This window comes from Psychrobacter sp. CX18, assembly GCF_057396215.1.
This window is the reverse complement of the sequence record NZ_JBXYJH010000010.1, coordinates 1-57671: the sequence shown is the minus strand read 5'-3', so window position 1 is coordinate 57671 and position 57671 is coordinate 1. Positions and strand designations below refer to the sequence as shown.

General features: G+C 41.6%; 47 protein-coding genes and 1 pseudogene. 24 read left to right on the top strand and 24 right to left on the bottom strand.

Translation table 11 applies throughout. From position 1 onward, the window contains the following. The first annotated feature begins 282 nt into the window (after positions 1-282). The 3 genes from AC2SLT_RS08785 (at position 283) to AC2SLT_RS08775 (ending at position 2839) form a co-directional block, all read left to right on the top strand. Positions 283-1032, top strand: a complete 750-nt coding sequence (locus AC2SLT_RS08785) for an electron transfer flavoprotein subunit beta/FixA family protein (RefSeq protein ID WP_486547287.1) — start codon at positions 283-285, stop codon at positions 1030-1032. A gap of 115 nt (positions 1033-1147) precedes the next feature. Next, on the top strand, positions 1148-2080 hold the full coding sequence (locus AC2SLT_RS08780) for an electron transfer flavoprotein subunit alpha/FixB family protein (RefSeq protein ID WP_486547286.1): 933 nt from the start codon (positions 1148-1150) through the stop codon (positions 2078-2080). A 153-nt stretch (positions 2081-2233) separates the two neighbouring features. Continuing rightward, positions 2234-2839 carry a GNAT family N-acetyltransferase gene (locus AC2SLT_RS08775; RefSeq protein ID WP_486547285.1) on the top strand — a complete coding sequence of 202 codons (606 nt, stop codon included), beginning with the start codon at positions 2234-2236 and terminating at the stop codon, positions 2837-2839. A gap of 109 nt (positions 2840-2948) precedes the next feature. Here AC2SLT_RS08775 and AC2SLT_RS08770 read toward each other — a convergent pair whose 3' ends face one another. From AC2SLT_RS08770 to trxB, 3 genes are all read right to left on the bottom strand, one after another. Then, a complete protein-coding gene (locus AC2SLT_RS08770) occupies positions 2949-3770 on the bottom strand; it encodes an arginyltransferase (protein WP_486547284.1) in 822 nt (273 codons plus the stop codon). After that, a complete protein-coding gene (gene aat, locus AC2SLT_RS08765) occupies positions 3771-4610 on the bottom strand; it encodes a leucyl/phenylalanyl-tRNA--protein transferase (RefSeq protein ID WP_486547283.1) in 840 nt (279 codons plus the stop codon). A 234-nt stretch (positions 4611-4844) separates the two neighbouring features. Then, a complete protein-coding gene (gene trxB, locus AC2SLT_RS08760) occupies positions 4845-5867 on the bottom strand; it encodes a thioredoxin-disulfide reductase (protein WP_486547282.1) in 1023 nt (340 codons plus the stop codon). A 434-nt stretch (positions 5868-6301) separates the two neighbouring features. Between trxB and AC2SLT_RS08755 the strand changes: the two genes are divergently transcribed. The 3 genes from AC2SLT_RS08755 (at position 6302) to AC2SLT_RS08745 (ending at position 12355) form a co-directional block, all read left to right on the top strand. Continuing rightward, positions 6302-9730, top strand: coding sequence for a DNA translocase FtsK (locus tag AC2SLT_RS08755; RefSeq protein ID WP_486547281.1), 3429 nt, complete (start codon positions 6302-6304; stop codon positions 9728-9730). 187 nt (positions 9731-9917) lie between these two features. After that, on the top strand, positions 9918-10631 hold the full coding sequence (locus AC2SLT_RS08750) for a pirin family protein (RefSeq protein WP_486547280.1): 714 nt from the start codon (positions 9918-9920) through the stop codon (positions 10629-10631). Between the two features lie 236 nt (positions 10632-10867). Beyond that, positions 10868-12355: an amidase gene (locus AC2SLT_RS08745; protein WP_486547279.1), complete on the top strand. Its 1488-nt coding sequence runs from the start codon at positions 10868-10870 to the stop codon at positions 12353-12355. 509 nt (positions 12356-12864) lie between these two features. Here the strand turns inward: AC2SLT_RS08745 and AC2SLT_RS08740 are convergent. The 6 genes from AC2SLT_RS08740 to AC2SLT_RS08715 all read right to left on the bottom strand — a co-directional run bounded on the left by AC2SLT_RS08740 (position 12865) and on the right by AC2SLT_RS08715 (position 18807). Next, complete coding sequence (locus AC2SLT_RS08740; protein WP_486547278.1) at positions 12865-13413, bottom strand: RNA 2'-phosphotransferase; 549 nt, start codon at positions 13411-13413, stop codon at positions 12865-12867. A gap of 41 nt (positions 13414-13454) precedes the next feature. After that, complete coding sequence (locus AC2SLT_RS08735; protein WP_486547374.1) at positions 13455-13829, bottom strand: DUF6559 family protein; 375 nt, start codon at positions 13827-13829, stop codon at positions 13455-13457. Between the two features lie 379 nt (positions 13830-14208). After that, on the bottom strand, positions 14209-15366 hold the full coding sequence (rtcA, locus tag AC2SLT_RS08730; RefSeq protein WP_486547277.1) for an RNA 3'-terminal phosphate cyclase: 1158 nt from the start codon (positions 15364-15366) through the stop codon (positions 14209-14211). 21 nt (positions 15367-15387) lie between these two features. Then, positions 15388-16710, bottom strand: a complete 1323-nt coding sequence (locus tag AC2SLT_RS08725) for an AAA family ATPase (RefSeq protein WP_486547276.1) — start codon at positions 16708-16710, stop codon at positions 15388-15390. 189 nt (positions 16711-16899) lie between these two features. Then, positions 16900-17343, bottom strand: coding sequence for a hypothetical protein (locus AC2SLT_RS08720; protein ID WP_486547275.1), 444 nt, complete (start codon positions 17341-17343; stop codon positions 16900-16902). Between the two features lie 183 nt (positions 17344-17526). Beyond that, positions 17527-18807 (bottom strand): RtcB family protein, encoded by a 1281-nt coding sequence (locus tag AC2SLT_RS08715; protein ID WP_486547274.1) that lies wholly within the window; start codon positions 18805-18807, stop codon positions 17527-17529. A gap of 603 nt (positions 18808-19410) precedes the next feature. Between AC2SLT_RS08715 and AC2SLT_RS08710 the strand changes: the two genes are divergently transcribed. Beyond that, on the top strand, positions 19411-21177 hold the full coding sequence (locus AC2SLT_RS08710) for an RNA repair transcriptional activator RtcR family protein (RefSeq protein WP_486547273.1): 1767 nt from the start codon (positions 19411-19413) through the stop codon (positions 21175-21177). Positions 21178-21587: 410 nt separating this feature from the next. Continuing rightward, complete coding sequence (locus AC2SLT_RS08705) at positions 21588-21980, top strand: hypothetical protein (protein ID WP_486547272.1); 393 nt, start codon at positions 21588-21590, stop codon at positions 21978-21980. A gap of 334 nt (positions 21981-22314) precedes the next feature. On the opposite strand, the gene AC2SLT_RS08700 is transcribed toward AC2SLT_RS08705, so the two are convergent. Together AC2SLT_RS08700 and AC2SLT_RS08695 are read right to left on the bottom strand one after the other, a co-directional pair. Then, a complete protein-coding gene (locus tag AC2SLT_RS08700; protein ID WP_486547271.1) occupies positions 22315-22812 on the bottom strand; it encodes a hypothetical protein in 498 nt (165 codons plus the stop codon). A gap of 306 nt (positions 22813-23118) precedes the next feature. Beyond that, positions 23119-23886: a tetratricopeptide repeat protein gene (locus tag AC2SLT_RS08695; protein ID WP_486547270.1), complete on the bottom strand. Its 768-nt coding sequence runs from the start codon at positions 23884-23886 to the stop codon at positions 23119-23121. Between the two features lie 185 nt (positions 23887-24071). Here AC2SLT_RS08695 and AC2SLT_RS08690 point away from each other — a divergent pair, with 185 nt between their 5' ends. Continuing rightward, positions 24072-24251 (top strand): hypothetical protein, encoded by a 180-nt coding sequence (locus tag AC2SLT_RS08690; protein WP_486547269.1) that lies wholly within the window; start codon positions 24072-24074, stop codon positions 24249-24251. Positions 24252-24381: 130 nt separating this feature from the next. Here the strand turns inward: AC2SLT_RS08690 and AC2SLT_RS08685 are convergent, their stop codons facing one another. After that, positions 24382-25674 carry a BaiN/RdsA family NAD(P)/FAD-dependent oxidoreductase gene (locus tag AC2SLT_RS08685; protein WP_486547268.1) on the bottom strand — a complete coding sequence of 431 codons (1293 nt, stop codon included), beginning with the start codon at positions 25672-25674 and terminating at the stop codon, positions 24382-24384. Positions 25675-26259: 585 nt separating this feature from the next. Here AC2SLT_RS08685 and acs point away from each other — a divergent pair. After that, positions 26260-28206 carry an acetate--CoA ligase gene (gene acs, locus AC2SLT_RS08680; RefSeq protein ID WP_486547267.1) on the top strand — a complete coding sequence of 649 codons (1947 nt, stop codon included), beginning with the start codon at positions 26260-26262 and terminating at the stop codon, positions 28204-28206. 430 nt (positions 28207-28636) lie between these two features. Continuing rightward, the gene (locus tag AC2SLT_RS08675; protein ID WP_486547266.1) at positions 28637-29878 is read left to right on the top strand and encodes an NAD(P)/FAD-dependent oxidoreductase; all 1242 of its coding nucleotides are present in this window, start codon (positions 28637-28639) and stop codon (positions 29876-29878) included. Between the two features lie 72 nt (positions 29879-29950). On the opposite strand, the gene ribF is transcribed toward AC2SLT_RS08675, so the two are convergent. Next, complete coding sequence (ribF, locus tag AC2SLT_RS08670; RefSeq protein WP_486547265.1) at positions 29951-31138, bottom strand: bifunctional riboflavin kinase/FMN adenylyltransferase; 1188 nt, start codon at positions 31136-31138, stop codon at positions 29951-29953. 228 nt (positions 31139-31366) lie between these two features. On the opposite strand from ribF, the gene AC2SLT_RS08665 reads away from it, so the two are divergent. Then, entirely contained in the window at positions 31367-31972 is a 606-nt protein-coding gene (locus tag AC2SLT_RS08665) for a GNAT family N-acetyltransferase (protein WP_486547264.1), read from the top strand. 124 nt (positions 31973-32096) lie between these two features. On the opposite strand, the gene AC2SLT_RS08660 is transcribed toward AC2SLT_RS08665, so the two are convergent. Both AC2SLT_RS08660 and AC2SLT_RS08655 read right to left on the bottom strand, forming a co-directional pair. After that, on the bottom strand, positions 32097-33374 hold the full coding sequence (locus AC2SLT_RS08660; protein WP_486547263.1) for a cation:proton antiporter: 1278 nt from the start codon (positions 33372-33374) through the stop codon (positions 32097-32099). Between the two features lie 187 nt (positions 33375-33561). Further along, positions 33562-35283 (bottom strand): YihY/virulence factor BrkB family protein, encoded by a 1722-nt coding sequence (locus AC2SLT_RS08655; protein WP_486547262.1) that lies wholly within the window; start codon positions 35281-35283, stop codon positions 33562-33564. A 715-nt stretch (positions 35284-35998) separates the two neighbouring features. Between AC2SLT_RS08655 and wrbA the strand changes: the two genes are divergently transcribed. From wrbA to AC2SLT_RS08635, 4 genes are all read left to right on the top strand, one after another. Beyond that, on the top strand, positions 35999-36637 hold the full coding sequence (wrbA, locus tag AC2SLT_RS08650; protein ID WP_486547261.1) for an NAD(P)H:quinone oxidoreductase: 639 nt from the start codon (positions 35999-36001) through the stop codon (positions 36635-36637). Positions 36638-36640: 3 nt separating this feature from the next. Beyond that, positions 36641-37099 (top strand): hypothetical protein, encoded by a 459-nt coding sequence (locus AC2SLT_RS08645; protein ID WP_486547260.1) that lies wholly within the window; start codon positions 36641-36643, stop codon positions 37097-37099. Between the two features lie 153 nt (positions 37100-37252). Then, positions 37253-38266, top strand: coding sequence for a TAXI family TRAP transporter solute-binding subunit (locus AC2SLT_RS08640; protein ID WP_486547259.1), 1014 nt, complete (start codon positions 37253-37255; stop codon positions 38264-38266). A 322-nt stretch (positions 38267-38588) separates the two neighbouring features. Further along, entirely contained in the window at positions 38589-40760 is a 2172-nt protein-coding gene (locus AC2SLT_RS08635; protein WP_486547258.1) for a TRAP transporter permease, read from the top strand. Positions 40761-41029: 269 nt separating this feature from the next. Here AC2SLT_RS08635 and AC2SLT_RS08630 read toward each other — a convergent pair whose 3' ends face one another. From AC2SLT_RS08630 to AC2SLT_RS08615, 4 genes are all read right to left on the bottom strand, one after another. Next, entirely contained in the window at positions 41030-41761 is a 732-nt protein-coding gene (locus AC2SLT_RS08630) for a DUF3108 domain-containing protein (protein WP_486547257.1), read from the bottom strand. A gap of 428 nt (positions 41762-42189) precedes the next feature. Further along, positions 42190-43578, bottom strand: a complete 1389-nt coding sequence (locus tag AC2SLT_RS08625; RefSeq protein WP_486547373.1) for an NAD(P)(+) transhydrogenase (Re/Si-specific) subunit beta — start codon at positions 43576-43578, stop codon at positions 42190-42192. A gap of 23 nt (positions 43579-43601) precedes the next feature. Beyond that, a complete protein-coding gene (locus AC2SLT_RS08620; protein ID WP_486547372.1) occupies positions 43602-43922 on the bottom strand; it encodes a proton-translocating transhydrogenase family protein in 321 nt (106 codons plus the stop codon). Between the two features lie 143 nt (positions 43923-44065). Further along, positions 44066-45199 (bottom strand): Re/Si-specific NAD(P)(+) transhydrogenase subunit alpha, encoded by a 1134-nt coding sequence (locus AC2SLT_RS08615; protein ID WP_486547256.1) that lies wholly within the window; start codon positions 45197-45199, stop codon positions 44066-44068. A 436-nt stretch (positions 45200-45635) separates the two neighbouring features. Here AC2SLT_RS08615 and yaaA point away from each other — a divergent pair, with 436 nt between their 5' ends. Continuing rightward, complete coding sequence (yaaA, locus tag AC2SLT_RS08610; RefSeq protein WP_486547255.1) at positions 45636-46448, top strand: peroxide stress protein YaaA; 813 nt, start codon at positions 45636-45638, stop codon at positions 46446-46448. A gap of 253 nt (positions 46449-46701) precedes the next feature. Here yaaA and groL read toward each other — a convergent pair whose 3' ends face one another. Both groL and AC2SLT_RS08600 read right to left on the bottom strand, forming a co-directional pair. Continuing rightward, positions 46702-48351, bottom strand: coding sequence for a chaperonin GroEL (gene groL / locus AC2SLT_RS08605; RefSeq protein ID WP_486547254.1), 1650 nt, complete (start codon positions 48349-48351; stop codon positions 46702-46704). Between the two features lie 56 nt (positions 48352-48407). Then, entirely contained in the window at positions 48408-48698 is a 291-nt protein-coding gene (locus tag AC2SLT_RS08600) for a co-chaperone GroES (RefSeq protein WP_486547253.1), read from the bottom strand. A gap of 300 nt (positions 48699-48998) precedes the next feature. Here AC2SLT_RS08600 and AC2SLT_RS08595 point away from each other — a divergent pair, with 300 nt between their 5' ends. The 4 genes from AC2SLT_RS08595 to AC2SLT_RS08580 all read left to right on the top strand — a co-directional run bounded on the left by AC2SLT_RS08595 (position 48999) and on the right by AC2SLT_RS08580 (position 51138). After that, positions 48999-49592, top strand: coding sequence for an acyl-CoA thioesterase (locus AC2SLT_RS08595; protein ID WP_486547252.1), 594 nt, complete (start codon positions 48999-49001; stop codon positions 49590-49592). A 334-nt stretch (positions 49593-49926) separates the two neighbouring features. After that, the gene (gene iscX / locus AC2SLT_RS08590; RefSeq protein ID WP_007393996.1) at positions 49927-50133 is read left to right on the top strand and encodes a Fe-S cluster assembly protein IscX; all 207 of its coding nucleotides are present in this window, start codon (positions 49927-49929) and stop codon (positions 50131-50133) included. A gap of 28 nt (positions 50134-50161) precedes the next feature. Continuing rightward, positions 50162-50653: a hypothetical protein gene (locus AC2SLT_RS08585; RefSeq protein WP_486547251.1), complete on the top strand. Its 492-nt coding sequence runs from the start codon at positions 50162-50164 to the stop codon at positions 50651-50653. A 17-nt stretch (positions 50654-50670) separates the two neighbouring features. Continuing rightward, positions 50671-51138 (top strand): GyrI-like domain-containing protein, encoded by a 468-nt coding sequence (locus AC2SLT_RS08580; protein WP_486547250.1) that lies wholly within the window; start codon positions 50671-50673, stop codon positions 51136-51138. A gap of 389 nt (positions 51139-51527) precedes the next feature. Here the strand turns inward: AC2SLT_RS08580 and AC2SLT_RS08575 are convergent. The 3 genes and pseudogenes from AC2SLT_RS08575 to AC2SLT_RS08565 form a co-directional block, all read right to left on the bottom strand. Beyond that, a pseudogene (locus AC2SLT_RS08575) lies at positions 51528-51683 on the bottom strand (succinyl-diaminopimelate desuccinylase); the annotation flags it as partial. Positions 51684-52038: 355 nt separating this feature from the next. Then, a complete protein-coding gene (gene dapE / locus AC2SLT_RS08570; RefSeq protein WP_486547249.1) occupies positions 52039-53247 on the bottom strand; it encodes a succinyl-diaminopimelate desuccinylase in 1209 nt (402 codons plus the stop codon). Positions 53248-53374: 127 nt separating this feature from the next. Beyond that, entirely contained in the window at positions 53375-54223 is an 849-nt protein-coding gene (locus tag AC2SLT_RS08565; RefSeq protein WP_486547248.1) for a 2OG-Fe(II) oxygenase, read from the bottom strand. A 390-nt stretch (positions 54224-54613) separates the two neighbouring features. Here AC2SLT_RS08565 and AC2SLT_RS08560 point away from each other — a divergent pair, with 390 nt between their 5' ends. The 3 genes from AC2SLT_RS08560 (at position 54614) to menA (ending at position 57560) form a co-directional block, all read left to right on the top strand. Further along, complete coding sequence (locus AC2SLT_RS08560) at positions 54614-55489, top strand: 23S rRNA (adenine(2030)-N(6))-methyltransferase RlmJ (protein ID WP_486547247.1); 876 nt, start codon at positions 54614-54616, stop codon at positions 55487-55489. A gap of 144 nt (positions 55490-55633) precedes the next feature. Beyond that, entirely contained in the window at positions 55634-56542 is a 909-nt protein-coding gene (gene pssA, locus AC2SLT_RS08555; protein WP_486547246.1) for a CDP-diacylglycerol--serine O-phosphatidyltransferase, read from the top strand. A gap of 49 nt (positions 56543-56591) precedes the next feature. Further along, positions 56592-57560 (top strand): 1,4-dihydroxy-2-naphthoate octaprenyltransferase, encoded by a 969-nt coding sequence (gene menA, locus AC2SLT_RS08550; protein WP_486547245.1) that lies wholly within the window; start codon positions 56592-56594, stop codon positions 57558-57560. Positions 57561-57671 lie beyond the last annotated feature (111 nt).

The window sequence follows — 57671 nt, the reverse complement described above, 5'->3', positions numbered from 1 at the left end:
AGCATTGCAAAAAAATGGTTGTTATAGATGTAGATGCAGTGTCTTTCTGAACGGGTAGACGGTGAGCTAGTGATATACTAGCTAGTTTGATAAAGGCACTTTTATAAAAAAATAACCAGACGATAATCTGTTAATTAAATCCTACAAATTGTTATATATATTATCCATTATATTGGCTAAGATGTATAAGAATTAATTCCGACGTGTTTAGTAAGATTATTTATATTGCTAGCACTACATTGTTCATTTTAAAAATTCATAACATAAATAAACGAGGAACGTATGAAAGCATTAGTCGCTGTTAAGCGTGTGATTGACTATAACGTAAAAGTTCGCGTTAAAGCTGATAATTCTGGCGTTGATCTTAGCAACACTAAGATGTCTATCAACCCATTTTGTGAGATTGCTGTAGAAGAGGCGGTACGCTTAAAAGAAGCGGGCGTTGTGGATGAAGTTATCGTTGCCTCAATTGGACCTAAAGAAGCTCAAGAACAAATTCGTGCGGCATTAGCGTTGGGTGCAGACCGTGGCGTCTTGGTAGAAACGAGTGATAAGCCATATCCTCTACAAGTTGCTAAAATCCTTAAAGGGATTGTAGAGCAAGAAGGTACTGATATTATCCTATTGGGTAAACAAGCTATCGATGACGATAATAACCAGACTGGTCAAATGCTTGCTGCGTTAATGGGTATTGGTCAAGGTACGTTTGCTTCAGAAGTTAAGGTTGAAGGCGATAAAGTCAACGTGACTCGTGAAATCGATGGTGGTTTACAAACGGTCGAGTTACCTCTACCTGCGGTGATCACCACTGACTTACGTTTAAACGAACCACGTTATGCTAAGCTTCCTAACATCATGAAAGCTAAGAAGAAGCCTCTTGATACAAAGTCACCTGCTGACTTTGGTGTTGAGATGGGTTCTAAGCAAGAAATCATCAAAGTAACCCCACCACCTGAGCGTTCTGCAGGTGTGAAAGTAGGGTCGGTTGATGAGCTAATCGACAAATTAAGAAATGAAGCAAAAGTCATTTAATTGATGAATGGACTTCTTATAAATCTTAAAAAATATGATTAGTATTATGCGTGACAAGCTTGTAACCGTTACCAAATCATAATCTCATATAATTATTAGAAAGGATAATACTCTCATGGCAATTTTAGTATATGCAGAACATGACAATGCCGAATTAAAAAAGGCAACTTTAAGCACCGTTACCGCTGCATCTGAGATGGGTGGTGACATCCATGTGCTAGTCGCAGGTGCAGGTTGTCAGCCAGTGGCTGAACAAGCATCTAAAGTCGCTGGTGTCAGCAAAGTAATATGTGTGGATAGCCCAGCCTATGAATATCAACTTGCAGAAAACGTTGCGTTATTAGTAAAAGATTTAGCAGGCGACTATAGCCATATCGTTGCACCAGCGACCACTAACGGCAAAAACTTTATGCCTCGCGTAGCAGCACTGCTAGACGTTAGTATGCTAACCGACATCATGAAAGTTGAAGATGCACATACGTTCCAGCGTCCTATCTATGCTGGTAACGCTATCGCTACTGTTAAAACCTCTGAAGACAAAGTGTTAGTAACGGTTCGTACTACGGCATTTGACCCTGCTGCTGCTGAAGGGGGTTCTGCTTCAATCGAAGAGCTTGATAATTCTCAAGATGCTGGCAAATCAAGCTTCGTTAGCGAAGAGCTTGCTAAATCAGACCGTCCAGAGTTAACGTCAGCTGAGATCGTTGTATCTGGTGGTCGTGCATTAGCGAATGGTGAAAACTTCACTAAATATATTGAGCCACTTGCTGATAAGATTGGGGCTGCTATTGGTGCATCTCGTGCAGCCGTTGACGCAGGTTATGTGCCAAACGATATGCAGGTTGGTCAAACAGGTAAAATCGTTGCACCAAACTTATATATTGCAGCCGGTATCTCAGGTGCTATCCAGCATTTAGCGGGTATGAAAGACTCTAAAGTTATTGTTGCAATCAACAATGATCCAGAAGCGCCAATTGCCTCTGTTGCTGATTATTTCTTAGAAGCTGATTTATTTGAAGCATTACCTGAATTAACCAGCAAGCTTTAAAGGTCAAATTAAGTTAGGTTAAATGTACAATTCGTCCGGATAGCTAAAAATTAAAAGCCTTCAATCTATTGATTGAAGGCTTTTTTTATAAAGCCCTTCCTATATAATAATGCTCGATCTTATAAAATAGGATATTGGATTGGAAACTAGGCGATGAATACCGATAAACCTCCTATAGAAAAAACAGCTATCAGTAAACCCACTATTAAGAAAACACCACTACTATGTAAGGTTACTAATGATAGCAGGGATAATACGCTAGTATCGAAAATTGCCGATATTGAACGTTTAATCCAGCCGCTAGACTATTGGGATGAGCAGAGTATTAACGACCTATTAAGTCAAGAAATAAACGAGTGCTGGGTGACATTAGATATTGACTCACCGTCATCTGATGATGGGAGTGATAAAGGTAATGAAGGTAATCTTGACGGTGAGGATCAAGTGATGGCCTATTGTATTTGGGGCCAGGTATTTGAGGTTGCTGAAATCTTACGAATAGGCACACATCCTAAGTTTCAGCGTCGAGGTCTTGCTGAAGCACTTATCAGACATAAAATCAAACAGATGCCAGATACAGGAGTTGAAAAAATATTGTTAGAGGTGCGCGAAGACAATATAGCCGCCATTACGCTGTATCAGAAAATTGGTTTTTCTATTATCCATAAGCGAAAAGGATATTACTCTTCATCAATAAACAACACCAATGAGCGATGTGATGCTTTAATTATGGAGTTTCGAGAGTCATCTGAGATTTAGCACTTAAAAAATACCTTTTCCATTAAATGGCTTATCTTGTTCAGGCTTGAATAAGCCTTCCTCGATAGGTTAATTTTTAGATAAGGTAGATAGAATCCTTAAAGACAAATTAAAACTTGATTTGCAGTTGTTTGGTATCTAATAAGGCCATTAGTTCGTTTAGATCTGGCATCTCTTTAAAGCGATGCCATTGACGATTAAAAAACAAATCCATTGGTAAATAGTCAGTTTTATAGCTCATCTTTTTGACACTAGGTATCCAATAACCAAGATACACGTAGGGAAGTGCAAAACTTTTGGCAGTCTCAATTTGCTTTAAGATGCAAAATACCCCTAAACTACGCGAGTTAAACCTAGGATCAGGGTCAAAAAAAGTATAGATACTAGATAGGCCATCCAAGATTTTGTCGGTAACCGCTACAGCAATGAGCTGGCCTGAAGGCTCTCTAAACTCCATAAATACCGTATCAGCAGGGGACTGCATTAAAAACTGCTCAAAGGTTTGTAGGCTAGGTGGATACATATCGCCATCTTTATGACGCGCTGAAATATACCTTTGATATAAGCAATAATGTTCATGAGAGGATTCAGACGCTGGTATGAGGGTTAAACTTACATCCTTATTGCGGTTTAATATTTTGCGATAACGACGAGATGGACTAAAGTCATCCACCACCACACGGCAAGAAATACACTGTAGACAGTGTGAACAGCTTGGCTTATAAAATGCAGAACCACTGCGCCGGAACCCTTGATGACTAAGCGCAGTGTATAAGTCAGATCCGATGACTTTATCCTCTGGCAATACCATAAATGTCAGCTGAGAGAGCCGATTTGGCATATAACTGCACAGTTCAACAGGGGATAGTCTGAGTGAACTTTGAACATCAAAGTTGGACAGACTCACTTCATTATCTAACGTATGTTGCATCTACTTCGCTCTAATAGATAGGGGCTTATGATCAGTAATCAAAGCGTTTACAGTGTAATGTTGACTGGAGAAGTCATGCCAATCAACGCTCTTTTGAGCGATAAGCTGATTTAAAATATTTAAAAAGGCGTCTCGTGGCATGATTCGAGCACCTAAGCTTTTAAGGTGATCGTTTGGAAGCTGACAGTCTATCAGTTGGACATTCGTATAGTGACAAAAATTGTTTAAAGCCCAAAAAGCGACTTTTGAGGCATTACTGACATGATGGAACATGGATTCACCAAAATAGATTTGACCAATTTTTAGGCCATATAGACCTCCGATTAAGCGCTGCTCATCCCAAATTTCAATACTGTGAGCAAAGCCTAAGTCATGAAGCTGAGTATAAGCATCGATCATTTCATCATGAATCCAAGTATCTTCTGCATAACTACGTGGTAGGCTACAGGCTTGGATTACCGATTCAAACGCGCCATTAATAGACCATTGCCAGTTGCTTGATTTAACCAAACGCTTAAGCGATTTGCTTGGTGTAAAGGTCGTCGGGTCTAAGACACAACGAGGCTCAGGGCACCACCATGCAATGGGCTCATCTTCATTAAACCAAGGAAATAAACCTTGAGTGTAAGCGGACAAAAGCGTCTGCGGGGCAAGATCACCACCCATAGCAACCAGTCCTAATCCATCAGGGTCTACCTCAATCGGGTTTGGGAAGATAAAGCGACTGTTAAATAACGTATTGCTAGGTGTGATAGCCGAGTCTTCGTGTGGTAGATTACAGCTCTGAGAGCTATCAGGCTGCGTTTGGCTTTGGCTTTGGCAATGATTCGTAGTCGGCACAAAAGCATCCATTATGATTAAAGGTAAGTTATGCTTAGTATATTTGAGTCTGTCTGTGTCTACTATAACAAGACCTAATTATTATACCAAGTGCCTGACAAGGGCATATTGTTTAGCTAACTTAAGCTAAATAATTAAAAAAGGTGCTATTATAAATTAAATAGCACCTTTGAAGAACGGGGTAAAATTAAAGCTGATCATAACCTATAATTGCCAAATCGGATAATGGCAAAATTAAGCATTGGCATCTTGAGTCAGGGTTGAGTCATAGGTATGCTCTGTTGCCTGAGCGACGCCGATAGAGTCTAAATACTTTTCAGCATCTAAAGCGGCCATACAACCCGTACCTGCTGAGGTAATCGCCTGACGATAGACATTATCCGCCACATCACCTGCAGCAAACACGCCCTCAATACTGGTTTGAGTTGCATTGCCTTGGATGCCGCTGTTAACGATAATATAGCCATCTTTCATATCCAATTGGTCTTTAAACATATCGGTATTTGGTTTATGACCAATAGCGACAAACATACCGTGTACATCTATCTGTTTGGTGCTATCATCTTTGGTGGACTTGATCACAATACCATTGACGCCCATATCGTCGCCCAAGACTTCTTGGACTTGGTGGTTCCATTCAATGGTAATATTGCCGTTTTTGGCTTTTTCAAATAGCTTGTCTTGCAGGATTTTCTCAGCACGGAGGCTATCACGGCGATGTACCAATACCACTTCATTAGCAATATTTGACAGATACAAGGCTTCTTCCACCGCGGTGTTACCGCCACCGATAACGGCTACCTTTTGATCTTTATAGAAAAATCCATCACAAGTGGCACATGCTGAAACGCCTAGACCCTTGAACTTCTCTTCAGACTCAAGTTCTAGGTATTGAGCTGAAGCACCAGTGGCGATAATCAAGGCGTCACAGGTATAAGTACCGGCATTACCTTCAAGCTTAAATGGACGCTTCGATAAATCTACCGAGTTAATATGATCATTGACGATGTCTGTACCAAAACGCTCTGCATGTGCCTTCATGCGTATCATTAAATCTGGTCCGGTCAAACCATGCGCATCGCCTGGCCAGTTATCGACCTCAGTGGTGGTGGTTAATTGCCCACCAACTTGCATACCTGAGATGATAACGGGCTTTAAGTTTGCACGAGCGGCATAGACCGCTGCAGAATAGCCTGCAGGACCTGATCCTAGGATAATGAGTTTTTCGTGACGGGGTGATTTAGTGTCTTGTGGCATAAAGGTTCCTTAAAAAGGGTTAAACATAGTATTAAAGACTAAAATCTAGTATTTTATTTATTATGTTCTATAGAATGGGGTCAATGGTGCTTAATAGCAAATGAGTTTAAGTGATGATATTTATTAATATGATAAATAAGCCAACTGAAGCTCGAAAGTACATCGCAATTTGCTATTATAGAGGGTTATACAATCAAGGTTAAGTGTGTTTCTTTTAATAGGGTCTTTTCTATAGACCTTTGTCTATCATCGTAACAAATGATAAGACATAATATCGCAAAATAGCAGATTTAACGATTTGTACCTTTAATGATTTGTACCTTTAATGATTTTTACCTTTAATGATTTGTACTCTAGATTGATAGTAGCAAGCTGCACATATTGGCTTTGTTTTAAAATTATTATTTATAAGTTTTAAATGTTAGGAATAATTAATGACAACGGCACACCTTCTTCACACCCTTAAAAGAATAACTTTCACGTTAATTGCCGTCGTATTTAGTGCATATGTGTTTGTTATTCTACTGACCTATACCCCTAATGACCCGAGCTGGTCACGCATTAGTAGTGATATGGGGCAAGTGAGTAATATGGGCGGGTCAACGGGGGCTTGGCTGTCTGACCTGATGTATACCTTTTTAGGGTGGTCAGCATGGTGGTTAATAGCGATTGTGGCCTATGAGGGTTTGTGTATCTGGTGGCAACGCCAGCTAGCTATCGGACCTTTAAGAGTTATCGGTTATGTCTTCTTACTTTTAGCCAGTAGTGGTCTGATTGCGGTCATTCCGCTGTTATTGGGCTATTCTGAAGTCGATAGTGCTCGTTTTGGCGGTATTTTAGGTTCTGAGGTTGCCGTACGCTTGAGTTCATTACTCACCGTATATGGCGCAGGCTTATTCTTACTAGTATTTGCTCTATTAACCGCAACATTTGCGTTTGATATTCATTGGCGACAAGTGTTTAAAGCCGTATTTAGCTTGTCATGGCTAGGTAACGGATTGCGAGGTCAATCTAAGCAAGACATGTTGCATGACAGCATGATGGATTCAAATGAAACAAATGACCTTCAAACAAATGACCTTGACCAGAATAGTGATTCCTTCGATGATAATGTGTCTATAGCTCACCGCTCCTCTGTCGCCGATGAGTCTGGTATAAGTCCCTCCAATAGCACTCAACAATCGCCAATATATGATCAACTAAAACTACAATTGCCAGATCCCTCTGATGAGGCAGCATTACAGGCGAATGAGTTTGAGGACGATGAGTCTGGACTGGGATTATCTGAGCAAGCCTTATCAGAACAGGCCTTGTCAGAACAAGCAATCTTAGAACAAACAATCTCAGAACAAACAGTATCTAACCAACGAAATGAACATAATAGTGCACAAGAGAACTCAGGGTCGTATGCGTCTTCTAAAGGACAACAGCAGTTTGGTAACCCTGCTTTGAGTAATGTATTAGACGAATTCTTAGTAAACTCGGGATTGACAGAGAGTATATTATCGCTGCGTGAACAAGAGGCTGAAGAAGCCCGCCTGCAAAAAGAACAGCAGTCTGCTTTGACGTCAAACATCTCAACATCAGACTCACCTATTAAAAAGCAAGAGCCGAGCTTTGCGTGGAATGATCAAAACGCTATTGATCAATTGCTTGATGAACAAGCATTGCCAGTGTCAGTTGCTAATAATAGCAGTCACGATCAGGTAGAGGAGAAGGCTGAGAGCAATCTACCAGACCAGACAAGTAGCGAAACGACGACGCAAAGCCCAACAGAGGAAGAGTCAAACAGTGTCTCAGTTACAGAAGAAAATGAGTCTGATAACTCTAATAATAACTATGATAACTACCATTATAGTAAAGATTCAACACTTCAGCCTGCCGATGAAAAGGACCCAGTAGCCAACGTGACACTAGACAGCCAATCAGATCATGCTGGCACTACTGAATTTGACGACACAACGTATATCAATCCTGTTAAAGATGCGTATCAGTTACGCAGCAATAAAGCCGAGGCGATGAGTGAAGAAGTAGGTGAGGACTCAAATGTCGACAATCTAATTGAAGAAGAATTAACATCAGAGACTGTCACCAGCGCAGAGGCCTTTATTGATTTAACGCCGACCAATACACCACCTTCAAATCCCAAAAATCCGCATGCTGTTGAAGACGACAGTAAGTCCTCACAGCCTGTCACGCCAACCATTCGGTTTGCAACGCCTGAGGGGGGTGCAAGCAACCATATTGAAGACATGGTACCTGATGATAACGGTGAAGATGACAGTAATAAGGCAGCCTTAGTAGAGCCGCTACCTGAGATCCATGATGACGCTGCCTTTGCGTCATCAAGTCGTGCGATGCAAACGGCCAAGCATCGTGAAAGCTTGAGTCCCATACCTGAGCTGACCATTTTAGATAAGCCTGACCCAGATCGTAAGCCCAGCTATACCCAGCAAGAGCTTACTCAACTATCAGAGCTATTAGAGATTAAGCTACAAGATTTCAATGTTAAGGCTGAGGTGGTAAATGCTATCCCTGGTCCGGTCGTCACTCGCTTTGAAGTAGAATTAGCCGCAGGGGTGAAAGCCAGCAAGGTGACGGGTATTTCACGCGATTTGGCACGCTCACTATCAATGGCCTCTCTACGTGTTGTGGAGGTGATACCGGGTAAGCCCTATATCGGCATTGAAGTGCCGAACAAGAAACGTGCCATGGTGCGATTGATTGAGCTGCTTGAAACGGACAAATACAAAGATCCGAAAGCTCAAATTAGCATGGCAATGGGCAAAGACATTGGGGGTAAGCCTATTATTACAGACCTTGCCCGAGCGCCACATATGCTGGTGGCAGGTACAACAGGTTCGGGTAAATCAGTATTGGTCAACTCGATGCTACTGTCGATGTTATTAAAGTACAAGCCCTCTGAGCTACGATTAATTTTGATTGATCCCAAACAGCTTGAGCTTGCCAACTACAATGACATTCCGCATTTGCTCACTCCAGTTGTGACGGATATGAATGAAGCAGCAAGTGCCTTATCGTGGTGTGTGGCGGAGATGGAGCGTCGTTATCAGTTAATGAGCCTACTCAAGGTACGTAAACTAGGCGAATTTAATAAAAAAGTCATCGCTGCTGAAAAGGCTGGCAGACCAATGATAGATCCATTATGGCGCCCAAATGATAGCGTAAGTATTGATAAAGCGCCGAAGCTTAAGACCTTACCTATGATCGTCATTGTGGCAGACGAATTTGCGGATATGATCATGCAAGTCGGCAAGCAAGCTGAAGAGCTTATTACCCGATTGGCTCAGAAATCACGGGCGGCAGGTATTCACTTGATGTTGGCGACTCAACGTCCTTCAGTCGACGTCATTACCGGTCTTATTAAAGCCAACATCCCCGTACGAGCGGCATTACGTGTCAATTCAAAAGTAGATTCGCGTACTATTTTGGACGCTGGTGGCGCAGAGGATATGCTGGGTAATGGTGATATGCTGTTCTTAGGCCCCGGTCAGATTGAACCTGATCGAGTGCATGGCGCTTACGTGAGTGATGAAGAGGTCAACCGAGTGTGTGATGCTTGGCGTGAGCGCGGCGCCCCCGATTATATCGACAATATGGCAAGTAACTTTGAGCTGACAAGTCCGAGTGGTAGCAGCGGTGGCAATACATCAGGTGAAGATGATGCATTATATGATGAAGCCGTTGCGTTTGTTATGGAGACCCGTAAAGTATCGGCCTCCAGTATTCAACGTAAGTTTAGCATCGGCTATAACCGAGCAGCACGTATTGTAGATTCGATGGAAGAAGCGGGTCTTGTGAGCTCCATGGGCAAAAGTGGTAAGCGAGAGTTATTAATGTAATAGGGTGCGTTTTAATTTTGCATTAGTGCCATAATTGCCTTTATTAATAAGGGTTTAACAATCAATTTAAATCTAAATGAATTATTTACACATTTAAACTAAAGTTAACGATTGCACCTATTAGTTAAGTATTTTTGCATGATATAATAGCCCCGTTAAATCGAAATAATAAAAATGAGGATACCCTATGAAAACTATCGTACATAAAGCAGATACTCGTGGTGATGCTAACCATGGTTGGCTAAAAAGCAAACATACTTTTAGCTTTGCAAACTATTACAACCCAGAGCGTATGGGCTTTGGTGCTTTACGTGTGATCAATGATGACCACGTTGAAGGCGGCAAAGGTTTTGGTACGCACCCACACCGTGATATGGAAATTATCTCTATACCAACCTCTGGTAAATTGGCTCACAAAGACACCATAGGTACTAATGGTATTATCGAAAGCGGTGAGATCCAAGTAATGTCAGCAGGTACGGGTATTGCGCACAGTGAGATGAATGGTCAAGCTGGCGAGCCGGTGAAGTTTTTCCAGATTTGGGTCATGCCTAATAAACAAGGCGTTGAGCCTCGTTATCAGCAGCTTAAAATTGCTGATATGTTGCAGCCAAACGAATTTGGTCAAATTTTATCACCAAACCCAGATGACGCAGGCGTCTGGATTCATCAAGATGCTTGGTTCTCAATGGGCAACCTTGACAAGGGTGTGACTGCAAAATATGATTTGAAAAATGACAAAAAAGATGGTGTTTATGCGTTCATCATTGAAGGTAAAGTTAAAATCGGTGATGAAGTTTTGGATACTCGTGACGGTATGGGTATTGTCGATACCTCAGGCTTTGACGTTGAAGCGTTAGAGGACTCTCGCGTATTGCTAATGGAAGTTCCTATGCAATAAGCTAATATGAAAAAGTAATAAATGCTTAGTTTTTAAATAGCAATATAATGTAATAGCTATATAACTAAACATGTTATAGAAAAGAAAAGCCAAACTTTCGAGTTTGGCTTTTTTATTGCATAACGTTTTATTGAACAACGTTTTATTGCACTAAGTTATTTATATCCTTTAACTCATTATGACTTTAATATATGCTATTAAAGTTCTTGACTACAATTAATAGAGCAGGGAACGCTATGTTTAAAGAATACCCGCAGTATGATGCTATAGGATTGGCAAACTTAATCAAATCTGGTGAGATTGGTGCTAAAGGGGCTCTTGAAGCCGCTATCCACCTCGCTAATAAACTGAATCCCAAGCTTAATGCCATTATTCACCGCTTTGATGAACGCGCTTTTAAGGCTGCCCAAGAGGGTTTGCCCCAAGGGATATTTACAGGTGTTCCTTATTTACTTAAAGACTTAAACTTCTTATTTGCAGATGAACCAATAAAGCTGGGCAGTCGTAGCGTCCATATTGTGCCACAAAATGACAATGAGATAGTCAGACGAATGCGGCAGTCAGGGGTCAATACTTTTGGTAAAACCAACACCCCAGAGTTTGGTCTTATGATTACCACAGAACCAAAATCCTTTGGTCCCACCCACAACCCCTTCAAAAAAGGATACAGCAGTGGCGGCTCATCAGGGGGCAGTGCAGCAGCGGTAAGCTCTGGCATCGTACCTATGGCAGGCTCAGGAGATGGCGGTGGCTCTATTCGTATCCCTGCAGCATGGTGTGGGGTATTCGGATTTAAACCCAGTCGTGGCCGCAATCCTAGTGGGCCTCTATTTGGCGAAAGGTGGGAGGGGGCAGTAACTGACCATGTTATCAGCCGTAGCGTACGTGATAGTGCCGCTATGCTAGATGCAACAGCAGGGCCAGAGATTGGCTCAGCATTTATTATCGAACCGCCTCAAGGTAGTTTCCTTCAAGCTTCTAAGACCCCGCCCAGACCTCTCAAAATTGCCATCATGACAGACCCATTATTCCCCGGTGCCAAGACGGAAAAGCAAGTCCTGAGTGTCTTAAAAAGTACCGGTGAACAGCTTGAAAGCATGGGTCATCAGGTATCTTATGACAGTCCGATGATAGATATAGATACCATGTGGCGAGATTTTTTCACCGTTGTCTGTGCACATACCGCTTATATCGTAGAGGATTTAGGCCAGCGTCGGGGTAAGCATCAAGTCGCCAATCTTGAGCCACAGACCCGCAATATGGCCATGATAGGGCGGTCATTAAATGTCTTAGACTTGCTTAAGGCAAAGCAGGGCTGGCATGACGTTCAGTATCAGACAGGATTATTACTTGAGCGATATGACATGATTTTATGTCCGACCGTGCCCACCCCTGCAGTCAAGCATGGCATCTTGTATCCGAGCCGTATAGACGAGCTAATGATGAATGTCACTGGGCTGGTGGAAAAAGGCGTTAATCTTGGTAAATGGATTCACAACTCAAGCTTAATTGAGAAGCTCAGTGCCTCCGTCCTTAGCAAAATGTCTTTTACAATGCTAGGCAATATCACAGGACTGCCCGCTATGTCCGTGCCTCTGGGTATGAGCACAAAAGGCTTACCAATTGGCATGCAATTTATCGGACGCATGAATGATGAAGTGACCTTGTTTTCATTGGCAGGCGAGCTTGAGCGGGCAGGTTTATTTACCGAGCCTGCGTTTTAAGCTTTAAGTAGTGGAATGTGGTTGTTAGAGGATGATTGTGAGAGGAGGATTGTTATCGTTAGAGCGTTAAAGTTTGATTGTCGTCGGTTGATTGAAATGTCTGTATAGGAAGCTAATCCCGCTTGTCGCTACTATCTGCCAGTCTCGGTAATGCGTTTGCTAAGGTTGTGTCGTGTCGCTTGCTTCACGTCGCCACGACTCAACCAAGCAACGCAATATGCCAATCCTAGCAGTATATCCGCTGTAATCGGGGCTAAAAAGCCATGTTAGGGCAGGGTGCATAGTGTTTAAATAGATTTGCTTAAGTTTAAGGCTTTTGAAGTTTATCCCTAGCCCTGAGAAGATTAACTGAATAGAAAAAAGAAGATCATATTCTTTTTTAGATTAAAGGTGGGTTTTAATATCGTAAGCTCTAATATGTCTTTAAGTTAGCGTTATATTTGCAAAACGCTTAGATTCCCTATAAAAAGTAACGTACTTTTAAAAAATACGTGTAACTCCGGTCATTGCTATTCAATTACAGTGATATAGGTTGATGGGACGGTCAATGTCAGCCAAACATTATTTTCAGCTTGATAAAACTTATATCCATCTACCTGCATTTTTTGACTGTCAATATTTAATACTACGGGTTTTCCATAACGCATCCCTGTCAGCCTTGCGGTATTGATATCTTCGGTTAAATGTACATACTGTCGCTCTTTAGGGATAAGTCCTTGAGTGTTAATACTCTCAATAAAGCGCTTAGCTGTATCATGTAGTAAATGAGGAGGAGGCACGGCTTTAGTCAGCTTTAAGTCGACTGTTGTTAGTGAGTGACCCTGCACAGCTCGAATATATTGCCGATCCTCAGACAGCGAAAATCGTCCTTTGGCATCTTCTTTAACAATGACAAAAATGTCTTCTAAGTTTAGGGTCTGACCTGATTTATTGGCCAGTTTAATCAAATCACTTAGCTTCGCCCAACCTTGAGCGTCGAGTGTTAATCCAATGGAGTCTGGCTTATGACGTAATATATAGCTTAAAAATTTGCTCTGATTAACGTTGTCTTTATTCATAGTTTTTGGCTTCTTATTAGGGGTAGCGAGTGTTCCGCCTGTTATTTGCGAGCGTTCCTTGCATTATTGACTAGAGATTGAATTAAACCATCTTCTTTGCTATTTATATCTATCTCACCTTCAACATCGAAGTTATCAAACGGTATACTGGTATTATAAGAATCAGATAGGGCATCTATCATCTTTGGCGTAAATTCTGTATTACCATTGAAATAGCTATCTGCAATATCCGTTTTTACTGCCTCATAATCTAAAGGTTCAGACACTTGTAGCACATAATCTTCTAAGTCGGTTCTATCACAATATAACACCATCGCATAGTATGTATAAAGACCCATTAATCCTGCTCGTTCTAAACTATTTTTTACTTGAGCGGGCGTGTAATATTCTGATTTGCCATAGTCCTTAGACAAAATCTTAGGTAGTTTAATAGGGTCTGTTGAACATTCAAATATTAGGACTGCTGATAGCTAAAATTGTTCCAAACTAGGCGTAAACCGACGATAATGTCTAGACCTTAGCTAGGTTTACAACAACGTTTGGGGCAATTTTAGCATCAGCCCTACGGGGCGGGGCTATTTTTTGCCAATATATTGCGAAATTTTCTAACTTAGACTGACTAAGCGTCAAAAACTTCCCTGCATATTGACTAAAAAATAGCCTCCGCCAGCTCCACATTTGAATGTTCAACAGACCCTAATATACGTTTTTATTTCCTTGTTCTTTTTTATAGTCTCTAACAATCGCATAAATGTGCTATTCCCTGTTATAAAGATCTGTGTCTGATATTAGATTCTAGCCAACCCTTACCAAATAGTTATCATCATCAATGCTTTCAAACTTAATGGCAACGGGCAGGAACTGTTCAATCATCCATGCTTGGGTTTTACTGTGCTCGCTAATGGTACGGGCGCTAAACTGTCCGCCTCCTGATAGCGCTAAGGGCAACAACAACTGATCGGTCAAAAACTCATCTACCAGTGCGTCTGTCTTCATCAAGTAGCGTTTTACCAGACCAGCGAAGCGGTTAGCAACTTTCTCCGCAGGCAGGCGTTTTTCTCCAAGTAAAGTAAAGACTTCTTGATGGGTTTGCAGAGGATTTTGATGTTGCTTTTGATTTTGATTTTGATGTTGCTTTCGTTGATCGCCACTCATTGAGTGATCAATCGCATGCGTCACAATGGCATAGCAACTATTGCCTTCACCGATGCCTTTTTGCTTATTTACCTGAGTGGTTAATAGAGCATCGTCTATCTCCAAATCTAACTTTAAAAGCCTATCTTTGGCATATTGAAGCTCACGTTGACAAATATCCCCTTCCAGATTCAAATGACTGGCAACCAGATGAATACCTAGCAATTCACCACGGGTGGTCAAGTTAAAAGGTGCCAAGTTTGCACGACGTAGAAAAGGCGTTATGGTCACCTTAATCTCACCACCACCGATTGGCGCATAGCCTGACTGTATCACCTCATACTTAACGTCCATGCCAAGCTTTGCCAAAACGGGCAAAAAGGCATGGATTAAAAAGTCAGCGGTGGGTGCCATCGGATTGTGCGTCCCGCCTTTAATAGACAGTGTCGATGGCGTCGTGCCACCCGCAAATAGCAGGGCAGGGAGTACGGTTTGAAGTACTAAGCTGGTGCTACCTGCCGATCCGATATCAAAGGTGTAATCGCCTGCCACCACGTTACTCGGTATAAACGTAAAGGCAGTGCTTTTGAGGTGAGCACCAGTAACCCTAGCGTTAGATATCTGCTGTGAGGCTTGAAGGCACATCAAGTGTTGACGCATAAGTCCCGGCTTGGCACGACCCGCACGAATATTAGTGACCTCAATCGGTGTGCCCGTCAGCATTGACAAAGCTAAAGCGGTACGGATAATTTGACCGCCCCCTTCGCCCGTATTGCCATCGATCTTAAGGAACTCTATTTTGTTATGAGGTACTGCCATAATAGACCCTTTGCCTCTCAACTATCGAATAAACCCAATCTTCGCTGTCTTTTTCACAATTTCACGATAGGTCTTATCGTTCAAATTGACCAATTCAGCGAGTGAAATAGGCGAATCAACAGTCATTGGTTCAGTTGGTTTTTCAGCATGTTTTTCATTTGATTTTTCAATAACTTTTTCAATTGACGAGTCTGAAGATTGAGCAGAATCTGACGTATCGGCTAACTCGCTGTCTTGTTCAGTCGTTTTGTTATCAGTCATTTCGTTATCAGGTGCGTCATTTTCGGCACCGTCTTCATCTTTTTCAGCATACTTCGTCAAATAAGCATTGGCTTTATCCGTTTCGAGCTCAAGAAATTTATATTCTGCAATCAAGCGACCCTTACGAAGTAGAGCAGGATCAATCTCTGATAAATCTGAGTTAAACGTACAAATTAACTGACATTCGAGCACATCTGATAGCATACCATCGGCAATGTTTAGGATCGACGCGACCATATCGGTATTGCTATTTTCAGGCGTGCGTTCACCAATATAGTTCTCACAGTCCTCAAGCACCAATACTGAATTTTTATTATCAATCAACAAAGTAATAAAGCTTGGGTCAGCAAGCATATGAATCATGGTACTTGGCACGAAAATAAACTTCTTCTCAGTCACTTGACTGGTCAACCACTTGATATAATTTGACTTTCCTGACCCTGCAATGCCGTGAAGTAGCACAATACCTTTATTAGTAGTACTGAGCGACTTCACAATATGGCGATGCACAGGCGGGAAATCATCGTTGTACATCAACTCCAAATCAATAGGATACGGTGTAATCTTATGCGTCTTAAGCTCAAATCCGTCATTGGTCTTAATCAAAATAGATACTTTGGGCTCATCGGGCTGGTATTTTTCGACAAACGCTTTAAAGAACACATCAACATCTGCTTTTACGCCGTCACGACCCTTGTCAAAATAGACACTTTCTAACTTTAGCAAGCCACTTTCGAACAATTCATTTTCATAATCGTTCGATAGATTGGTATTTAATACCACAAAAATCTCAAACTCTGGATGAAAATAACACAGCTCTTTTTCAAAAAATGAATTGGTTTTTTTTGAAAAGTCTAAGTGGGTAAAGTCGGTGCATTTCACCAAATCCTTTAGCTTTTCCTTAGCAATGACCAAGTCAGCATTAGCGACATAGACGCCACCAAATAAATGGTCAAGCAAGTCGCTATAAGGTTGATACTTGGTTGCCCATATACGGTTGTCTACAATCACACGATTATAATCTTGATGATCCGCCATTAAATATTGACGATCCACATAAAACTTTGATTCTAAAATCTTCATAACTCACCATAAATTAGCCTAAAACGTAGAACGTTTCGGCCAGTTAATACTTTAAATAAACTGCGACATCATACCGTTTTACTGCGCTAAAGTCAGAATTAATCGATCAGACTTAATCGATCAGAATTGGCGGATAATATTGTTAATAAAATGGGGTTGTTTAAAGCTCTTAACCTAATGCCAGTTTCTTTATTTAACATAGTTAAAATACACATTTTCAAATAACATAAATTCAGTTTTAACCACGTCATTCACATTTATAGTCATTGACTTTATTGGCAATAACTTTTCCTCACCATTCCAAACCGTATAACTATCAAACTGAAAGCCTTTATTGACGATATTTTTTATCACTTGAAAAAGAAACTTTGTATTTAAAATATTTCCGTCGCTTTTCTCTTCTTCAAGCCAGTCTTGTAAACCAACAAATTCGTAGTCAAAAGCATTACCGTCATATATTCTAAAACCACAACTGCAACAATTGACACCGTAAGTAGCAAGGCGATAAACATTCTCATACTTAAGCTGGACTTTGTTTTCATCATCAACGGTTTGTTCAAAGTAAACATTGACTTGATTGAGTTTTGCCAAATCAATGGGATAGTCTGTACTTATCATGACTTCATAGCACATTTTAATCTCCCTATTCTTTCTTTATATGTAGCGTAGCTAAGATGGTGGACATGACTGGGTGAGAAGCACTGCTTCGCAAAATCCGTATTACGGCAATAACTGTATCGCTGTGCGTTGAACATGGGTAAGTGCGCCTTGCACGCTTACCTATATACCAACATGCCCATGATTGTATTAATTAAACTAACCCTTAACACACACCACTTGCCGCAACGTATGTACCACTTCGACCAAATCACTTTGCGCGGCCATCACATCTTCAATGTCTTTGTAAGCGGCGGGAATTTCATCAATCACATCTTTATCTTTACGACATTCCACGCCCTCAGTTTGAGCAATTTGATCATCCACAGTAAAGGTTTTTTTCGCCTCAGTGCGGGACATAATTCGACCAGCACCATGTGAGCAAGAACAAAACGATTCTTCATTACCCTTACCCCGTACGATAAAGGATTTGGCACCCATCGAACCGGGAATAATACCGTATTCGCCCATTTTGGCACGTACCGCCCCTTTACGAGTGACGAATACTTCTTCGCCATAATGCTCTTCTTTTGCCACATAGTTGTGGTGACAGTTGACGGCTTTGACTTTGGCATCAAAGGGTTTGGCTATTACTTCGCGTAGTGCTTTAATGGCTTTTTCCATCATGATTTCACGGTTTTTAAACGCAAAGCGCTGTGCCCAACCCACCGCAAACCAATAATCTTCAAAATGTTCGGTACCCTCAGCAAAATAGGCCAAGTCTTTATCGGGCAAGTTAATAAACCATTTACGCATGTCCTCACGTGCCAACGCGATAAAGTAACGTCCGATGGCATTACCAACACCGCGCGAGCCAGAGTGCAGCATAATCCACACCTGATTGGTCTCATCTAGACACACTTCAACAAAGTGATTGCCCGTACCTAGCGTTCCCAAGTGGTTTAGGTTGTTGGTGTTTTTGAGGCGAGGGTGCTTTTGACAAATATAGTCAAAGTCAGCCTTCAACTCACCCCAACCGTTTAGCACCGATTCATCAGGGTTTGACCATGCGCCCACGTCTCGGCGTGAGCCCCGACCACGGGTTTTGCTACGACCGTGTGGAATGGCTTTTTCAAGCTCAACCCTTAGACCACGCAAGTTATCGGGCAAATCCTCTGCCGTAAGGGTGGTTTGTACTGCCATCATGCCACAACCGATATCGACACCAACCGCCGCAGGGATGATCGCTTCTTTGGTCGGCAATACTGTACCGATAGTTGCGCCAATACCGACATGCACATCGGGCATCACCGCAAGCCATTTATAGATAAAAGGCATTTGCGAGGCTTTGATCAGTTGCTCGTGTGCTTTTGGATCGACAGGAACGCCTTTGGTCCAAAGCCTGATAGGGGCGCCACCGTTTTGAATGACATTATGGTTTGATGGTCGTGTTGTTGTTTGAGTGGATTTTTGAGTAATTGTTTGAGTCGTTGTTTGCATTGTTGGCTCCTTCGTAGCTATAGCTATGTTTAAACACTTATTTTTATAATTTGTTTTTACTTACAAGTCTAATATTGCGAAGGGCATGCCAAGTTATTAATAAGGTTAGATGATTTCTTATAAGATATTGAATTTATTAATAAAAATATTTATTTTAGAATTTTGAATACTTAATGTTAATAAGATTGGGTAATATAAATTATAGCTTTAATTCTATTTTTATAGAAATATTTATATAATTACTTTTAATTATCGGTTATCTTAATTTCTAAGAATAACTAATATTAATAATTTTAAGACGTTCTCAACTATACAAATAGGACTTACGCTTAAATTTAATAGATGGTTACTGGTAATCTTTTATCTACGCAAGCTATACGTTAGTTTCAAAGGCCTAATAAACAAACTTCAGTCATTATTTTTATAAAACGCACATTAGGGTATGCAGAATATGTAGCGTGCGGTGTAGCGAAGCGAAACCCACGGCTTAAGCTTTGACTATTATAATCAGAGCATTACGCTAATGGCTTAAATTGTTTTTATTGCGTCTATTGCTTAAGTCCTAACAACCCAAGACAAATAATTAAATTCAAAGGTTTATAAATGACTAAAACGGCCGTCATCGGCTTTATCGGCACGACTTTAGACAACGGTTTTAATGACAAGCGTTGGCAACGTTGGCGCCCTACTGTCAGTATCTGTTTGCATGATGATTTACTCGTTGATGAGTTGCATATTCTCTATAGCCGTCAAGACAAGCGATTGCTAAATGTCATTACAGAGGACGTAAAGAGGGTCTCATCAAGCACTCAAGTCATCGCGCATCCCATTACATTACAGAATCCGTGGGACTTTGCTGACGTTTATGCCCAACTCTATGATTTTGTAGCAGACTTTGCGTTTAACGATGATACCGACTATTTACTGCACCTCACCACGGGTACACACGTTGCCCAAATATGCTGGTTTTTGTTGGTAGAAGCAGGGTTTATACCTGCCGATTTATTGCAAACTTCACCCTGTCCCAAGCCTGATAAAAATAACCCGCAAGGGCGCTATCAAATTATCGATTTGGATGTGTCTCGCTACGATGGACTGCGTGAACGCTTTGAAGCCGAAAAAGCGCAACATTGGCAGACCCTGCAAGCCAATCTCATTACTCAAAATAAAGCCTATCAACAGCTGATTGAAGACATAGAAAAAGTAGCGACTCGCTCAACCGCCCCTATTTTATTGATGGGCGCCACAGGGGCAGGTAAGTCGCAACTGGCGAGCCAAATTTATGCGCTCAAAAACACTAAGGCCAACAGCAAAGCAAACACCAAGTCAAGCACCAAGTCAAATAGCGAAGCTAACACTAATACCACCAAGCAAACCACCAAGCAAACCACCCAGCAAACCACTCCGCAAACCGCCAAGTATAACCAAACCCTAGGTAGATTCGTCGAGGTGAACTGTGCGACCTTGCGAGGTGATACCGCCATGAGTGTGCTGTTCGGTCACGTCAAAGGGGCGTTTACTGGGGCGCAAACCAACCGTGACGGGCTATTAAAATCCGCCGATGGTGGGGTATTATTTCTCGATGAAATCGGTGAGTTGGGGCTAGATGAACAAGCCATGCTACTGACAGCGTTAGAAGAACAACGCTTCTATCCTGTGGGCAGTGATAGCCCAGTGTCCGTCTCGTTTCAGCTAATGGCAGGTACGAATAAAGACCTGCGACAGGCAGTGGTAGATGGAGACTTTCGCGCTGATTTGTTTGCCCGCCTTAATACGTGGACGTTCTTTTTACCCTCGCTTAAAGATCGATTAGAGGATTTGCCTGCCAATATAGATTATGAGCTGGCACGATTGGGTAGTGAGGATCAACATCAATATCGGTTTGAGAAGTCGGCTCGCAAATTGTATGAAGCGTTTGCCACCAGTGAGCAAGCGACATGGCAGGGCAACTTTCGGGATTTATCCGCGAGTATGATACGGCTCACCACGTTAGCGGATAGCAAGGTCATTAGGACTGAGGATGTAGAGGCTGAGATTGAGCGATTGAGTCATTTGTGGTCGTTACCAGAGGGTAGGAGCGCTACCAAAAATAGCCTAAGTAAAGAGGAGTCTATACATTCATTACAACTTGAAACCTCAAGTGAGGCCCTATTAAACAAGCTGTTGGGTTCAGACAGTATTGAGGCGATTGATCCCTTTGATAAAGTACAGCTAGCTTATGTGATTTCAGTATGTCGTCAACACAAAAATCAGGCCTCGGCAGGGCGTTATTTATTCGCCAACTCCCGTGATAAACTCAAAAACCCGAATGACAGTGATAGATTACGCAAGTATTTAATGAAGTTTGGGTTGAAGTTTGAAGACCTTTAAGGTTCATATTTACGGGCTATTATTTCAAAGCATAATGCGAATATCGGTTCGTTTATGGAGCACCTCTCGCTTTTCGCTACTATCTGTACTATTGCATGAGGCGCGGGCTAAAGTTTATCAAGTCTCTTGCTTCGCGAGCCTTGCTAAACCAAGCCCTCACAACTCACGCAATCGTACAGTATATCCGCTACAATCGAGGCTAGCGGTGACATCGTTATCTTACCCCTATTACTCGTGGTTTGGATTTTATTAGTTTAAAATGTTGGGTGTCGTCAACTTCAACCAGTCTACTATTTCTTCATTTAGGTCAGCATAAAATGACAAGAATATAAAAAATGAATGAAAAAATACTCACATTCTTTAGATCCATTAAGGAAGTTTATTCTGCCTCTCCTAAGTACAATATAGCAATGGCAGTCTGTTTATTTGCTATCGGCATAATGCCCGCTATTAATGTATTTGCAACGGGTCAGTTGGTTTCGTTGTTTGAGAGTCCAGACTCTCAACATTCAATTATTATGGTCATAGTCATTTGGGGAGTCAGTATGCTACTGCCCACTTTACTGACGCCCCTCGTAAATTATCTACAGTCCCATATCAATCAACTGGTTACAAATAGGGTAATCACCCAAATTATGAGCAAAAACGCCTCTTTTAAAGGTTTGCATGCTTATGATAATGTCAAAATTCAAGATGCGACAGCCGTTCTAAAAAACCAATCTAAATTCAGACCCACTAACTTCTCCGTGAATTTAGTCATTATTATTAGAGAGGGCGTCACAGTTTTAGCAAAAAGCTTTTGAATGGTATGAAAGAGCAGCTAAACAAGGATCTTCCAATGCTTAACATAAACTTGCATCGATGTATAATGTTGGTGATGGGGTACTTCAGAACAAATACAAAGCCAAATATTATTTTGGACAGTCTGGTGATAATGATGACCAGAAAGGGTGTGATTCTTATATAGCACTTGACCAGCGTAGTATATAATAATTGATATTAATTATATGAATAAGTCACTTCGCCTAACAGACCATATGTTAAACAACTCTTAAAAAGTTTTTTAGACAGAGAAAGAGACTGAAAAGTCCCTTTTTAGGGACTTTTTTAAACTGATGATAAATGTAAGAATAGAATTTATTTGTTATTTTTAGGGTTGTCTCCAATAATTCTTTCCAATAAACTTCGAGGACGAGTTCTATTGTAGTGGTTGTTTGATGAGTTTATAGCTGTAGAAAAGGCTGCTAATGCACTAATAGTCACACCTAATGCTGTCACTGCTGTATTGAGCCTAGATGTCTTATGAGTCTCTTTAATAGCGGTGTCAGCAACCTTGGCAGTACCAGCTGCATCCAGTTTATCTAAATCTAGTTTATTAAAGATATCTATAATTTGGTTGTGAGATAATTCCTGAAAACGTACTGCATTATTTGCTATTACTGTTCCTGTTTGAGAAGTGAGTTCAATTGCCTTAGCATAAAACTGATTTGCTAGCTTCATATCAGACTCAGTCCATTCTTTTGGAGTAGATGTTTTCAAGTATTCTAGAGCAGCAGGGGCATACTTCATAAATTCCTGCGCAGTTTGTGATGCTATAGCGGCTTTTAAAATAGGGGTAGCGGTAGTAGGTAACATAATATTTTCCAAATGAAAATTATTTTTACAACAAATCTGGGGCTGTCATAGATAAGAAAAATTATTTCGGATAGCCTCTAAAATATTAATCAATACTTCTAGATTATAAATATAACTTTTGTTGGTTTATTTAGCAATACTTTGGAGTTAGCTATTCAGGAAAAATAAAATTTTCTAATTTCTCAAGAGCCTTAATAAGCTCCGAGTTAAGCTACTCTAGCCTATTACTTAATCAAAAAAATTCAGCTTTTAAAGTGTAGATAGATATTACCTAAGTTACTGTGAGTCAAACATGACTATAGAACCTTACTTAGGCATACCTTGAATAAGCTTTTTATAGGCATAGCAACCTCTCCGATAACCACTATTGCAAGACTCAATAAACCAATCTTCAGCCTTATAATAGTCCTGACGTACACCTTGACCTTCTTTGTACATCACTCCAAGAATAAAACTAGCTCTAGCGACTGCCTCATTGATTGTTTTTGTATTATTCTGAATTATGTATAGACCTTTATAGTTGTACTGATAATCTGTATTGTAACTATTGGCCGCTTTCGTAAGCCATTTAAAGGTTTTTTGATAATTCTGGTCTTGATAGTACGTAAATCCAAGGTTGTATTGAGCAGGGACGTACCCTTGATTAGCCGATTTTTGATACCACTCAATAGCTTTTTGATAGTCCTGACGTACGCCATAGCCATAATAGTACATAGCTCCAAGATCACTTTGAGCAAGGGCATAACCTTGATTGGCCGATTTTTGAAACCACTCAATAGCTTTTTGATAGTCCTTACGAACACCTTGGCCATGATTATACATAGCCCCAAGGTTGTATTGAGCAGGGGCGAACCCTTGGTTAGCTGATTTTTGAAACCACTCAATAGCCTCTGAATAGTCCTGATGAACACCTTGACCTCGTTCATACATAACACCAAGGTTGAATTGAGCATCAGCTATTCCTTGATTAGCTAACCGTTTATTTAGGTCATAATCCACTTCGGACCCGATAGCCGATACTGATAATAAGGTTGATAACAGAAGAATACATATCTTATTTTTTACTGGAGTCATTCTAAGCCTTTGTTATTATTTTTGGAAGACTACTTAGATTTTAAGAAAAAATATATCCTAGAGGAACTATTAAAATATACTTTATAAACCCTGAGTAGACCATTTAAAATAGACTAATATATAAAACTTGGGACTGTCATAGATAACCTAATTCAAACTACGATAAATACTAGCAAGAATCTGATGTGACCGCTAGCCCTGATAGTAGCGGTATCCTGTCGCAGATAATGGCGTTGCGGACTGTGGCTAGGGGAGGTGTCGAGGCAACAGCAACTCATCTAGACACGTTAGTACGCTCGCCATTACCAAGTCAGATACAAGCGCAGAGCAGGATTAGCTTCACTATTAATACCGAGAAAACTTAGAAAACTGGGATAATTGATAAGTTATAGTGATGATCTGATTATATTAGTAAAATTTAAGCCATGGGTTTCATTTCATTGCACCCACGCTACACGTTGAGCATACTATAATTTAGGTTTGACGATATCTTCGCTAAACCACTTCGCCACACGCTTTACCACTAGCCCAAGCCCATTGAAAGTTATAGCCACCTAGCCAGCCTGTGACGTCCAATACTTCACCGATAAAGTATAAGTTCGGCTGAAGCTTGCTCTCAAAAGTCTTAGAAGACACCTCGTCAGTATTGACGCCACCACGGGTGACCTCTGCGGTGCGATAGCCTTCTGTGCCTGAGGGTTTAATCGTCCAATTGTTTATTTTATCGCCAATGTCTTCTAACGTTTCATCTTTGATATTGGCAATTTCTTTGTCTTTGACATCAGACCAATGCAAGTCTTGCAATGCCATCAGTAGTTTCTTGGGGAAATGTTCGGCTAAGGCACTGCGAATCAGCTGTTTGGGGTGACTAGATTTAGCGTCAATCAGTAAGGCACTGACATCACTATTGGGTAACAGGTTAATGTGGATGGATTCGCCCACCTCCCAGTAGTTTGATAGTTGCAACATCGCAGGCCCTGACAGTCCTCTATGTGTAAATAACATAGGGCGAGGGAAGCTAATGCGCTCATTAAATGCCACCACATCTAAACTAATACCAGATAGAGATGCAATTGTTTCGCCAATTTTTCCGGTAAAGGTAAAGGGCACTAAGCCTGCCGAAGTGGTTAGGATATTATGCCCAAACTGGGTGGCAACCTCATAGCCAAATCCTGTGGCGCCCATTGTAGGGATAGATAATCCACCAGTGGCAATAACTAAGGAGGCACAGTGGATAGTACCTTTTGAGGTTTCAACGAGAAAGCCTTGTCCTTGTGACGCCTCGTTTTGTTTTATAGGCTTGATAGCGGTGACCGTGGTTTTTAATTGCACTTTAGCCCCAGCTTGAGCGCACTCGTCCAGTAGCATATTTAAGATGTCTTTTGAGGAGTCGTCGCAAAACAGCTGTCCATGCTCGCGCTCGTGATAGGGGATGCCATGCTTTTCGACTAAGCCAATAAATTCCCACGGGTTGTATCGTGTTAATGCTGATTTACAAAAATGAGCGTTGCTGCCGATAAAGTGCTCTGGTTCGACCACATAATTGGTGAAATTACAGCGTCCTCCGCCTGACATGAGTATCTTCTTACCCGCTTTATTGGCATGGTCAATGACCATAACCGAGCGTCCGCGCTGACCTGCAGTAAAGGCGCAGTATAGCCCTGATGCGCCAGCCCCTATGATGAGTGCATCTACGACGGTGGTTGTCGGTTGAGTGTTGGTACTGGTATTACGAGTTGTTTTCTGGCTATGTTTGGGAGCGTCTACGATAGTTTGGCTTGAGTTCATGAATTTGTCTTTTTTATAAAGTAAGGAGACTGTTTTAATAACGTGCTATGTTTAATAAGATTTCTAAAAGCGATGACAAATAGTGCTAACAATACAAAGGCTATAAAAACCATAAACAATATAGGCAGTTAGAAAAAATAACAGTTTACAACTGTAGCAAAATCTAGTAAAACTAGAAGGTACTAAAGTCACAGGGATAGGGCTTGGACAATTTAAATGGATGAAGGCGGTCAACGATACTTAAGCGCCTCCTTCAAGACCTTCAAGTTATTCCATTATCATAGACCTTATCAAACCCTTCCCAGACTGACTACAACGAACGCTTAACCCTTTTCTAATAAAAGCCTATTCTTGGTAGACTCGGTCAGGCGCATTAAACTTATTATTTGTCGCGTTTGATTTTTTACGTTTGGACTTGTCTTCTTTGATAGGTTAATTTCTAGTTTGGGTGTTAGATCCGTCAGCATAGATGATGAAACCTTTGCTATGGATCGCATTTTATCATGATAACACCGACACATTTTACACGGTGTTATGAAAGTTGCGTTATTTGAAATAATCGTTAATTAAAAAGGATTTTATAATATGAATAAATTTCCAGCTAGTGCTGAGTTTGCTGCTCAAGCCAATATCACCCCTGAAAAATATGCCGAGACCTATCAACAGTCCATAGAGTCGCCAGAAAGTAATGAAGCTTTTTGGGCGAAGCGGGCTGAGCTGGTTGATTGGATACAAAAACCAACGAAGATCAAAGATGTTAATTTTGACTTAGAGGATTTCAGGATTAAATGGTATGAGGATGGGGTGCTGAATGTGTCGGTCAACTGTATCGACCGTCATTTAGCGGATAATCCTTACAAGCCCGCCATTATCTGGGAAGGGGATCATCCCTCACTGCATAAGATTATTTCATTTAAAGAGCTGCATTCTGAAGTGTGCCGATTGGGTAATGCCATGCGCAAAATGGGCGTTGGCAAGGGTGATAGAGTTGTTATCTATTTGCCAATGGTGCCAGAGGCGGTGGTATCGATGCTGGCGTGTGCGCGTATTGGTGCTATTCATACCGTTGTGTTTGGCGGCTTTTCCGCTGAAAGCTTAGCAAGCCGTATTATTGATAGTCAAGCTAAGCTTGTGATTACTGCCGATGAAGGCACACGCGGGGGTAAGCATACGCCACTAAAGACCAATGTGGACAAAGCTTTGGATGTGGATGGTACAGAGTGCATCGAAAAAGTCATTGTGGTACACCGCACGGGTAATTCAGTGCCTATGAGTGGACGCCGTGACGTCTGGTATCATACGGTGATTGATAATGCAAAAGAGGAATGCGAGCCTGAGCCAATGAACGCGGAAGATCCGCTGTTCTTATTGTATACCTCAGGGTCAACGGGTAAACCGAAAGGCGTGGTTCATACCACGGGTGGCTACCTGACGTATGCGCTGTCTACCTTTAGAGATGTGTTTGATATCAAAGAGGACGATGTGTTCTGGTGTACAGCAGATGTCGGCTGGATTACAGGGCACAGTTATGTCACGTATGGTCCGCTCGCAAATGGCACAACGACGGTTATGTTTGAAGGGGTGCCACAGTATCCGACGTGGGCGCGTATTGGACAAATTATAGACAAACACGATGTCAGTATCTTATATACGGCGCCGACCGCTATCCGGGCAATGATGAAGGAGGGCGATGCCTATGTCCGTGAATCAGACCGCTCAAGTTTACGTCTGCTAGGCTCGGTGGGAGAGCCCATTAACCCTGAAGCATGGGACTGGTATCATAGCGTCGTCGGTGAAGGTCGCTGTCCTATTGTGGATACGTGGTGGCAGACTGAAACGGGGGGGGTGTTAATGGCGCCTATTCCTAATTCGGTGGATATGAAGCCGGGCGCTGCGATGAATCCGCTATATGGCATTAAGCCTGCGGTGGTCAATGCAGAGGGTGTGGAAGTAGAAGGCTCTGGTGAGGGTAACTTAATTATTACCGACGGTTGGCCAGGTCAGATGCGGACCATCTATGGCGATCATAAACGCTTCTTAGAGACGTATTATAGTGCATATCCTGGCAACTACTTCACAGGGGATGGGGTACTGCGTGATGAAGAGGGGCACTATTGGATTACGGGACGTGTTGATGATGTTCTTAACGTGTCAGGTCACCGCCTCGGTACCGCAGAAATTGAAAGTGCCTTAGTGTCGCATCCTGCTGCTGCCGAAACGGCCATTGTGGGTATGCCGCATGATCTTAAAGGTCAAGGTGTCTGCGCTTATATTGTCTTAAAACATGGAGAAGAGGACTCCGAGAGACTGCGTAGTGAGCTCAATCGCCATGTCCGTACTGAGATCGGCCCTATCGCAAACCTCGATGTGATATATATTGTTGATGCCCTACCAAAAACGCGTTCGGGTAAAATTATGCGCCGTATATTACGTAAACTGGCGACAGGCGAGTTTGAAGGTCTAGGAGACCTATCAACTTTGGCAGAAGCGAGTGTCGTTGAAGACTTAATTAATACGGTGAAATCCGCCTAAATCAGTTTAAACGTTAACGTATAGTCAAAGAAGTCTAAAATGGTTACGAGGCAACCGAGTGCAAGTACTACTAGAGTAGGCTTAACGAGGTTAACACTGTAACCGTTTAGTAGTTCGCTGACTATATATTAAAAACCATCGTCTACTCTAGCTAGGCGGTGGTTTTTTTGATAAATATAGTCAATGAACTTTAAAGTATAGTCATAGTCAGATATTTGAGATATAAGGCAACCGATTGCAAGTACTACTGAAGTAGGCATAACAAGTTAACGCCGTGACTCTTTATAAGTTCGCCAAATATACTGTTTTATTACAGTTTAAACGTTATACATGACGCTTTTGTTTGCTATTCTTAGGGGTTATTTTTATACGCTCATATAATTATTATATTACCCCTAACCAGTACCTACACTGAACGACGACATTCATTATGACGATAACCTCACAAGACACCTCCATGACAGACATACCAACATCAAATGATAGTGAAAATAATTCGACCCCAATTCAGATTGCTATTATTGGCGGTGGTCTGACGGGTTTAATGACGGCTCATCTATTGGAGCAGGCGTATCATCAAGCAGCGCAACCTATTCAAATTACAATCTTTGAAAAATCGGCTGGTGTAGGGCGTTTAGCGACTCGTTATAAAAAGCCAGATATAGTAGACGCTGAAATTAACAGTAAAGCTGAGGATACCCGTCAATGGCAGTTTGACTTTGGGGCACAGTTTTTTACTGCTAAAAGCCAAGCTTTTCAGTCTTATCTGTCTTACTGGCTAGAAGAGGGTGTGATTGAACCTTGGTTGGCGAACACCGCAGAAGTTAGCACATTGGATATTGCACTATTAAAATTTACGGGTCAATGGCATATTAATCAACCGCGCTATATTGGTAGCCCAAAGATGACCAGCTTTGGCCGCGCTATTGCCAGTCAATTAAAGCACACCACTATTCACTATAAAACCAGAATAGCGCCTTTATCTGATGAACTATTAGCAAATTTGCCAAATGAGTGTATACAGGATAAAAGGTTGTCTGATAGATCTTATCAAACACCAACCACCCAGCTTGTAGATGATCAAGGCAATGGTCTAGGTCGTTATGATTGGCTAGTATGTACGGCGCCTCAAGGTCAAGCCATTGAGCTATTTGAAGCGACAACGTTTGAGCACAATCAAGCCATGCGTCACCCTCAAATGTTGGCCTGTTATACGCTGATGTTGGGCTGGCTTGACGGTACTGAGGTGCCGCAAGCGTTAATAAATCCACAGTGGGATGTACTTGAAATCACAGATGATAGATTAGCTTTAGGTCGTGTGTTTGTTGAGCATCATAAACCTAACCGTAAAGACATCTTACCCAGTGTGACGATACATGCTAATAATGAGTGGGCTGAGGCGCATGTTGATGACGATATTGAGCAGGTGCAAAGAGAGTTGTTAAGAGAGGCCAAGCAGGTTTTTGGTTGGGATGATTCGTCGGCTCCTGAACACATAGATTGTCACCGTTGGCGCTATGCGGCGACCACACCACAGCAGACCAATACAGACTTGGTTTATTATGATGAAAAAAAACAGTGGATAGTAACGGGCGACTGGTGTGATGAAGGTCGTATTGAAAGTTGTTTTAAAGCGGCTAGTAGGGTCGTTGACTTAATTAAAGGCGAGTAGGTGTAAAATTCCCCTGATAAAAAGCAGTGCTTCTTACCTATTGAAAACTGGGGATTTTAACTTTTTCTATATTTAAGATTGTGCACTTTTACGCCAGGCGACTAAATCTATCACATCTTGCTGGATACCCGCTTTTAGCGCCTCAAGTCCGTCATATTTACGCTCTTCATGCAGATAGTGTAAAAACCTAACCTCTAAAGTTTTTCCGTATAAGTTGCCTGAAAATTCAGGGAAAAATACCTCAAGTCGCCAATCATTTGGCTTGTCAACAGAAGGGCGTATGCCAATGTTGGCGGTGCCAAACAAGCTATGAGGTCGTAGACCCTCAATACCAGTTTGATTGGGCTTGGCGATATTCTCAAAAGCATCGGTAACGACCTCACCAGCGTCATCCAAGACAACGACATCAACACCATAAACCCCGCGTAATGCAGGACGTAGACGGTTTAACTCAATATTGGCAGTTGGGAAGTCTAACGTACGACCTATTTTATCGCCGCTAACGACTTTGCCAATAATACTGTATGCGCGATTGAGTAATTGATTGGCAGTGTTTAAATCGCCTTTGTATAGCAGCTTACGAATTCTAGTCGAGCTGATACGATTATCTTCAGGGGCATAAGACTCTGTGGAGGCTTTGTCTTTATTAATATCAGTATCTTTATTATTTTGGCTATCTTCAATATTTTTGGTTTCTTTATTTAGGGCCTCAATATTTAGGGCATCAGTATTTAGGGCCTCAGTATTTAGTCCATCACTTTGGCTATCAGTAATGGTTTGCAGATTGGTCACTTGTAAGCCATAGTGACGCAAGAACTCACTATCACCGGTTCTATCATGGCCAAATTTAAAATCATCCCCCAGTACTAAGGCCGTGACATTTAATTTATGGGTTAATATATCGGCAAACTCTGTCGCTGATAGAGAGCGGAATGTCTCATTAAACTGAGCGATGACGACAGTATCAATGCCAAACTGTGTCAACAAAGCAAGTTTTTCATATTGAGAGGTTAGCCGCGCAGGTGCCGACTGCGGGTCACCTTTTAGTTTAGCAAAATACTCACGGGGTTGTGGTTCAAATATCATCACCATTGTCGCAAGATTGTGCTTTTTCGCCGTCGTTTTTAGCTGCTCAAGCATCGCTTGATGACCGAGGTGAACACCGTCAAAATTACCAATAGTCAGCACACTGGCTTTTGGCAAGTTATCGCCACCAATAAGAGAGTCAATTTGGTCTAAGTCTAAAAAAATTGTATTCATAAAGCCTTATCGATTAACACAATGAGTATACTTTAACCCAGTGTATGAAGTTCAGAATAATAAATGTTGTGCCAATATATATCAAAAAAATAGGTCACATTATAATGTAAAATCTAACGTAACGCTGTTGAAAACAACGCTAAAACGCTACTAAAAATAATGAAACTATTTATATCAGCGTGTTAGATGACCCTGTTTTATAACCCTAACTTTTAAAGACTAATGCTTATGTCTAATAACTCTAATAACTCTAAAAGTTCTAAAAACTGTATAAGTTATAATAATGAGCCGCCGATCATATTATCAAAACAACACGATAAAAAAGGTGACTCGTTTACTATTTCACTTGCTGCGGCGACTGATTTACCACAAATTGTGGATATTTATAACCAAAGTATCCTCACCAAACAATCAACCGCCGATCTTGAACCTATCACCGTGGCAGACAGACAAGTGTGGTTTGATGAGCATCGGTTACGTCCTGAGCGTCCGCTTTATGTTATCAAAAACGTACAGGGTGACGTACTGGCTTGGGGGAGCTTTAGTGATGTCAAAAGCCGCCCTGCCTATCGCATTAGTAGTGAAATTAGTATCTACGTGAGCAATCAATACCACCGCCGTGGTCTGGCTAGTTTGTTATTGCAGTGGATGCTATCGCAAGCGCCTAGTCTTGGTATTGAGCAGGTGCTTGCCCTAATATTTGCTCATAATACTAGTAGTATAGCCCTGTTCACTAAGTTTGGCTTTGAACACTGGGGCATATTGCCTAAAGTCTGTAATATGGGAGATTTTTTGGCAGATGTGACCATCATGGGCAAGTCTGTGGTTCGTTAAGAGCCCCATGCTCGTTATAATCTCAGATCATAACCTTCTATACGCCTAGTTTACTATAGTCTTAAAAGTATCTTTTGATTATAAAATCCTGAGAGTATTAAAAGCTAGTCTTTTAAAGCGCTTACTATTTGAGCACTTTAGTTTTTCGCTGTGTCGGTAGGTTTCGAGCCACTTTTCCTATGCTAAGCCCTTGTACTAAGATTGAGAAGATAACCACCGCATACGTTAAGGCTAGTAGGACATCTCTTTCAGGACCACTTGGCAACTGTAGAACCAGCGCAACCGAAATTCCGCCGCGGAGACCGCCCCAGGTTAGCACTTTCCAAGCACCAACAGGAAGATCAAGCTGTTTTCTCAAGCTTTTTGTGGTTAAGCCAACCACCACAAAGCGAGCCCCCAAGGCGATGATAATGGCCAATATTGCCGCGACAAATATATTGAAAGAGTAGGCGATAATAACGACTTCTAAGCCAATTAATACAAAAAGGATGGCGTTTAATATCTCGTCAATTAATTCCCAAAATAGATCGACATAATGACGTGTTTCATCACTCATGGCGTACGTACGTCCATGATTACCTAGCATTAGACCCATCATAACCATGGCTAAAGGTCCTGATAGATGGAAATGACTGGCCAATGCATAGCCTCCTAGCACGCCTGCTAAGGTCAGTAGCACTTCTTCTTGATAGCTATCAATACTTTTGAGTAAATAGTATAAAATGCCACCTAAGATTAAACCAAATAAAATGCCGCCACCCGCTTCAACAGCCAGAGTATGGACTACATAAGACATAGTGGGGATATCACCACTGGCCAAAATGCCTAGTAATAGCACAAATATCACCACGCCAATACCATCATTAAATAACGATTCACCAGCAATGACCGTCTCTAAACTTTTAGGTGCGCCAGCAGATGCCAATATTCCCATCACCGCTATAGGGTCTGTGGGAGAAATCAATGCGCCAAATAGTAAGCACCAAATAAAGCCCAACTCAAATCCAAGGAGTGGCATTATAAAATATACAGCAACCGCAATTAAAAAAGAGGAGACGATTGTACCAATACAGGCCAATACGCCAATAGGCAATTTATAGGTGCGTAAGTCAGTAATATTAACATGCAGGGCACCTGCAAATAACAACATGGACAGCATGCCATCTAGCAGAACTTCAGTAAAGTCTAATTCAGCCAATAAACCTTTTTCATAATCTATCAACTCATCAAAGCCAAGCAATCCTAGAAATATTGCCGCGATTGACACGACTAAGGAGATAACCATCACCCCAATAGTGGTCGGTAGACCAATAAAGCGCTGATTGATATAAGCGAGTAAGGCGGTAATACTTAAAAATATTGCACTTATTTCTAATATGGTTAGTCCTGTAGCATGCTCCATGATGTCTATTCTCATCCTAAGTATTTTATTGAGTTGATGTGTTTACTGAGTTGTATAGTCAGCGAACTACTAAACGGTTACGGCGTTAACCTTGTTAAGCTTACTCCCGTATTACTTGCTACTTGCACTCGGTTGCCTTGTAACCATTTTAGACTTCTTTGACTATAGTATGTGGTAGTCTGTCTCGTTATTTATCGGGATTGTCCTCTTCGGTAATAATGGGCTGATCTTTTTCATGTCTTAACAAAGAGAATAAGCCAGATTTTTGTTTCTTTTTAGATGTCGGCTTTATATCCTGATTGTTTAGTGGCTCATTGTTTAGTGGCTGATTGCTTTTAACCTGACTGCTTTTAACACTGCTGTTATTTATCTGGCTGATTGTCACATCACTACTTTTAACCTGACTATTTGTAACCTGACTATTTAAAGCGGCTAAGTCAGCATCAGGTGGGCTCGCTGCTTGCTCATCATCAGTATCGGCGACGGCATCTGCATCGGGGTCAAAGGGTTGAGCCTCAAATTTATCTTTGGCATTATTTTTTAAAGCTGGTTCATTGAGAGGTTGCTGATTATGACTAACCTCATTATGACCAACCTTATGACTGATAATATCATCCTTTACCCCTTCACCCTCGGAAGGCTCAATTCTTTGACGAGGTGGACTTTGAGAAAAGACTTGAGATAACGGAATATCAAGCTCGCTTTTAGCGCAGTTCTCAGTTTTAATAAAGCGCTGTATCAACATCGTCAGCCAAGGATATTGCAGATGAGACGGCATTTCCTCAAGCTCATCTTTAATGGGTAAAGGATAGGGCAGAGTACGGTAAAAATCCCATAACGTTATGTTATCGAGATCCTTTTTTAGAACATAGCAGCCGTCATCAGTGATGGTAATTAAATTACTGTCAGCAAGATAGTTGAGGTAGGTAAACCATTTGGGCAGCTCTTTTCGACCTAACACATCTCGCAGTTCTTGTTCAGAGGTTGCATCGCCTTCTTGATAGCGGTCATATATCAAGTTGAGCATATCGAGTAGACTCAGAAGAGGATGGCGAGGGTACACTTCCCCTGTCGCAAAGATGGTTAAGCTATAGCTGATCTCTACCCCGATGAGTATCAAATTCCAAGACAAATAAACCCATAATAAGAAGATAGGCAGTGCGGCAAATGCCCCATAGATAGCTTCATAACTGGTAAAGTTTGTCATCACAATACCAAAGGTATATTTGAGTAGCTCAAAAGTAACCGCCACAAACACACCAGCAATTGCAGCATTTTTTAGCGGTACTTTCGCCTTAGGGATAAACCAATACATGCCAATAAAGCCGCCGATAGTGACCGCGAAAGACACAATTTGTACCCAAAAGCCCCAGTCGATACCATAGCCTAGCACTTGTTGATTCAAGAAGCTTAAGCTTTGCACCGTACTTGACACAATAAATGCCGTTCCTAGAACCAATGGCCCTAAGGTAATAATAGTCCAGTATCGTAGGATGCTCTTTATGCCACCTGAGCGATTTTCAACACGCCAGATCTGATTGAAAGCACGTTCAATAGTTGTCAAAGTCATAATGGTAGTGATAAACAATGCCATTGCACCAATCGCAGTGAGATTGGTGGACTTTTCTGCAAAGTCGTCTATATACTGTGAGACTTGGATGCTTGATTGCGGCAACAAGTTACTATAGATTAAGTCTGATATTTGCTCTCGTACAGACTCTAAAGCGGGTATAGACGATAAAATCATCAACAGTACCGTTAAGATAGGCACAATTGATAATAACGTGGTATAGGTTAAAGAAGCTGCTTTTTGTTGGCAGTTATCTTTTAAAAAATTACGAACTAAAAAACGCAAAAAATTAAACCAGGTATGGTCATAAAAAGGCAGTTTCTTTAATAGTTTTTCCATAGCAATGTACTGAGTCTTATAAAATTGTGGCTAGTTTATCAAAATTTGGCTAAAGTCGGTTAAATATTCAAATATGTCCAAATCTATATCTGTTTGACAGACTTTATAAACCGTGAAAAGTATTTGTTTCATGAGGCGATGATAACGGATTATGACATAATAATGAGTGAACTAAACCGTCTAAATACCTCATTAAAAACATTTTTTGTGTAGACCTAGTGCTACTCATTTCTTAACTAAAGCCGTAGACAAAGAGTGACATCTCATCTTTAGTTATATTTTAATCTTAGGGCGTGTGGAACATTCGACCATGGCACTGGCGGAGACTATTTTTTAGTCAATATGCAGTGAAATTTTTGACGCTTAGTCATTCTAAGTTAGAACCCTAAATTTTTAAAAGCCGCCATATATTGGCAAAAAAGAGTCCCGCCCTCACTCGAGCATAGCTCTCACCTTGCGAACGGGCAAAGCAGTGCTTTGCTTAATCCGTTCTCAGGGCTGATACTAAAATTGCCCCAGACGTTGTTACAAACCTAGCCAAGGTCTAGACATTAGCGTCAGTTTGCGCCTAGTCTGGAACGATTTTAGCTATCAGCAGTGCTAACTTGCGAATGTTCCACACGCCCTAATATAGTCATGTAACGCCAAAAGTCGATCTTCATATGACTATTGAATGCTCAATAAATAAATACTAAATACGAGGAATGAAAAGAATATGACAGCTCAACTTGCCCCCACTGACACCGCGCCTGCCCATTATGTTCTGGTTTTATATTACTCACAGCATGGGACCACAAAAGAGATGGCCTATGCCATAGCGCAGGGTATCGAAGATGCGGGACTGACAGCGCGTATACGTACTGTACCTGCCGTCACTACCGAAACCAAAGTTGCTAAACCTGCCATTCCTGAGGAAGGCGATCTTTATTGCACCATGTCAGACTTAAAAAACTGTTCTGGACTGGCATTAGGCAGTCCCACGCACTTTGGGAATATGGCCGGGGCAATGAAGCACTTTTGGGATGAGACTGTGACCTTATGGTTGGCAGGCAATTTACAGAATAAGCCAGCCTGTGTATTTACCAGTACCGGATCATTGCATGGGGGTCAAGAGACGACCTTATTGACCATGATGATGCCACTTTTGCATCATGGCATGATGGTGTTAGGCCTGCCATATTCAAATCCAGAATTGGGACGTACCAATCGTGGAGGCACGCCTTACGGTGCCACTCATGTCAGTGGCAGCGCCCATGATCAGCCCGTGACTCAAGATGAGCGTAGTTTGGCGATTGCTCAAGGTAAGCGTTTGGCTCAAGCGACTCAAGCATTATCCAATGCCAAGTGGTCTTAGGTCATGGATAATAAGACCGAGAACAATGCGTCTGAGTCCAGCGGATCTAAAGGTAATTCAAGCGATTTGACGGGCATTGTTAAGATGCAAGCAAAATTGCGCGCAGGTTGGCTGGTATGGCTCATCTATCGAGGCTTAGCCCTTCCTATATTGCTTGGATTGTTGCTGAGCACTCAACCTAATATAATTGGGGGGATTGCTTGGCAGTGGCTGTGGTTAATCCCCGCCCTCGTTATCTCCCCTTGGATAGTAAAGGGTAAATCCCCTTATGTCCTCTTAATAAGTAGCATATTGACTTTAGTGTATTTTGGCGCCAGTGGTGTCACTTTGTTTGAAAGGTTTTACGACATTAACTTTAGTGTGCTGTGGGTATATTTGATTGATCTCGTACTACTGATATTGGTTAATTTGTGGTTATTCAAACTTCTAAAGCGTTTACCTTCAATGAATGGGCAAATCTAATAATTTCAAATTTTTTATTATAAATTAAGAGTGCTAGACATTGTAATCAAATTATAATAGTATTAATGAATTGCAACATATTGTTATCAGTTTGTGTATATCAGGTTTGATAAGGATATTTTGAACGTTAATTAATCAAATTGGATGGTACCCATGAAATTATTTCCAACATTAACAGCTATGGCTCTAGGTATAACATTGATGTCTGGCTGTACTCAACCTGCTGATGAGACAAAGAGCAGTGGCGAAACGAGTAGCACTGAAGCGACAAAATTTATCACTATCGGCACGGGTGGTGTGACTGGCACCTACTACCCAACTGGAGGTGCCATTTGCCGTATGGTCAAAGCAGCAGAGTCTCCTATTCGCTGTTCTGTTGAGTCCACTGGCGGCTCGGTATATAACGTGAATACTATTAAAGCCGGCGAGCTTGATTTTGGTATTAGCCAAAGTGATACCGCATTTCAAGCGTTTAATGGTGAAGGTAAATTTGCAGATGCGCCGGTCAAAGAGCTCCGTAGTGTATTAGCTATTTATCCAGAGTTATTAGCACTAGTCGTACGTAAAGACGCAAATATTGCGACATTAGCAGACGTCAAAGGTAAGCGTATTAATATCGATGTACCAGGAAGTGGTACGCGGATGACAGCGGAAGCAGTATTTGATGCGAATGGCATTAGCCTAGATGATCTTGCTTTGGTCAATGAGTTGAAGTCTTCTGAAGGCCCAACGATGCTGAAAGACAAAAAGGTCGATGGTTATTTCGGTATGTTCGGTCACCCAACGGCAAATATTAAAGATGCCGCCAACTCCGTGGATATTGATCTAGTTCCTATTGATGGTCCTGCTATTGATAAACTTATTGCTGACAATCCTTACTATGCAAAAGGTGTCATTTCAGCCTCAGACTATCAAGGTGTTGAAAGTGATGTTCCTAGTTTAGGGGTTAAAGCCGTATTGGTAACCCGTGAAGATATTGGTGATGATGCTGTAACCGCGATTACTCAAGCTATATTAGACAACTTTGATGAGTTTAAAGAGTCACATCCAGCTTATAAAAACATTACAAAAGAATCATTACTTGATGGTTTAGCGGTACCTCAACATCCAGCAGCAGCAGCTGTGTTTGAGAAAGAAGGTATTGCCATCGCCAGCGCTGAGTCTTAAGCCATATTATGACTTATTACGTTTTATATAAGCACAGGTAGCTTTACCTGTGCTTATTTTTTTATATCCGTTTTGAAAACCAGAACCTTTATAAGCTTAAACTGATTATCAAAATGGTATAACGCTTGTTTCTAATTTGGGAATGATATCACTACCACTACCCGATGTCTTAAAAGGTATAGCCAAAGAATGTATAGAACGCCACAGTGTTAGTCTTTTTTTACCAGTATGCGTGTACTGACACTCGGTTACCTTCTATCGACTGTAGTATCGATTATAACGTTCTATGACTGTACTACTTCAGACATCATCGGAGGATAGTATGAATAACAATCGCCACGACGGCGTATCTGATACAGACGGCACTACAACTTCTAATGGCATGGATGCATCCATTACAGACCATAATGAATTGTCCAATATTGACGCTATAGCCGAGAGCGATAGTGCGGACGTTCTAGAGGGAAAACGTGTATTACCGACCAATTCTTTAGGCTACATGATCATAGGGCTGATTGCATTTTGTTGGTCATTTTTTCAACTATATGTCGTATTACTACCCGTAAATGACGTATTCGTGCGCTCTATTCATTTGGCATTTGCATTAGCATTAACCTATTTAATGTATCCCATGTTCCGCACCAAAAAGACCATGACCAGTATTCCAATTTGGAACTATGCGTTGGCGATAGCGGCGGCGGGGACATCGTTATATATATTTATATTTTATGATGATTTGAATGCCCGTTCTGGCGCTTGGTTACCTATAGATGTCTGGGCCGCTATCGCTGGTATAATTTTACTCTTAATGGCGTCGCGCCGGGCGTTAGGACCCGCATTAGCGGTTATCGCATTGGCATTTTTAGCCTACGTGAAGTTTGGCCAATTTATGCCAGAGATGATCTCGCACAAAGGTGCTAGCATAAATAAAATGATGGGCCAGATGTTTTTGACGACAGAAGGTATCTTTGGTGTGCCATTGGGCGTTAGTGCCAGTTATGTTTTCTTGTTCGTTTTATTTGGCGCCTTATTAGAGCGTGCTGGAGCAGGTAAGTATTTTATTGATTTGGCGTATGCTGCACTGGGACGATATGATGGGGGACCCGCTAAGGCATCCGTAGCAGCCTCAGGTATGATGGGTATCATATCAGGCTCTTCTATTGCCAATACAGTAACGACGGGAACGTTCACTATTCCTCTTATGAAGCGTTTGGGGTTCCCAGCGCACAAAGCTGCGTCAGTAGAGGTTGCTGCCTCGACAAATGGTCAGTTGATGCCGCCTATCATGGGTGCCGCGGCATTTATCATCGCAGAGTTCTTGGGTATGGATTATGCTGGCGTGATAATGGCAGCCGCCATACCTGCATTTGTGAGCTATATTGCGCTATTTTATATTGTGCATTTAGAGGCAAAAAAATTAGGCATTAAAGGGGAGGCGAAAGATAGACTGCCTAAAGTATGGACGGTGTTTGTCAGTGGTTTGCATTACTTGTTGCCTGTTTTTTATCTAATGTACACCTTAGTCGTATTAAGAATGTCACCTCAGCGCGCTGCCTTTAATGGTATCTTGGTATTAATGGCAATTATGGTGCTGCAGCCCTTTGTGAAGTCACTGTGGTCAAAGAATGGCTTACGATTGGTTGATAATGCCAAAACTGCATTTGTCGATATTGTGGCTGGCATGATTAATGGTGCTAAAAATATGGTGCCTATTGCCGTCGCTACTGGTGTGGCAGGGATAGTGGTCGGCTCAGTGACCATCACGGGTATTGGTCTGATATTGGCAGATGTCATTGAGGTATTATCAGGCGGCTATATACTGGCAGTATTGGCATTGACTGCAGTGGTCTCGCTAATCTTAGGTATGGGGCTTCCAACAACGGCTAACTATATTGTCATGGCGTCGTTGACTGCACCCGTAATTTTAGGATTAAGTGGCGATTTAGGGTACTTGGTACCGGCCATTGCGGCTCACTTATTTGTATTCTACTTTGGTATTTTGGCGGATGATACTCCGCCTGTGGGAATGGCCGCTTATGCGGCAGCAGGGATAGCAAAATCAGATCCAATAAAGACAGGGTTGCAGGGTTTTGCTTATGATATCCGTACCGCTATCTTACCCTTTATGTTCTTTTTCAACAGTAAGCTATTACTCATCGATGGTGTGGACCCTACCAATCCTAAAGATCCAGCAGGCTGGCAATGGATTACTAATCCATTTGAGATTGGGTTGATATTTGGTATGGCCGTATTAGGTATGTTGGCGTTTTCATCAGCGACTCAAAGGTGGATTAGGGTCAAAACTAACTGGTTAGAGGTCATACTGCTGATAGCGATTACCATACTATTGATGATTCCAAATATGGTGCAAGGCTGGTTGGATTTACCTCATGAATATGTCAGTTATGGCATTGGCGTGAGCTTATATGCGGTTATTTATTTGCTGCAAGCCAGACGTCATAAAGTGCAGCTGGGCAATGTAAGTGCAGCATAAAATGTGGACTTGGCTAAGTTAGGTAATCCTTATTTTTAAATCATTATCTGCAAGCTTTAGATGGTTATCTCTATACACTTGCTCTAATGCTTAGTTTTAAATTAGTTTAGGCAGTAAAAAAGCACCACTAGATCATCTAGTGGTGCTTTTTTGTACTATCAACTTGTACTATTTATAACGTCATCAAAAACTGAGTTTAAAAATAGAAATAAAAAACCATCAAGATAAATAGAGCAAGTTAGATAGAGGTCAAAAAATAAAGTTTATACTTAACGAACTTTAGTCAGTTCCATTTCCATCTTCTTACCATCATTATTTTGCTGAACTTTCACGGGTAAGTAGTCTAAGCTTGGAGCAAGCCAAAAACTGGTTGAGCGATCACTGTCTTCATGGATACGATCGACTCGAACAGTATCAAACGTCCCGGCCGGAACTGTAATCTTGGTATTGCCTACTTTCTTAAAGGGTGTTTTCTCGATTTTATCTTTTTTAACCATATAATAGTTGCCCGTAAAATTCCCGTTTAACAGATCTTGTCTAATCTGAGCTTCAAGACTCAAATCATCAAAGGCTCTATTTGGGGCAGATAAGTTAGAAGTCTTACCGCGATAAGTACTGGCTATACTTTTTCCAGAGTTACTAAATTTCATGTTATGAGTACGGCCGACACCAAATACTTTATAGCTGGTACTGGCACTGGTTGGGATAATGCTGTTACCACTGATGGTAAAGGTGCTTTTTTGGTTGGCGGTTGCGACACCTGCGACGCGAGCATTGACTTTGTAAGTCCAAGTATTTCCAGATTTAGTAAGGCTACGTGTGGCCGTTCCTTTATATTTGCTTTCTGCAGTAAAGTTATAATCTGCAGTAGACGGTGTCAATGTCCCAGCTGCTATAGCGGTAGTGGATGCGACAGCTGTGGCAGTGGCCAAGCCAATACCCGCCACTAACTGTTTGGCTTTAGAATTTTTTGACAAGTGTTGTTTAAACTTATTTAACATAAGGGGTTTCCTTTAATATTAGGGTGCTTAAAACAGGGTCAGGTTTGAATACTACTATACCTTATATATGGTCATACTTTGTTACATTTCCAAGGTCGTTATTGGACAATATTAGGGGTGTTTTGTTAGTAATTCTTTCTCATCATTATTCTAAGACATATTCGTCACATTCGTGGCTTTGACAGACTGGCCGAGCTCACACAGTGTACTTTTGCACTCATCTTTTGTGATGGGCTAATTGTCATATTAGCTATCAGTGCTGTGGATTAAGACACTAATCAGGATAGTGAGGTCATATCTAACGCATAAAAAAAGACAGCTTTCGCTGTCTTTTGATGGTTAAAAAGGTGACTTCTGCTTAATTCCTACTAAGACAGTAGAATATTTAGACATTATTCTAATTGCAGTGTTTATAGCACTGCCTAATCCTAATGGCCACCGCCATTAATGGTACGTACCATCTCTTCCACCATCTTCTTAGCATCGCCGAAGATCATCATGGTCTTATCAAGATAGAACAAGGGGTTATCAAGACCGGCATAACCTGTGCTCATTGAACGTTTAATAACCATAACGGTTTGTGCCTTAGATGCTTCTAAAATTGGCATACCAAAGATAGGGGAGTTTGGATCATCTTTGGCCGAAGGGTTAACCACGTCGTTTGCACCGATTACCAATACTACGTCAGTACTTGGGAAGTCAGAGTTGATCTCATCCATCTCCAAGATATCGTCATAAGGCACATCCGCTTCAGCAAGTAGTACGTTCATGTGACCAGGCATACGGCCAGCAACGGGGTGGATAGCAAAGCGAACGTTGACGCCTTCTTCTTTTAAGAGCTCATATAGCTCTTTTACCGCATTTTGAGCACGACCTTGCGCCATACCATAACCCGGTACAATAATAACATCGCTGGCATTACTCATTAAGAAGCCTGCATCTTCGGCTGAGCCTGACTTGTAGGTCTTAGGTGCACCATCACCTTCGTCAGCAACGGCAGCTGTTGTCCCCATACCACCAAATAATACATTTAGTAGTGAGCGGTTCATGGCTTTACACATGATGTATGACAGGATAGCCCCAGACGAGCCCACTAATGAGCCTGCAATGATCAGCATTGAGTTACCTAATGTAAATCCAATACCTGCCGCTGCCCAACCAGAGAATGAGTTTAATAGCGATACCACAACGGGCATATCACCACCACCGATCGGCGCAATCCACATCCAACCGAATACCACGGCAAAAGCAGTCATCGCGTAGAACGCAGGCATTGATTCAGTGACAAAGTAGATACCACCGCACGCAATCATAGCCATAAACAAGATCAGTTGCACAGGCTTGACCCATGCACCGCCTACCGTTTTGGCCCACTTTTTAGCGGCCAGTTTACCAAAGGCAAAGACTGACGCTGAGAAAGTAATAGCACCAATGAAACAACCGATGAATAGCTCAATACGCGCAATGGTACTGTGATCGTGGGTGGTATTTAACACGGTAGCAAGGGCAATCGCTACTGCCGCCAAACCAACGAAGGAGTGCATTAATGCAACTGTCTCTGGCATTTGGGTCATGGCAACTGTTTTCGCTTTCCACATACCAACCAAAGCACCTAATATCATGGCACCGATTATAAGCCATAATACAGGACCTTCCGCTAAGAAGAAGGTCGTAATGACAGCAATTGCCATCGCTACCATACCAAAACGATTACCACGGATGGCCGTCTTTGGGCTTGATAGACCACGTAAGGTCAAAATAAATAAGATTGCACCAACGAGATAAAACCAGTCAGCGTGAGCAGCAATCCAGTTCATATGGGTTAAGTCAGTCGCTGGATTCATGCATCACCTCCTTCAGAGTCTGTTACTGGTTTGGCTTTTTTTGCTTTTGGCTTAAACATCGCAAGCATACGCTCAGTAACCGCAAAGCCACCGAAGATATTGATACTGGCTAAAAAGACGGCAAAAGCACCTAGTATGCTCGTCACTGAAAACGGACTGCCGTCGATATGAATGGTTTGTAGCATGGCGCCAACGATTACAATACTAGATAATGCATTGGTCACCGCCATTAAAGGAGTGTGTAGAGCAGGGGTAACGCCCCAGACAACGTAGTAACCGACAAAAATGGCAAGCACGAAAATGGTAAATATCGCCACAAAAGGGGTGCCCCCTGTAACAGCGACCCCCAGCGGTGCGGTTGCTAATAGTGTAGCAAGCATAATCTTCTCCTAATATCTTTCTAAAATATAGTCAAGCAAGTGTGACCTGTCACACTTTAAGCGCGTAAATTCACAGTCCTTTATTTACGCTGCAAACGCACTTCACCATTATGAGTGACTGCCAATGCCCCTTGGATCTCATCTTCAAGATTGATCGTTAAGGCATTATTATTTTCTTTATCAAATAAGGTGGTGATAAAGTGAACTAAGTTGTTGGCATATAAGTCAGATGACTGGGCAGCTAGCGTTGCGGGTATATTAGCGGCGCCGATAATACGGACGCCATTGTCTGTAACCACGGTTTCTCCAGAGACAGTGCCTTCAACATTCCCGCCAGAGCTCGCTGCCATATCGATTAACACTGAGCCAGCCTTCATCTTATCTAGCGTCGTCTTATGAATCAGACGTGGCGCATTACGACCAGGGATTTGAGCCGTAGTGATAACAATGTCGGCATTAGATACGGCTTTATCGACCACTTGTGCTTGATCTTTCATATACTGCTCAGAGGGCGTCCAAGCATAGCCACCTGTGGATTTCGCTTTCTCTGTTTCCTCATCGCTCATTGGCACATCTAGCCACTTACCGCCTAAGGATTCGACTTGTTCTTTGACTGACGGACGTAAATCACTGGCCTCTACCACAGCACCTAGGCGTTTGGCAGTAGCAATGGCCTGAAGACCAGCTACCCCCACCCCTAGTACCACGACTTTTGCAGGTTTAACCGTACCTGCTGAGGTCATAAACATTGGAAAGGGGCGCGAATACTCATTGGCTGCCATAAGGACGGCTTTATAGCCTGCAAGGTTGGCCTGTGAGGACAGCACATCCATGTTTTGAGCACGAGACAATGTCCGAGGCAATAACTCCATCGCAAAAGCGGTGGTGCCCTGTTTGGCATAGTTATCGAGTTGATCATTGCGGTAGGGATCGAGCATACCAATGACGATACTGTTACTAGTTAGCTGAGTAATTTGCTCTGCTGTCAGGTTTTGTACCACACAAATGATATCTGCTTGAGACAACACGTCCGCTTCACTCACGACTTTGGCACCTGCATTGGTATAAGCGGTGTCATCGTAATAGGCATGCTGACCAGCACCAGACTCAATAATCACATCATGACCAAGTTTGGTCAGTTTTTTTACGGAATCGGGTGTGATAGCAACGCGACCTTCATATGCCTGCTTGGCTTGTATTGTGCCTATTATCATTTTCGCTCCTAGCTTGTTTAAGTGATCTAAACCTATCGTGAGTTTGTATTGTGTCTTTAGGCAGAACTTTATAACTGTTAAAAAACCTCTGGTTAGTCGAGCTAAAACCAAAGGTTATCAATTTAATAAATGGCAATTTCGAAACCATTCTGTGAATTTATTATAAGAATATAAATTGATAAAAATCATTGATGAAATATGACCGGTCAGTTACATTCTTTCACAAAAAGTAACCAATCATATTTTTATTTAAGGAAGAGTAACACATAACACAATGTTATCAATACACGATTTATATAAAAATATCAGAAACAGTTTAGCCGCTCTCTGCGACTGTCTCCGTTAGCCTATATATGGTAGTCTTACCTACTAAAACTCTTTTAATAAAGTATCGATACAAACCCAAATAAAACACTATTTATAAAAGGATGCGACTATGTATTTTGTGTTATCGCCTGCAAAGAGCCTCAATGAGAGTGATCCAGTCCCCGTAAAAGTAGGTAACTACTATAGCCAACCTGAGCTCATTGAACACTCTCAACAATTAATGAAAATATTAAAGTCAAAAGAGCCTGTTGATTTACAAGAGCTAATGGGGATATCCGATGACTTAGCGCAATTAAATGCTGAACGTAATCAGCAATGGGCATGGAGTGAGAAGAAACCCTTTAATGAGGACAATGCCAAACCCGCAGGTTATCTGTTTGACGGTGATGTGTACACAGGTCTTGATATGTATCACATGGACAAAGATACAGTGGTTTATCTCAATGAGCATCTCGGTATCTTATCGGGATTATATGGTGTGCTGAAACCGCTAGATTTTATTCAGCCGTACCGTTTAGAGATGGGCACCAAGCTAAAAAATGAACAGGGCGATAACCTATATGACTTTTGGGGTATGCATATCTCGCAGGTAATTAATCAGCGTATGCAAGACATTGCCGAGCAGGGTGAAGATAATGTGCTCATTAACCTAGCGTCCAATGAGTACTTTAAATCTGTTAAGAAAAAAGCAGTCGATGCAGAAATCATCACACCACGATTTGAAGATGAGAAAAATGGCAAATTTAAGGTTATCAGCTTTTATGCCAAAAAAGCGCGAGGACTCATGGTGAAGTATGCAGCCGATAATAAAATCACCAAAGCAGAGGACTTAAAGAAATTTGATTTAGCCGGGTATTACTTCGTTGAAGAAGCATCGGATGATAAAACGTGGACGTTTAGAAGAAATGAGTCGGATCAGTAGTCGTAAATATTTAATATTAATTTAGCTATTTGACACTCTATCAACTATTGCAAGTAAAATTCCAACTTCTTATCAATAAATCACATAAAAAACCCCGACAAGCGATAGCTTATCGGGGTTTTAAATGCAGTCTTGAATGGCAAGTTTATGGGGTCTCTAACAAAGTAGGACTAGGAAGTCTAACGAAGATTGTATATATGATACCTCCAGTTAGACTGACAACGTCCTACAAAGTTAGCGGGCACATAAAAAATTACATCATGCCGCCCATACCACCCATGCCGCCCATACCACCAGCACCGCCCATGCCAGCCATGCCGTCATTATCTTCAGGCTGGTCGGTGATCATCGCTTCAGTGGTAAGCATTAAGCCAGCAACAGATGCCGCATGCTCAAGCGCAGAACGAGCCACTTTAGCAGGGTCAAGGATACCCATCTCTAGCATATCGCCATAAACGCCAGTTGCCGCGTTATAGCCATAGTTACCAGAGCCATTCTTCACTTCGTTTACTACCACAGAAGCTTCATCGCCTGCGTTAGTAACGATTTGACGTAATGGCGCTTCCATAGCACGGCGTAAAATGTTGATACCCGCGTTTTGGTCATCATTATCGCCAGTCAATTCGCTGATAGCACTCATCGCACGAACTAGAGCAACACCACCACCAGGCACAACGCCTTCTTCAACCGCAGCGCGAGTGGCATGAAGCGCATCGTCTACACGGTCTTTCTTCTCTTTCATAGCGGTTTCAGTAGCAGCGCCAACTTTAATAACCGCTACGCCACCTGACAATTTAGCAACACGCTCTTGCAGCTTTTCTTTGTCGTAGTCAGAAGTAGACTCTTCGATTTGACGGTTGATTGAGTCAACACGTGCGCTGATATCTGCTTTATCACCAGCACCATCAACGATAACCGTGTTTTCTTTACCAACGGTTACTTTCTTAGCTGTACCTAAATGCTCAACAGTAGCCGTCTCTAAGCTTAAGCCAACTTCTTCAGAGATTACCGTACCACCTGTTAGCGTCGCGATGTCTTGTAGCATAGCTTTACGACGGTCACCGAAGCCTGGCGCTTTTACCGCACAAGTCTTCAATCCGCCACGCATGTTGTTCACAACTAACGTCGCTAACGCTTCATTTTCAACATCTTCTGCAATGATTAAAAGTGGCTTACTTTGTTGCATCACTTGCTCAAGTAACGGCACGATTTCGCGGATATTGCTGATTTTTTTGTCAACAAGCAAGATGAAAGGGTTTTCAAACTCAGCAGTTAAGCTGTCTTGTTTGTTAGCAAAGTATGGGCTGATATAGCCACGGTCAAACTGCATACCTTCGACGACTTCTAAAGAATCTTCAAAACCCGATCCTTCTTCAACAGTGATTACGCCTTTTTTACCGACTTTCTCCATCGCCTCAGAGATAAGCTCACCAATTTTGGTATCAGAGTTAGCAGAGATTGAACCAACCTGTGCGATCGCTTTATGGTCGTCAGCAGGAGTGGCTAATTTATGAATCTCTTCAACAGAAGCTTTAACGGCTTTATCAATACCGCGTTTAAGATCCATTGGGTTCATGCCGGCTGCAACAGACTTCATACCTTCTTGCAAGATAGACTGAGCCAATACCGTTGCAGTAGTCGTACCATCACCAGCGACATCATTGGTTTTGCTCGCCACTTCACGTACCAGCTGAGCACCCATGTTTTCAAACTTATTCTCAAGTTCGATTTCTTTTGCGACTGACACACCATCTTTAGTGATGGCAGGTGCGCCGAAAGACTTGTCGATGACTACGTTACGGCCTTTAGGACCTAGAGTTACTTTAACAGCGTTTGCTAAAATATTAACGCCGTCCATCATTTGTTTACGGGCGTCAATGCCAAACTTTACGTCTTTTGCCATGAGATAATTCTCCAATTATTTTAATTTATAGGGGGTTGTTTATATTTTTAAATCAATTAACCTTCCAATACACCCAATACGTCAGATTCTTTCATGATTAATAGCTCTTCGCCATTAACTTTCACAGTTTGACCCGCATATTGACCGAATAAAATAGTATCGCCAACCTTAACGTCTAAAGGACGGACATCACCATTTTCACGAAGTTGACCATTACCAACTGCTAAAATCTCTCCCTGAGATGGTTTTTCTTGAGCAGAACCCGGTAATAAAATACCACCAGCGGTTTTTTGTTCTTCTTCCACACGGCGGACTACGATGCGGTCATGCAAAGGGCGAATATTCATTTTTCACTCCATTAAAAAAGTTCAGTTAAGTTATAAAAAGTACCCATTCAACCCATAAAAATATTGTTATAGGACAGTATTCAAACCCTAAAGTTTAAATCCTGTTATGAGTCATGGGGCTGTCCTAAAAATGGGGTTGAGTGGCGAAAGTTTCAAGCCAAAAAACACAAATTTTTTATTAATTATCACTCAACACAACTGACAACAACCGCATAGCTGTATAGACTAACGCTTGCCTTATTCTTATGCTTTATGTAACGTAGCGCCTAATTTCTAAACACTTAGCTAGGATACCCACCCATGAACATGTTAATCCGTTTTTTTATCTTGATGCGCCTATTAAAGCAACAAGGCAACACACCAGACTCTAATGATAGTCATCATAACGAACAAGGGTTAAACGAGACTCTTTATCAGGAGTTACTGTTTAAGCCGTTTACGAGGCGTTACCGCGTGTTGCCGCACGATATGGGTTTTCGCAAACACCTACCAAACTACCGTTATTTATCCTTTATCGAGTTAAATATCACAGGATGGCTATTGACCGTTAGCCGTCAAAATCAGCTCAGACATCAACACCAATCTACTCAACAAACCGGCGACGTACAGCTTGGCTGGATTATCTCAATGCAAGAGATGGTTTATCTAAAGGAAATCAAGTTTTTAGACAAAATGACGGTCACCAGCACCTTAGAGGGCTGGGATAACAAATATATCTATTTTCAGCATCATTTTTATGTCAAAAATACCCTAATGGCGATAGGATTGACCAAGTTTGTACTAGAAAGCGAGCAAGGCTTGCACCGCCCTGAAATACTAGATATGCAGGGCAAACACCTTACCAATGTCATCGATACTTGGAACGCCAACCAAACTGCTATAAAACAGCAGTAGGATTGATTGAGGCACTAATAAGTTTTGGAGCCATTCTCGCTTTGCGTTACTATCTTGGTTTGCACGAGGCGAGTCGCTACACGTTACCCCGTTCCTGCTTCGCGATAACAGGGTAACGCTAGCGTCTCAGCCCAGTGCTTTACCAAGTATATCCACTGCAATCGAGGCTAAACCGCCTTGTTAAAGCAACGCTTATCCTTCTTAACATGCACTAAATCAAACGCCGTATCTATGCTAAAATCTCAGCTATATAATCAATTTGTTTGACACACTTGTAACTTGAAACAATTGTCCCTTCCTATTTCAACACTTATCTTTAAATAAGGACACGATCATGAACCAAAAACTAAAATGGACAGACAGCCTAGACATCGCCATCGAATTGGTCGAGAAGTTTCCAGAGACCGATCCACAGTATATTCGCTTTACCGATTTACACCGCTGGGTAACCGAATTAGAGAACTTCGATGATGACCCAAACAAATCAAACGAAGGTATCCTAGAAGCCATCCAAATGAACTGGATTGATGAGGCCGATTAGTCTGTTTCTTAACTCTATTAGGATAATTATGAAGAAAAATATACTGTTATTTATGATCCTATTTTCATTATCAGGATGTTATGACCCGCCTCTGACGACTAGTGATATACGCTATGATATAGATGACAAAACTAATTTAAATGCACACATAGATGATACTGTTATTAATAGTATTAACCAAAATGAAGACGTAGAAATTCTAAGATATAAAGTAAGTAGTAATACGCCAGTTTTTGCAAGTGGTAGAAAATATGGGGTATTAGCTATTGAAAATAACTGTTTGGTTGTTCAGCAAGCTGACACTATATGGGCTTTAGCTTTACCTATTAGTGATGACACAAGCCAATATCAAACACATTGGGATCAAGCAAAACAAGAGCTAGTTTTTGGGGAACGACGATACAAGTTAGGCAGTTATCTAGATTTAGGTGGTGGTGCGATGGGTCATGAGCGCGTTATTAAGTCTTCTATGGCTTGCGATACATACCCTGTTTTCGGAGCATTTAATTTGAGCCTGTAAGTCTAAAAGGAAATATTATGAGTACGAATATTTTAGAGCTTTCCGACAATATACCCTGCCAAGGCATATCCGTGCGCACCACCAACCAAGATGAGACAAATCCTGAAAGTGCTAAAATAGGTGAGATGTGGCAAAATTTTTATAAAAACTATTTCGCTAAACTTTCAGAGGATAGCGATATATATGGTATCTATCACAATTACGAAAGCGACGCCAATGGGGCTTTTGATGTGATGGCTGGTTGGCATCAAGTTGATGATGATTCAGCGTTTGATACTAACGATTTAATAACATTCACTATTCCCACAGGTAAATATTTAGTCTTTAGTGAGCAGGGTGACATGCCAGATGCGGTTATCAATGCATGGCAAAATGTTTGGGCTTATTTCAATGATGCTGACTGTACGCATACTCGGTTATATGATGTCGATTTTGAGCACTATGTCAGTGAGTCGCAAGTTGATGTGTATATTGGTATCGAGTAACCGAAGCTTATAAAGTTCATTAGTATTCATTAAATTTAGATCTAAGAGCTATTTTTAAAAGATCGCCCCCTTCCTTTTTTAAAGGAAGGGTCGGGGATGGATTTATAGCTGGTCTATATTCAAGTAATTATTACTATTAAATCTAACCTACAACTGGTGGGTTACGTTTTTCATGCACTCTCTTCGAGAGTAATGCAAAACTAACCACACCCTACGCCTGTTAACCTGAAAAGATTACTTCTTTTCCATAGGAAGGGCTGGGGATGGATTTAAGTGAGGTTGTAAAGTTTCACAGACCAAATTGTAATGCTTCTCAGAACCGGGGTGGATTTCTTATATCAAAAAAGCCTTCATTAAATGAAGGCTTTTTAATTCAAAGCGTTAGACTTCTAACTCAACAATTCTTCTAGCATCTTCTCATAAATCTGCGCCAACTTATCGATATCATCAATTTCTACCTTTTCATCAACCTGATGAATGGTGGCGTTACGCATGCCTAGGTCAACCACTTGAGCGCCAGTTGGCGCAATAAAACGACCATTGGAAGCTTACGTAGGGTGGGTTAGTTTTATCAAGCCTCGAAGAGGTGAAGATAAAAACCTAACCCACCTTTTTTGTGTTGAAAAATAATGTTTGTCCTACAATTTTGGTGGCGTTTTGCTAACCGCACCCTATACCATACACACTCTTTATAATTACAAAATACATCTGCAAGAATGAGATGTTACCGCTAGCCCTGATAGAAGCGGTAGCTTGGTGGGTTGTGGGGCATACAGCATCTTACACAGGAGTGGTCGCTTGAATAATGGAACACGCGTGTGTTTAGATGCTGTGCCCCACAGGCAACCAACGACAAGCGGATAGCAGGATTAGCTCCAAAAATTCAATCAAAATTGCAAATTAACCCAACAACAATTCTTCTAGCATCTTCTCATAAATTTGCGCCAACTTACCGATATCATCAATTTCTACTTTTTCATCCACTTGATGAATGGTGGCGTTACGCACACCTAGCTCGACTACTTGAGCACCTGTTGGCGCAATAAAACGACCATCGGAAGTGCCGCCAGAGGTCGATAGGGTGGTAACGATACCCGTGACCTCTTTCACCGCCACTTTACACGCATCAACCAGTTTACCCTCAGCCGTTAAGAATGGATTACCTGATAGTTTCCATTCAATGTCATAAGTGGCATCACTATTATCAAAGTGCTTATCTAGTATTTCATGCGTTTTAGCACGAAGCTCTTCTTCTGTGGTTTCTGTGGAAAATCTAAAGTTAAATACTACCTCTACCGTTTCAGGGATGACATTATTGGCACCCGTGCCCCCATTGATATTCGAGATTTGCATCGAGGTTGCAGGGAAGAACTCATTACCTTTATCCCATTGAGTATGGGTAAATTCAGTTAACGCGGGCAGGAGGGCATGAATCGGATTTACCGCCAAATGCGGATAAGCGACATGACCTTGTTTACCCGTAACAGTTAGCACGCCACCTAATGAACCACGGCGACCATTTTTGATAATATCGCCAAGCGTATCGGTACTCGATGGCTCGCCAACCAAGCAATAAGTGATTTTCTCATTGCGGGCTTCTAAGGCCTCAATGACTTTTACCGTTCCATTAATAGAAGGCCCTTCTTCATCGGAGGTTATCAACATCGCGATAGAACCCTTGTGATCAGGATGGTTTTTAATAAAGCTTTCCGTTGCCACTGTAAATGCGGCAATCGCTGTTTTCATATCTGCTGCGCCACGACCCCAAAGGTAGCCATCTTTAACGGTTGGCTCAAAGGGTGGGATTTTCCAATTATCAGCATTGCCCGTTGGCACAACATCAGTATGCCCTGCAAAGCAGATGACTGGGTCTGTCTTGCCACGTCTTGCCCACAAGTTTTTGACCTCAGCATTGAGTCCAACCGCATTTTTATCGCCAAAATACATAAACTCACACTCAAACCCAAGCGGTTTAAGCCTATTAACCAGTACGTCTTGAGCACCTTTATCAAGAGGTGTGACCGAATCACGACTCATTAAATCAATACTGAGTTCTAAAGTGGCTTGTTGATGGTCAATAGTGTGGTTTTTTGGGTCGTTTTTGCTCATAATCGTCTCAAAGTTGGTAGGGAAAGGGTGTATCGGTTTAAGGTCTGATTTAAGGGGTTTTTATTTAGTTAGATTTGCTAAGTTGCTTATTTAAAGTTGCTTATTTCGTTTATTGACTATACGGCAATCATAATGGCTCAGCGATAACAATGGCATCATCACGACGTAACCAAGTCGCGATAGAATAACGTTGACGGTGCGCAATTTCTACCTGATGGCGTAAATTGCTATCAAACAGTATTAATCGATTGGCTTTGGGTAATAGTTGGTGCTGTTTGCCATGGTTGTCAATAATGGATAGTTCACCACCATCATCCGTCGTCCATTCATCATTTAAATAAAACACCGCAGAAATAACCCGCTCATTGCGCCCTACTGGATTGTCCTGATGCCACTGATAGCCGAAGCCAGGCGGGTAACAGGCATAATGTGCTTCACTGTGGCGAATACCTGCAAATAGCAACCGATTAAAAAACTGCGCCAATTGGTTTATGCTATGCAAATAATAAAATCCTGCGAAGAAGTTATGGGTAATCCAACGTATACGATCACCGCGAATGTCAGTCTTACGCACCCCATCAGTGAGTAGCGCATCGCGATAGTCGACAAATCCACTCTCAGCTTGCAACGCCAGCAAAGCTTTCGCGTCATAAACATCATCTAATACCACAAAGCCATCATTAATAAAGCACTCAATCATAACCTCATCAAAATGTTGCGCCCAATCAACCTCAAAGTCTGATTGTTGCAACGTACTTTGAGAGTTCGTAAGATCAATTTTGTTATGGTGACTTAGTGCTGTTGTTTTATCAGTATGTTGGGTTATCTCTTGTAAAACCTCATAAGCCACTGTCTTAGCAGTGTCAACCTCGCTAGGCGTTAGAGGGGGAGGTATAGGCACCGTTATCGGGTCATTATGTTGGCCTATGGAGGGTGTTAAATTACTATTAACCTCAGTTTTATTCATTTTAGTCATCAATAGCACCTCTGACACCTTCATCTTCATAAACAGTAAAATTGCAATGGCATCTGCATTATAAAATGAATAACGCAGTTAATAGTAATAGGTAGAAAGAAAATTAAGCCGAAAATTAAGTTAAAGATACGTTAAACTGCCAAATCAATTGATTTCTAACCATGACACTTTTTGAAGCTTTAAGTCTAATAATTAAACTTAATGTTCAATAGGCCCTAAACTTAACCGAAATTTAACCTAAATTGAATCAGTAAAGAGCGTTTTAATAGATTCATATCAGGGCAATTAACTATTAATATACTTATTTCAAACCCGCTTATGCTAACATAGAACCAATTTTTGATTCCCCAATTTTAATACGCAACTTTCTACAATTAAACAAGCTAACTTATGAACTATAAACATGCCTATCACGCAGGTAATTTTGCCGACGTTGTAAAACACATTTTACTCATCCAACTGCTCAATCAAATGAGCAAAAAAGATAAACCTTATTATGTACTAGATGCTTATGGTGGACGAGGTCTTTATTCATTAAGCAGTGAAGAGTCTCGCAAGACACGCGAAGCCCAAAATGGTGTCCAAAAGATTTTAAATGCAGATCTAAGTGAGGCACCAGCAGCCGTCAGCCAGTATGTTAACGATATCAAGAAAGCCCGCCAGACCTATGATAAGCATGTATACCCAGGCTCGCCTTGGTGGATTGCCAATCATGTTGAAAGGAGCCCTGAACCCCTTGTAAGAGCAGAGGCTTTCGAGCTTAAAAATAGCGAATATGATGCCCTTAATTATCAGTTGTATAAGCTGCCTATTGGCATTCATAACCGTGATGCATTTGAAGGTATAATGGCCGTCATTCCGCCCGAAGAGCGCCGCGGAGTTATCTTAATTGACCCCCCTTATGAACAAGAGCATAAAGACTTTACCCGTTTAGTTGAGCTATTGGTAGCGACAATGACAAAGTGGCCACAAGGGGTTTATGCGTTATGGTTCCCAATCAAAAATATTGATGCGGTTGAGCTTTTTTACAAAAAAATGAAGCGGACTGGGATTCGTAAGCAGTTACTTTGTGAGCTAAATATTTATCCAAATGACGTAGCAGTAGGCCTCAATGGCACCGGTATGTTAATTATTAATCCACCATGGCAATTTGACCAAAAAGCACGCAAAATTTTAAACTTTATCCAGCCGTTGCTACGACCTGAGGACGCCCCAGATATCCCACAAAGCCAAGCGGTGAGCGTTCGCTGGTTAGTGGGTGAGTAAGATAGAAAGTGTCAAGCTAGGTGGTTCGGATGTCGGAGGTATAGTTACTGAATGAACATTACGACAGATTAAAATTTAGTTTATTCCGGCTTTCATTGCTTATAACAGTCACGTTTAAAATTTTCAACAATATTGAGAATGAGTATGACAACGCCCAATTCCTCGCATTCTAAAGAGACAAAATCTTCACACCCAGTTGACATTGAGCATAGTGTCGCCTCAGAAACGCCTTCTACAACTGGTGTTGAAGCTAATAGTGCTGATGCGACTAGCGGGGGTATAGACGGTTTGGATAGTTTGACCTTTGAAGTCATCGAACAGGAAGTATCCAATGGTAAGCCCGTGGTGAGTCGAGGTGTGTATTTGGCACCTAATTTAATCACCACACTGTCCTTACTGTCTGGATTTTTCTCCATCTTATCGAGTACTCAAGGCGAGTTTTATAAAGCCTCTTTAGCAATCTTTTTATCCGCCATTTTAGACGGGGCTGATGGGCGAGTGGCCCGGATGCTTAATGCTCAAAGTCCATTTGGAGAGCAGTATGACTCTTTGGCAGATATGCTTGCGTTTGGAGTGGCTCCCGCAATATTGATTTATAGCTTTGCGCTACAGCCTTTAGGTCGTATCGGCGTCGCTTGTGCGTTTGTGTTCACTGCCTGTGCAGCGTTTCGATTGGCTCGTTTTAATGTGCAAATTGGGGAAGTCGATAAGAAATTCTTTGTTGGTTTGGCCAGTCCTTTAGCAGCCATTTTAGTTACCAGTTCGGTGATGGTAGCTTTAGATCATAATCAGTGGGTAGGAGACTACGACACCCACATCATGATGCTATCAGCGGTATGGGTCGTGATTTGCGGACTCCTAATGGTCAGTAACCTTAAATACTATAGCTTTAAGGAATTTGATAAAAAGAAAGTGCCTTTTGTGGCGCTGATTATCGCTGTACTGGTGATGGGTATTGTTTTATATGATATTCCCGTTGGTATTTTAGCCATCGGTGTCCTCTATGCGTTATCTGGCATTGTGTCTACTTTAAAAGCCAAAGTTAAAGGTTAAATTAATAACTGTCAGTCCTCTATTATTTATTGTGAGCGATGGTTTAACAATGTCTACTGTCTCTACGTTTATTCAAGCCACTCGTCCTCGCACCTTTCCTTTAGCCGTAGCCAGTATCCTTTGTGGTACTGGCTTAGCTTTTTCTGAGATAGTCTCTTCTAATCAATCCCTTACCAGTCACAATTGGCTGGTCTTTGCATTAACACTTTGGGTCGCACTGGCTCTGCAAATATTATCCAATCTTGCTAATGAATATGGCGATGGTGTCAAAGGCACTGATGCCAATCGGGATGATAATAGTCCACAGCGAGTAATGGCCAGTGGTCAGATTAGCGCAAAACACTTGAAGCGATTAATAGTAGGTTGGGCGTTATTAACCTTTTGCTCAGGTGTTATCTTAATTGCCATTGGCTTTGATAGCCTGCGCGACTTTCTGCTATTTCTAGGATTTGGTGTGCTCGCTATCATCGCTGCGATGGCATATACCATGGGCAAACGTCCTTATGGATACCGCGCAATGGGGGAGGTGGCTGTACTGATATTCTTCGGTTGGCTCGGAGTTTTAGGAAGTGCTTATTTACAAACGGGTCAGTTTCAACTAAGTCATCTGTTACCTGCCACAGGATGCGGTGGGCTTGCTGCTTGTGTGCTATTTGTTAATAACATGCGAGATATCTATAGTGACAAACAAGCAGGCAAAATAACACTAGCAGTTTTGATAGGGGATAGAGGAATTCAAACGGCATATGGTTTACTGTTTATGGCTTCTTACATGTGCTATTTAACGTATGCGATTAACTTTAATTGGTATACATTGTCTGTATTAATTGTTTACCCCTTAGCAATAAAGCATAGTAATGCTATACAGCTTACTCTACTAAGAAATTTATCAGATGAAGATCAAGTAACACGTGTGGATACAGTATCAATAGGTAAACAGCTTAAAAATATCGTCATGATAACGCTGATAACTAATCTATTGTTTGTCGCTGGCATAGCGATAAGCCACTGGGTGTAGGTATAAAATAGTAGCAGTAACTTAATACAATACCTGTATAACAAAAGATTAAAAAATTGATGCTGATTAAAATATTGAAAAAACTTTTAGTCAAGGGGTTGACACTAGAAT

Coding starts and splice junctions, on each gene's coding strand:
- AC2SLT_RS08785 (WP_486547287.1), top strand. CDS start 283: ATGAAAGCATTAGTCGCTGTTAAGCGTGTGATTGACTATAACGTAAAA.
- AC2SLT_RS08780 (WP_486547286.1), top strand. CDS start 1,148: ATGGCAATTTTAGTATATGCAGAACATGACAATGCCGAATTAAAAAAG.
- AC2SLT_RS08775 (WP_486547285.1), top strand. CDS start 2,234: ATGAATACCGATAAACCTCCTATAGAAAAAACAGCTATCAGTAAACCC.
- AC2SLT_RS08770 (WP_486547284.1), bottom strand. CDS start 3,770: ATGCAACATACGTTAGATAATGAAGTGAGTCTGTCCAACTTTGATGTT.
- trxB (WP_486547282.1), bottom strand. CDS start 5,867: ATGCCACAAGACACTAAATCACCCCGTCACGAAAAACTCATTATCCTA.
- AC2SLT_RS08755 (WP_486547281.1), top strand. CDS start 6,302: ATGACAACGGCACACCTTCTTCACACCCTTAAAAGAATAACTTTCACG.
- AC2SLT_RS08750 (WP_486547280.1), top strand. CDS start 9,918: ATGAAAACTATCGTACATAAAGCAGATACTCGTGGTGATGCTAACCAT.
- AC2SLT_RS08745 (WP_486547279.1), top strand. CDS start 10,868: ATGTTTAAAGAATACCCGCAGTATGATGCTATAGGATTGGCAAACTTA.
- AC2SLT_RS08740 (WP_486547278.1), bottom strand. CDS start 13,413: ATGAATAAAGACAACGTTAATCAGAGCAAATTTTTAAGCTATATATTA.
- rtcA (WP_486547277.1), bottom strand. CDS start 15,366: ATGGCAGTACCTCATAACAAAATAGAGTTCCTTAAGATCGATGGCAAT.
- AC2SLT_RS08725 (WP_486547276.1), bottom strand. CDS start 16,710: ATGAAGATTTTAGAATCAAAGTTTTATGTGGATCGTCAATATTTAATG.
- AC2SLT_RS08720 (WP_486547275.1), bottom strand. CDS start 17,343: ATGTGCTATGAAGTCATGATAAGTACAGACTATCCCATTGATTTGGCA.
- AC2SLT_RS08715 (WP_486547274.1), bottom strand. CDS start 18,807: ATGCAAACAACGACTCAAACAATTACTCAAAAATCCACTCAAACAACA.
- AC2SLT_RS08710 (WP_486547273.1), top strand. CDS start 19,411: ATGACTAAAACGGCCGTCATCGGCTTTATCGGCACGACTTTAGACAAC.
- AC2SLT_RS08705 (WP_486547272.1), top strand. CDS start 21,588: ATGGCAGTCTGTTTATTTGCTATCGGCATAATGCCCGCTATTAATGTA.
- AC2SLT_RS08700 (WP_486547271.1), bottom strand. CDS start 22,812: ATGTTACCTACTACCGCTACCCCTATTTTAAAAGCCGCTATAGCATCA.
- AC2SLT_RS08695 (WP_486547270.1), bottom strand. CDS start 23,886: ATGACTCCAGTAAAAAATAAGATATGTATTCTTCTGTTATCAACCTTA.
- AC2SLT_RS08685 (WP_486547268.1), bottom strand. CDS start 25,674: ATGAACTCAAGCCAAACTATCGTAGACGCTCCCAAACATAGCCAGAAA.
- acs (WP_486547267.1), top strand. CDS start 26,260: ATGAATAAATTTCCAGCTAGTGCTGAGTTTGCTGCTCAAGCCAATATC.
- AC2SLT_RS08675 (WP_486547266.1), top strand. CDS start 28,637: ATGACGATAACCTCACAAGACACCTCCATGACAGACATACCAACATCA.
- ribF (WP_486547265.1), bottom strand. CDS start 31,138: ATGAATACAATTTTTTTAGACTTAGACCAAATTGACTCTCTTATTGGT.
- AC2SLT_RS08665 (WP_486547264.1), top strand. CDS start 31,367: ATGTCTAATAACTCTAATAACTCTAAAAGTTCTAAAAACTGTATAAGT.
- AC2SLT_RS08660 (WP_486547263.1), bottom strand. CDS start 33,374: ATGGAGCATGCTACAGGACTAACCATATTAGAAATAAGTGCAATATTT.
- AC2SLT_RS08655 (WP_486547262.1), bottom strand. CDS start 35,283: ATGGAAAAACTATTAAAGAAACTGCCTTTTTATGACCATACCTGGTTT.
- wrbA (WP_486547261.1), top strand. CDS start 35,999: ATGACAGCTCAACTTGCCCCCACTGACACCGCGCCTGCCCATTATGTT.
- AC2SLT_RS08645 (WP_486547260.1), top strand. CDS start 36,641: ATGGATAATAAGACCGAGAACAATGCGTCTGAGTCCAGCGGATCTAAA.
- AC2SLT_RS08640 (WP_486547259.1), top strand. CDS start 37,253: ATGAAATTATTTCCAACATTAACAGCTATGGCTCTAGGTATAACATTG.
- AC2SLT_RS08635 (WP_486547258.1), top strand. CDS start 38,589: ATGAATAACAATCGCCACGACGGCGTATCTGATACAGACGGCACTACA.
- AC2SLT_RS08630 (WP_486547257.1), bottom strand. CDS start 41,761: ATGTTAAATAAGTTTAAACAACACTTGTCAAAAAATTCTAAAGCCAAA.
- AC2SLT_RS08625 (WP_486547373.1), bottom strand. CDS start 43,578: ATGAACTGGATTGCTGCTCACGCTGACTGGTTTTATCTCGTTGGTGCA.
- AC2SLT_RS08615 (WP_486547256.1), bottom strand. CDS start 45,199: ATGATAATAGGCACAATACAAGCCAAGCAGGCATATGAAGGTCGCGTT.
- yaaA (WP_486547255.1), top strand. CDS start 45,636: ATGTATTTTGTGTTATCGCCTGCAAAGAGCCTCAATGAGAGTGATCCA.
- groL (WP_486547254.1), bottom strand. CDS start 48,351: ATGGCAAAAGACGTAAAGTTTGGCATTGACGCCCGTAAACAAATGATG.
- AC2SLT_RS08600 (WP_486547253.1), bottom strand. CDS start 48,698: ATGAATATTCGCCCTTTGCATGACCGCATCGTAGTCCGCCGTGTGGAA.
- AC2SLT_RS08595 (WP_486547252.1), top strand. CDS start 48,999: ATGAACATGTTAATCCGTTTTTTTATCTTGATGCGCCTATTAAAGCAA.
- iscX (WP_007393996.1), top strand. CDS start 49,927: ATGAACCAAAAACTAAAATGGACAGACAGCCTAGACATCGCCATCGAA.
- AC2SLT_RS08585 (WP_486547251.1), top strand. CDS start 50,162: ATGAAGAAAAATATACTGTTATTTATGATCCTATTTTCATTATCAGGA.
- AC2SLT_RS08580 (WP_486547250.1), top strand. CDS start 50,671: ATGAGTACGAATATTTTAGAGCTTTCCGACAATATACCCTGCCAAGGC.
- dapE (WP_486547249.1), bottom strand. CDS start 53,247: ATGAGCAAAAACGACCCAAAAAACCACACTATTGACCATCAACAAGCC.
- AC2SLT_RS08565 (WP_486547248.1), bottom strand. CDS start 54,223: ATGACTAAAATGAATAAAACTGAGGTTAATAGTAATTTAACACCCTCC.
- AC2SLT_RS08560 (WP_486547247.1), top strand. CDS start 54,614: ATGAACTATAAACATGCCTATCACGCAGGTAATTTTGCCGACGTTGTA.
- pssA (WP_486547246.1), top strand. CDS start 55,634: ATGACAACGCCCAATTCCTCGCATTCTAAAGAGACAAAATCTTCACAC.
- menA (WP_486547245.1), top strand. CDS start 56,592: ATGTCTACTGTCTCTACGTTTATTCAAGCCACTCGTCCTCGCACCTTT.